Origin of the sequence: Dyella sp. 2YAF14 (genome assembly GCF_052114725.1) — a bacterium.
Classification (GTDB): domain Bacteria; phylum Pseudomonadota; class Gammaproteobacteria; order Xanthomonadales; family Rhodanobacteraceae; genus Dyella.
This window is the reverse complement of sequence record NZ_JBFRFH010000017.1, coordinates 1-56,559: the sequence shown is the minus strand read 5'-3', so window position 1 is coordinate 56,559 and position 56,559 is coordinate 1. Positions and strand designations below refer to the sequence as shown.

53 protein-coding genes and 2 tRNA genes (1 of these 55 only partly in view) are annotated in these 56,559 nt (G+C 64.6%); 21 read left to right on the top strand and 34 right to left on the bottom strand.

Going from position 1 to position 56,559, the window contains the following annotated elements; translation table 11 throughout:
• The 3 genes from AB4Y82_RS18330 to AB4Y82_RS18320 form a co-directional block, all read right to left on the bottom strand.
• On the bottom strand, positions 1-1,177 hold the 5' portion of the coding sequence (locus tag AB4Y82_RS18330; RefSeq protein ID WP_441605178.1) for an N-acetylmuramoyl-L-alanine amidase. The gene continues 476 nt to the left of window position 1, outside the view; 1,177 of the gene's 1,653 nt are visible here — the first part of the coding sequence; the start codon lies at positions 1,175-1,177; its stop codon lies beyond the left edge, outside the window.
• Between the two features lie 196 nt (positions 1,178-1,373).
• The gene (gene tsaE / locus AB4Y82_RS18325) at positions 1,374-1,832 is read right to left on the bottom strand and encodes a tRNA (adenosine(37)-N6)-threonylcarbamoyltransferase complex ATPase subunit type 1 TsaE (RefSeq protein ID WP_441605177.1); all 459 of its coding nucleotides are present in this window, start codon (positions 1,830-1,832) and stop codon (positions 1,374-1,376) included.
• Positions 1,829-3,313: an NAD(P)H-hydrate dehydratase gene (locus AB4Y82_RS18320; RefSeq protein ID WP_441605176.1), complete on the bottom strand. Its 1,485-nt coding sequence runs from the start codon at positions 3,311-3,313 to the stop codon at positions 1,829-1,831. Before AB4Y82_RS18320 ends, tsaE begins: the two co-directional genes overlap by 4 nt.
• Before the next feature lie 59 nt (positions 3,314-3,372).
• Between AB4Y82_RS18320 and queG the strand changes: the two genes are divergently transcribed.
• A complete protein-coding gene (queG, locus tag AB4Y82_RS18315; protein WP_441605175.1) occupies positions 3,373-4,443 on the top strand; it encodes a tRNA epoxyqueuosine(34) reductase QueG in 1,071 nt (356 codons plus the stop codon).
• 97 nt (positions 4,444-4,540) lie between these two features.
• Here queG and pgi read toward each other — a convergent pair whose 3' ends face one another.
• From pgi to pcnB, 6 genes are all read right to left on the bottom strand, one after another.
• On the bottom strand, positions 4,541-6,181 hold the full coding sequence (pgi, locus tag AB4Y82_RS18310) for a glucose-6-phosphate isomerase (RefSeq protein WP_441605174.1): 1,641 nt from the start codon (positions 6,179-6,181) through the stop codon (positions 4,541-4,543).
• A gap of 112 nt (positions 6,182-6,293) precedes the next feature.
• On the bottom strand, positions 6,294-6,680 hold the full coding sequence (gene panD / locus AB4Y82_RS18305; protein ID WP_046971832.1) for an aspartate 1-decarboxylase: 387 nt from the start codon (positions 6,678-6,680) through the stop codon (positions 6,294-6,296).
• Positions 6,681-6,782: 102 nt separating this feature from the next.
• Positions 6,783-7,628, bottom strand: coding sequence for a pantoate--beta-alanine ligase (gene panC, locus AB4Y82_RS18300; RefSeq protein WP_441605173.1), 846 nt, complete (start codon positions 7,626-7,628; stop codon positions 6,783-6,785).
• 19 nt (positions 7,629-7,647) lie between these two features.
• Positions 7,648-8,478 carry a 3-methyl-2-oxobutanoate hydroxymethyltransferase gene (panB, locus tag AB4Y82_RS18295; RefSeq protein ID WP_441605172.1) on the bottom strand — a complete coding sequence of 277 codons (831 nt, stop codon included), beginning with the start codon at positions 8,476-8,478 and terminating at the stop codon, positions 7,648-7,650.
• 56 nt (positions 8,479-8,534) lie between these two features.
• Positions 8,535-9,017, bottom strand: a complete 483-nt coding sequence (gene folK, locus AB4Y82_RS18290; protein ID WP_441605171.1) for a 2-amino-4-hydroxy-6-hydroxymethyldihydropteridine diphosphokinase — start codon at positions 9,015-9,017, stop codon at positions 8,535-8,537.
• A complete protein-coding gene (gene pcnB, locus AB4Y82_RS18285) occupies positions 9,014-10,372 on the bottom strand; it encodes a polynucleotide adenylyltransferase PcnB (protein WP_441605170.1) in 1,359 nt (452 codons plus the stop codon). Before pcnB ends, folK begins: the two co-directional genes overlap by 4 nt.
• Positions 10,373-10,555: 183 nt before the next feature.
• Here pcnB and AB4Y82_RS18280 point away from each other — a divergent pair.
• Positions 10,556-10,631, top strand: a tRNA-Glu gene (locus AB4Y82_RS18280).
• A 50-nt stretch (positions 10,632-10,681) separates the two neighbouring features.
• On the top strand, positions 10,682-11,005 hold the full coding sequence (fdxA, locus tag AB4Y82_RS18275; RefSeq protein WP_441605169.1) for a ferredoxin FdxA: 324 nt from the start codon (positions 10,682-10,684) through the stop codon (positions 11,003-11,005).
• 101 nt (positions 11,006-11,106) lie between these two features.
• On the opposite strand, the gene AB4Y82_RS18270 is transcribed toward fdxA, so the two are convergent.
• From AB4Y82_RS18270 to AB4Y82_RS18255, 4 genes are all read right to left on the bottom strand, one after another.
• Complete coding sequence (locus AB4Y82_RS18270; RefSeq protein ID WP_441605168.1) at positions 11,107-11,700, bottom strand: hypothetical protein; 594 nt, start codon at positions 11,698-11,700, stop codon at positions 11,107-11,109.
• Positions 11,701-11,738: 38 nt separating this feature from the next.
• A complete protein-coding gene (gene dapA / locus AB4Y82_RS18265) occupies positions 11,739-12,632 on the bottom strand; it encodes a 4-hydroxy-tetrahydrodipicolinate synthase (RefSeq protein WP_441605167.1) in 894 nt (297 codons plus the stop codon).
• Between the two features lie 159 nt (positions 12,633-12,791).
• Complete coding sequence (locus AB4Y82_RS18260) at positions 12,792-13,298, bottom strand: hypothetical protein (RefSeq protein WP_441605166.1); 507 nt, start codon at positions 13,296-13,298, stop codon at positions 12,792-12,794.
• A gap of 49 nt (positions 13,299-13,347) precedes the next feature.
• Complete coding sequence (locus tag AB4Y82_RS18255; protein WP_441605165.1) at positions 13,348-13,830, bottom strand: hypothetical protein; 483 nt, start codon at positions 13,828-13,830, stop codon at positions 13,348-13,350.
• A 208-nt stretch (positions 13,831-14,038) separates the two neighbouring features.
• Here AB4Y82_RS18255 and AB4Y82_RS18250 point away from each other — a divergent pair, with 208 nt between their 5' ends.
• The 7 genes from AB4Y82_RS18250 to AB4Y82_RS18220 all read left to right on the top strand — a co-directional run bounded on the left by AB4Y82_RS18250 (position 14,039) and on the right by AB4Y82_RS18220 (position 20,369).
• Complete coding sequence (locus AB4Y82_RS18250) at positions 14,039-14,605, top strand: glycine cleavage system protein R (RefSeq protein ID WP_046971840.1); 567 nt, start codon at positions 14,039-14,041, stop codon at positions 14,603-14,605.
• Positions 14,606-14,883: 278 nt separating this feature from the next.
• The gene (locus tag AB4Y82_RS18245) at positions 14,884-15,345 is read left to right on the top strand and encodes a peroxiredoxin (RefSeq protein ID WP_441605164.1); all 462 of its coding nucleotides are present in this window, start codon (positions 14,884-14,886) and stop codon (positions 15,343-15,345) included.
• 148 nt (positions 15,346-15,493) lie between these two features.
• On the top strand, positions 15,494-16,873 hold the full coding sequence (locus AB4Y82_RS18240; protein WP_121881422.1) for a PhoH family protein: 1,380 nt from the start codon (positions 15,494-15,496) through the stop codon (positions 16,871-16,873).
• Positions 16,874-17,087: 214 nt separating this feature from the next.
• Positions 17,088-17,873 carry a bifunctional hydroxymethylpyrimidine kinase/phosphomethylpyrimidine kinase gene (gene thiD / locus AB4Y82_RS18235; protein ID WP_441605163.1) on the top strand — a complete coding sequence of 262 codons (786 nt, stop codon included), beginning with the start codon at positions 17,088-17,090 and terminating at the stop codon, positions 17,871-17,873.
• A 94-nt stretch (positions 17,874-17,967) separates the two neighbouring features.
• Entirely contained in the window at positions 17,968-18,912 is a 945-nt protein-coding gene (locus AB4Y82_RS18230; protein ID WP_441605162.1) for an aspartyl/asparaginyl beta-hydroxylase domain-containing protein, read from the top strand.
• A gap of 58 nt (positions 18,913-18,970) precedes the next feature.
• Positions 18,971-19,870 (top strand): RNA polymerase sigma factor SigJ, encoded by a 900-nt coding sequence (gene sigJ / locus AB4Y82_RS18225; protein ID WP_441605161.1) that lies wholly within the window; start codon positions 18,971-18,973, stop codon positions 19,868-19,870.
• A 34-nt stretch (positions 19,871-19,904) separates the two neighbouring features.
• Positions 19,905-20,369 carry a carboxymuconolactone decarboxylase family protein gene (locus tag AB4Y82_RS18220; RefSeq protein WP_441605160.1) on the top strand — a complete coding sequence of 155 codons (465 nt, stop codon included), beginning with the start codon at positions 19,905-19,907 and terminating at the stop codon, positions 20,367-20,369.
• Between the two features lie 55 nt (positions 20,370-20,424).
• Here the strand turns inward: AB4Y82_RS18220 and AB4Y82_RS18215 are convergent, their stop codons facing one another.
• The 4 genes from AB4Y82_RS18215 to grxC form a co-directional block, all read right to left on the bottom strand.
• Positions 20,425-21,498 (bottom strand): acyltransferase family protein, encoded by a 1,074-nt coding sequence (locus AB4Y82_RS18215; protein ID WP_441605159.1) that lies wholly within the window; start codon positions 21,496-21,498, stop codon positions 20,425-20,427.
• Positions 21,499-21,631: 133 nt separating this feature from the next.
• Positions 21,632-22,645, bottom strand: a complete 1,014-nt coding sequence (locus AB4Y82_RS18210) for an isocitrate dehydrogenase (protein WP_441605158.1) — start codon at positions 22,643-22,645, stop codon at positions 21,632-21,634.
• 199 nt (positions 22,646-22,844) lie between these two features.
• Entirely contained in the window at positions 22,845-23,252 is a 408-nt protein-coding gene (locus tag AB4Y82_RS18205) for a carboxymuconolactone decarboxylase family protein (protein WP_441605157.1), read from the bottom strand.
• On the bottom strand, positions 23,249-23,512 hold the full coding sequence (grxC, locus tag AB4Y82_RS18200; protein ID WP_441605156.1) for a glutaredoxin 3: 264 nt from the start codon (positions 23,510-23,512) through the stop codon (positions 23,249-23,251). Before grxC ends, AB4Y82_RS18205 begins: the two co-directional genes overlap by 4 nt.
• 242 nt (positions 23,513-23,754) lie before the next feature.
• On the opposite strand from grxC, the gene AB4Y82_RS18195 reads away from it, so the two are divergent.
• The 7 genes from AB4Y82_RS18195 (at position 23,755) to AB4Y82_RS18165 (ending at position 32,901) form a co-directional block, all read left to right on the top strand.
• Positions 23,755-25,437 carry a M48 family metalloprotease gene (locus tag AB4Y82_RS18195; protein WP_441611544.1) on the top strand — a complete coding sequence of 561 codons (1,683 nt, stop codon included), beginning with the start codon at positions 23,755-23,757 and terminating at the stop codon, positions 25,435-25,437.
• Between the two features lie 123 nt (positions 25,438-25,560).
• A complete protein-coding gene (phoB, locus tag AB4Y82_RS18190) occupies positions 25,561-26,250 on the top strand; it encodes a phosphate regulon transcriptional regulator PhoB (protein WP_046971852.1) in 690 nt (229 codons plus the stop codon).
• 73 nt (positions 26,251-26,323) lie between these two features.
• Positions 26,324-27,592 carry a phosphate regulon sensor histidine kinase PhoR gene (gene phoR, locus AB4Y82_RS18185; protein ID WP_441605153.1) on the top strand — a complete coding sequence of 423 codons (1,269 nt, stop codon included), beginning with the start codon at positions 26,324-26,326 and terminating at the stop codon, positions 27,590-27,592.
• A 98-nt stretch (positions 27,593-27,690) separates the two neighbouring features.
• Complete coding sequence (ppk1, locus tag AB4Y82_RS18180; RefSeq protein ID WP_441605152.1) at positions 27,691-29,793, top strand: polyphosphate kinase 1; 2,103 nt, start codon at positions 27,691-27,693, stop codon at positions 29,791-29,793.
• 76 nt (positions 29,794-29,869) lie between these two features.
• Positions 29,870-31,387 carry a Ppx/GppA phosphatase family protein gene (locus AB4Y82_RS18175; RefSeq protein WP_441611542.1) on the top strand — a complete coding sequence of 506 codons (1,518 nt, stop codon included), beginning with the start codon at positions 29,870-29,872 and terminating at the stop codon, positions 31,385-31,387.
• An 89-nt stretch (positions 31,388-31,476) separates the two neighbouring features.
• Entirely contained in the window at positions 31,477-32,166 is a 690-nt protein-coding gene (locus AB4Y82_RS18170; protein ID WP_441605150.1) for a peptidylprolyl isomerase, read from the top strand.
• A 6-nt stretch (positions 32,167-32,172) separates the two neighbouring features.
• Positions 32,173-32,901: a UDP-2,3-diacylglucosamine diphosphatase gene (locus AB4Y82_RS18165; RefSeq protein WP_441605149.1), complete on the top strand. Its 729-nt coding sequence runs from the start codon at positions 32,173-32,175 to the stop codon at positions 32,899-32,901.
• 51 nt (positions 32,902-32,952) lie between these two features.
• On the opposite strand, the gene AB4Y82_RS18160 is transcribed toward AB4Y82_RS18165, so the two are convergent.
• The 10 genes from AB4Y82_RS18160 to AB4Y82_RS18115 all read right to left on the bottom strand — a co-directional run bounded on the left by AB4Y82_RS18160 (position 32,953) and on the right by AB4Y82_RS18115 (position 43,616).
• Entirely contained in the window at positions 32,953-33,540 is a 588-nt protein-coding gene (locus AB4Y82_RS18160) for a hypothetical protein (protein WP_441605148.1), read from the bottom strand.
• 181 nt (positions 33,541-33,721) lie between these two features.
• Complete coding sequence (locus AB4Y82_RS18155; RefSeq protein WP_441605147.1) at positions 33,722-34,831, bottom strand: hypothetical protein; 1,110 nt, start codon at positions 34,829-34,831, stop codon at positions 33,722-33,724.
• A gap of 535 nt (positions 34,832-35,366) precedes the next feature.
• A tRNA-Ser gene (locus AB4Y82_RS18150) sits at positions 35,367-35,459 on the bottom strand.
• 74 nt (positions 35,460-35,533) lie between these two features.
• Positions 35,534-35,740, bottom strand: coding sequence for a carbon storage regulator CsrA (gene csrA / locus AB4Y82_RS18145; protein ID WP_046971859.1), 207 nt, complete (start codon positions 35,738-35,740; stop codon positions 35,534-35,536).
• Positions 35,741-36,000: 260 nt separating this feature from the next.
• Positions 36,001-38,637 (bottom strand): alanine--tRNA ligase, encoded by a 2,637-nt coding sequence (alaS, locus tag AB4Y82_RS18140; RefSeq protein ID WP_441605146.1) that lies wholly within the window; start codon positions 38,635-38,637, stop codon positions 36,001-36,003.
• 81 nt (positions 38,638-38,718) lie between these two features.
• On the bottom strand, positions 38,719-39,204 hold the full coding sequence (locus AB4Y82_RS18135; RefSeq protein ID WP_441605145.1) for a regulatory protein RecX: 486 nt from the start codon (positions 39,202-39,204) through the stop codon (positions 38,719-38,721).
• A 116-nt stretch (positions 39,205-39,320) separates the two neighbouring features.
• Positions 39,321-40,352 carry a recombinase RecA gene (gene recA, locus AB4Y82_RS18130; RefSeq protein WP_441605144.1) on the bottom strand — a complete coding sequence of 344 codons (1,032 nt, stop codon included), beginning with the start codon at positions 40,350-40,352 and terminating at the stop codon, positions 39,321-39,323.
• A gap of 122 nt (positions 40,353-40,474) precedes the next feature.
• Positions 40,475-40,981 (bottom strand): CinA family protein, encoded by a 507-nt coding sequence (locus AB4Y82_RS18125; RefSeq protein ID WP_441605143.1) that lies wholly within the window; start codon positions 40,979-40,981, stop codon positions 40,475-40,477.
• 108 nt (positions 40,982-41,089) lie between these two features.
• Positions 41,090-42,232 (bottom strand): dipeptidase, encoded by a 1,143-nt coding sequence (locus AB4Y82_RS18120; protein ID WP_441605142.1) that lies wholly within the window; start codon positions 42,230-42,232, stop codon positions 41,090-41,092.
• Positions 42,219-43,616 (bottom strand): amidohydrolase family protein, encoded by a 1,398-nt coding sequence (locus AB4Y82_RS18115; protein ID WP_441605141.1) that lies wholly within the window; start codon positions 43,614-43,616, stop codon positions 42,219-42,221. Before AB4Y82_RS18115 ends, AB4Y82_RS18120 begins: the two co-directional genes overlap by 14 nt.
• Positions 43,617-43,821: 205 nt before the next feature.
• On the opposite strand from AB4Y82_RS18115, the gene mutS reads away from it, so the two are divergent.
• Complete coding sequence (gene mutS / locus AB4Y82_RS18110; RefSeq protein WP_441605140.1) at positions 43,822-46,401, top strand: DNA mismatch repair protein MutS; 2,580 nt, start codon at positions 43,822-43,824, stop codon at positions 46,399-46,401.
• 53 nt (positions 46,402-46,454) lie between these two features.
• Here mutS and AB4Y82_RS18105 read toward each other — a convergent pair whose 3' ends face one another.
• Positions 46,455-46,706 carry a hypothetical protein gene (locus tag AB4Y82_RS18105; protein ID WP_441605139.1) on the bottom strand — a complete coding sequence of 84 codons (252 nt, stop codon included), beginning with the start codon at positions 46,704-46,706 and terminating at the stop codon, positions 46,455-46,457.
• Positions 46,707-46,952: 246 nt separating this feature from the next.
• On the opposite strand from AB4Y82_RS18105, the gene AB4Y82_RS18100 reads away from it, so the two are divergent.
• Positions 46,953-48,395, top strand: coding sequence for a catalase (locus tag AB4Y82_RS18100; protein WP_441605138.1), 1,443 nt, complete (start codon positions 46,953-46,955; stop codon positions 48,393-48,395).
• A 69-nt stretch (positions 48,396-48,464) separates the two neighbouring features.
• Here AB4Y82_RS18100 and AB4Y82_RS18095 read toward each other — a convergent pair whose 3' ends face one another.
• The 6 genes from AB4Y82_RS18095 to htpX form a co-directional block, all read right to left on the bottom strand.
• Positions 48,465-49,037, bottom strand: coding sequence for a response regulator (locus tag AB4Y82_RS18095; RefSeq protein WP_441605137.1), 573 nt, complete (start codon positions 49,035-49,037; stop codon positions 48,465-48,467).
• 113 nt (positions 49,038-49,150) lie between these two features.
• Positions 49,151-49,549, bottom strand: coding sequence for an RNA-binding S4 domain-containing protein (locus tag AB4Y82_RS18090; protein WP_441605192.1), 399 nt, complete (start codon positions 49,547-49,549; stop codon positions 49,151-49,153).
• Positions 49,550-49,882: 333 nt separating this feature from the next.
• On the bottom strand, positions 49,883-50,239 hold the full coding sequence (locus AB4Y82_RS18085) for a nuclear transport factor 2 family protein (protein WP_441605136.1): 357 nt from the start codon (positions 50,237-50,239) through the stop codon (positions 49,883-49,885).
• A gap of 9 nt (positions 50,240-50,248) precedes the next feature.
• Positions 50,249-51,151 carry an AEC family transporter gene (locus tag AB4Y82_RS18080; RefSeq protein WP_441605135.1) on the bottom strand — a complete coding sequence of 301 codons (903 nt, stop codon included), beginning with the start codon at positions 51,149-51,151 and terminating at the stop codon, positions 50,249-50,251.
• A 126-nt stretch (positions 51,152-51,277) separates the two neighbouring features.
• Positions 51,278-53,149: a molecular chaperone HtpG gene (htpG, locus tag AB4Y82_RS18075; RefSeq protein ID WP_441605134.1), complete on the bottom strand. Its 1,872-nt coding sequence runs from the start codon at positions 53,147-53,149 to the stop codon at positions 51,278-51,280.
• Between the two features lie 101 nt (positions 53,150-53,250).
• Positions 53,251-54,150 carry a protease HtpX gene (gene htpX / locus AB4Y82_RS18070; protein WP_441605133.1) on the bottom strand — a complete coding sequence of 300 codons (900 nt, stop codon included), beginning with the start codon at positions 54,148-54,150 and terminating at the stop codon, positions 53,251-53,253.
• A 204-nt stretch (positions 54,151-54,354) separates the two neighbouring features.
• Here htpX and gluQRS point away from each other — a divergent pair, with 204 nt between their 5' ends.
• Together gluQRS and phbB are read left to right on the top strand one after the other, a co-directional pair.
• Positions 54,355-55,215, top strand: coding sequence for a tRNA glutamyl-Q(34) synthetase GluQRS (gene gluQRS / locus AB4Y82_RS18065; protein ID WP_441605132.1), 861 nt, complete (start codon positions 54,355-54,357; stop codon positions 55,213-55,215).
• Positions 55,216-55,370: 155 nt separating this feature from the next.
• Positions 55,371-56,111 (top strand): acetoacetyl-CoA reductase, encoded by a 741-nt coding sequence (phbB, locus tag AB4Y82_RS18060; RefSeq protein ID WP_441605131.1) that lies wholly within the window; start codon positions 55,371-55,373, stop codon positions 56,109-56,111.
• Positions 56,112-56,559 lie beyond the last annotated feature (448 nt).

Here is a 56,559-nt window from a genome sequence, read left to right as displayed (position 1 = left end):
CGCGCTCTACGTAGCCGCGATGGGTGGGGCCGAGATTTCCCAGCGCCTTCAGCACGTTGCCTGCCACCGATTCGCTGGCCTGCATGGAATAACCCTGCTGCAGGTCGAGCAGCACGGCCGCCAGGCCGTCGTTCTTGTCGTCCAGCGTCACGCCGCCGATCAGGTCGGCCCGGTTCTGGCCGTCGGCCAGCCAGCGCGCAGCCATGCTGGTTTTGCCGCGTGGCGAGAGCACCCACACGGACGAACCCTTGGCGTCGCCGTTGATGAAGGCGTCGGCGTGGATCGAGACGAACAGGTCCGCCGAGTTGTTGCGGGCGATCTGGTAGCGCTGCGCCAGCGGGATAAAGAAATCGGCGTTGCGGGTCAGGACGGCACGCATGCCGGGCTGCTGGTTGATCTGGTCCGCCAGCTGGCGCGCCACCGCGAGGGTGACGTTCTTCTCCAGCGTCCCGCCCGGACCGTGAGCGCCCGGGTCATCGCCGCCGTGACCGGCATCGATGGCGATCACCACCTTGCGCTCGCCATTGAGCAGGCTGGCTGCCGCACGCGTCGAGGCCATGCCGCTCTGGGTCGGCTTCAGCGAGGAGCGGGTCGAGCTGCGCGACTCGGGCATGGGTGCCGGCGGCGGCATGGCAGCCGGCGGCGGAGCAGCTTCGGGCGCTGCGGCAGCCGAGGCGGAGGCGGAGGCGCTGTCGCCGTCGTCATCCGATGGGGCGGCAGCCGGGATGGGAATATTCGGTACAGGCCGCTTTTCCGGCGACGAGGCCTTAGCCACCGAGCCGCTGCCCGGATAAAGATCGACCACCAAGCGGTAGCCGTACTCCGCCTGCGGCTTGAGCAGGAAGCTTTTGACGTTGCTCGAGGGATCGACCTTGGCGGTCAGGCGGACGTTATTGCCCTGCTTGGCGCCGCTCATGCCCTTGTACAGGCCCGTGGCCGCCGGGTAATTGAAGCCGCCAACGACCGAGCTGCCGTTGATGTCCACGGTCAGCTCGTCGCCGTCCTGGTCGACCTTGTAGGTAACCGGGCCGGAAACATCGAGCACCACGCGGGTGTATTCGGGGCCTGCCCAGACGCGGGCGGACTTCACATCGGCCGCGCGCGACGCGCAAAAAGGCACCACGGCCAGCAGGGCCACGGCACTGAGCAGAGCAGGATGCGTCCTATATCCCTTCATGGAGCGGAATTGAAGCCCACCCGCCCGGGGATTGCAATAGGTTTTCCCTTGAATATCCATAACCTGCGTAAGTTTTGTCAGGCGACATCCAGCTATCGGCCGCAAGCCACGCAAACTGAAGGCGAATTCCCTTATGCCTGCCGAGGGAAAAATCTCAGCAAGTACCGATACTTAGGTGATTCGGGCCGCGTTTACGTCAGGCCAGACGCGAGGTGACCGCCGCGCCGCGGGGGGTGCGCACTTCCATGCGGGCATGGCGCCCGCTCCCGGCATAACTGAGGTGCACGACCAGGTCAGGGGCCGGCAAGGCGCCCGCACCACGCTCGGGCCACTCCACCAGCACTAGGGCCGAGGGATCGGACAGCGCGTCCAGACCCAGCCATTCCAGCTCGCCGGGATCGGCGATGCGGTAGAGGTCCAGATGCCAGGCCGGCCGTCCGTTGGCGCGATAGGACTCAACCAGGCTATAGGTCGGGCTCTTGATGCGCTCGCCGACGCCCAGGGCGCCGAGCAGTGCACGGGCAAAGCTGGTCTTGCCGGCGCCCAGGTCGCCATGCAGATAGACCACCAGGCCATCATCGAGCGCGCCGGCCAGGCGGGTGGCCAGCGCGGCGGTGGTGGCTTCGTCGGGCAGATTCCAGCTCGGTTCCGTCATGCGTCGATTCCGTTGAGCAGCCGGCGCAGCGGCTCCAGCAAGTCGCTGGCGATCAAGCCACGCTCACCGCCGTGACGGGCCGCCAGATCGCCCGCGCGGGCATGCAGGGAGACACCCAGGGTGGCGGCCTGCCAGGCGTCGCAGCCTTGCGCCAGCAGCGCGGCGACGATGCCGGTCAGCAGATCCCCCATGCCGCCGCTGGCCATGCCCGGATTGCCCCAGGGACAGACGGCAACACGCCCCTGCGGATCGGCCACCAGGCTACCTGCGCCCTTCAGCACCGCGACGACCCGATAGCGCCTGGCCAGTTCGCACACGGCCGCAAAACGGTCGGCCGCGATGGCCTTGGTATCGCATCCCAGCAGGCGCGCTGCCTCGCCGGGATGCGGCGTGATCACCGCCGGGCGGGAGAACTCGCGCGGCTCGAGCGCGAGCAGATTCAGGCCGTCCGCATCGAGCACCAGCGGCAGATCGGCGTCGAGCGCGGTCAACCACAGTGCATGCCCCCACGCTCCCTGCCCCAGTCCGGGTCCCACGGCGAGCACGCTGGCACGCGGCAGCAAGGCCTCCAGCGCCTGCGGCCCGTTTACCTCATGGGCCATCAGCTCTGGCCGGGCGCTGTTGAGTGCGATCAGATGTTCGGCACGGGTCGCGACGCTGACCAGTCCGGCGCCACCGCGCAGGGCCGCTTCACCGCACAAGCGGATCGCACCGGCCGTGCCGTGATCGCCGCCGATGGCCAGCACGTGCCCGTTATTGCCCTTGTGCGATTGTCGCGGACGCGGCGGCAGCGTCCACGGATGCATCAGTTCTGCAGCCGCACGGGCGTGCTGCCAAAGCGTTTCCGGCAAGCCCAACGACTCCAACTGCACGGTTCCCACATAGCCCGGCGCCAGCCCCGTATAGAGCCCGCGTTTGGGCGCGATGAAGGTCACGGTGACGCTGGCCTGCACCGCCTCGCCCGGCACATCACCGGTATCGGCATTGACGCCCGAGGGCACGTCCAACGCCAACACCGGCGCGCCGGTCGCATGTATGTGCCGGACCAGCGCAGCGACCTCGGTTGCCAGCGCGCGTTGCAGGCCGGTGCCGTACAAGGCATCGACATGCACATCGACCGACGGAAGCGCGACGGCGTCGCTCCACACGTGCACCGTACCGCCGCCGTGCTCGAACTCGCGACGCGCGCGACCAGCGTCGTCGCCACGGCTCTCGCCCAGCGCAAAAACGTCGGCATGCAGTCCGGCCTCACGCGCCAGCGCCGCCAGCAGGAAGCCGTCGCCACCGTTGTTGCCGGGGCCGCAGTACACCGCGATGCGCCGCGCCTGCGGCCAATGCTGGCGCAGGCAAACCAGCGCCGCAGCGGCGGCGCGCTGCATCAGTTCGTAACCGGGAATGCCGAGCTCTTCGATGGCGCGGCGATCGAGCGCTCGCACCTGTTCGACGGTATAGAGCTCGTGACGATGGGGGTGGGCAGTCATGCGGGAATTATAGGCATGCCAGCGCAGGCCTTAGCGCACGGACCGCCTACAATAGCCACATGTCCCCTGTTGCCGCCCCACCTGCCGACTACGCTGCGCTTGCGCTCGATATCAAGCGCTGGGCGCAGGAGCTTGGCTTTGCCGATTGCGGCATCGCCGGCACCGAGCTGGGCGAGGACGAGGTGCACCTGAAGCGTTGGCTGGACGACGGCCATCACGGCGAGATGGATTACATGGCCCGCCACGGCGACAAACGCAGCCGCCCGGCGGAACTGGAACCGGGCACGCTTCGCGTCGTTTCCGTGCGCATGGATTACATTCCGCCGGGCACGCGCAACGCGTGGAATGTCCTGGGCGATGCCGAAGCCGGTTATGTCGCGCGCTATGCGTTGGGCCGCGACTATCACAAGCTCATGCGCAACCGCTTGCAGAAGTTGGCCGAGCGCATTCATGGCGCCATCGGCGACTTCGGCTATCGCGCCTTCGTCGATTCGGCTCCCGTGCTCGAAAAAGCGCTCGCCCGAAATGCGGGACTGGGCTGGATCGGCAAGCACACCGTGCTGATCAACCGCAGCGCCGGTTCGTACTTCTTCCTCGGCGAGCTCTACACCAATCTGCCACTGCCGGTGGACGCACCTGCCAGCGCGCACTGCGGGAGCTGCCGTCGCTGCATCGATATCTGCCCTACCCAGGCGATCGTCGCGCCATACAAGCTCGATGCGCGACGCTGCATTTCGTATCTCACCATCGAATTGCGCGGAAGTATTCCCGAGGAACTACGCGAGCCGATCGGCAACCGCATTTTCGGCTGCGACGATTGCCAGCTGATCTGTCCCTGGAACAAATTTGCGCAGGATGCGACTGAACCGGATTTCGCGCCGCGTCATCGGCTTGATGGCGCGAAGCTGGTGGAGCTGTTCGGCTGGAGCGAGCAGGAATTCCTGCAGCGCACGGAAGGCATGGCCATCCGTCGCACCGGCTACGAAGGCTGGCTGCGCAATATCGCGGTGGCGCTGGGCAATGCGCCTCATTCGGATGAGGTGCGGGATGCGCTGCTAGCGCGCAGCGATCATCCGTCGGAGATCGTGCGCGAGCATGTAGCGTGGGCGCTGGCGAAGCATCCTGCCTGACACGCACAACAATGCTTATCCTGTGGGAGCGCACCCTGTGCGCGACTGACGCCTCGCGAGGCCTGTCGCGCACAGGGTGCGCTCCCACAGTGGCGGCTCAGACCTTGCGGCGCTCGTGGATCGCCTCGATCAGCGCCTGCGTGGACGAATCCAGTCCTGCGACCTTCTTCGCCCCGCCCTCTTCCAACGCCGGCAGAATCTGCCGCGCAATCGACTTGCCCAGCTCCACGCCCCACTGATCGAACGCGTTGACACCCCACAGGTGGCCAAGCATGAACACCTTGTGCTCGTACAACGCGATCAGTGCACCGAGGCTTTCCGGCGTGAGCGCGTCCAGTAGCATCACCGTGCTGGGTCTATCGCCCGGGAAAGTGCGCTGCGCGGCCAGCACGCGACGCTCTTCGTCAGTACCCGACTTCGCTTCGGCGAGCGCTTCGTCGAACGTCTTGCCCAGCGCAAGCGCAGCCGCCTGGGCGAGCAAGTTCGACAACAGCGCCTCGTGGTTTGCGGTGAGATCGTGCGCCGGCTTCACCACGCCGATGAACTCCAGCGGCACCACATCGGTGCCCTGGTGCAGCGACTGGAAATACGCATGCTGCGCATTGGTGCCCACGCTGCCCCACACCACCGCCGAGGTCGGTTGCGCGACCGGCTGTCCCTGCTTGGTGACCTGCTTGCCCAGGCTCTCCATTTCCAGCTGCTGCAGGTAGGAGGTGAGATCGGTGAGCAGGTCGGCGTAAGGGATCACTGCGCGACTGCCGCGGCCCTGGACGTCGCGGTTCCAGTACTCCACCAGACTCAGCAGCACCGGCAAGTTCTCCGACCAGGCCGCGCTGCGGAAATGATCGTCCACCAGCGCCGCGCCTTTGAGCAGCTCGTGGAAGTTGTACGAGCCGATAGCCAGCGCGAGCGACAGGCCCACGGCCGACCACACGGAAAAGCGGCCACCGACGAAGTCCCACATCGGATAAACCTGTGCCGCCGGAATGCCCCACTTTGCCGCCTCGGCGACATTGGCGCTCACGGCAAGAAAGTGGCGCGACACGGCAGCCTGGTCGCCGTCGTAGGCGCGGCTGATCCACTCGCGCATCACGTTGCCGTTGAGCAAGGTTTCCTGCGTGGTGAAGGTCTTGGAGACCACGATCACCAGCGTGCGCTTGGGATCGAGCTGATGCATCAGCTCGTAGGCGGACTGGCCGTCCACATTGGTGAGGAAATGACTGCGCAGCCCCGGCACGTGATACGGCGTGAGCGCGCGGGCAGCGAGGCGCGGCCCGAGGTCCGAGCCGCCGATGCCGATGTTCACGATGTCGGTGATGCCGGGCGCCACGCCGAAGGCGCTGGCGTCGCCGAGTTCCACGGCCTTGACCAGCGCATCGATGCGCTTGAGCGTGGCGTCGATTTCCTTGAGCGCATCGCGCGGTGCGGGCGAAGGCAATTGCGAACCGCCGGCGCGCAGCGCGGTGTGCAGCACCGCACGGTCTTCGGAGGTATTGATGGGCTGGCCGGAGAACATCGCATCGCGCGCTGCCTGCCAGCCGCTGGCTTCGACGTGCGCGCCGAGAGCGTCCAACGCAACCTGGTCGAGCTTCTGGCGACTCAGGTCCAGCAGGATTGGCCCGAGGCGATGGCGCAGGCGCTTGCCGCGGGCGGCGTCCTTCAGCAATTCCCGCAGGTGCGTGCCTGCGAGCCGGTCAACGTGTTCTGCAAGAAAAGACGGACGGCGCTCGGACGACATGGGAACTCATGCTCGGCGAAGGGGGACGTCGATCTTACGCAGCTTCGCGCACCCTTTGCCAGCAGATTGTTGCACCGCACCCAGGCCCCGCCCTGAGGCGAGGCGCAAAGCTTCAGGCCGCGGCCATCTGCTTGGGAATCGAGCGATTGGTGTGCGAGATGGCGTTGTTGGCGTCCACGTACACCAGGGTCGGCTGGAACTGCTCGAGCTCGGCCTCGGACAGCTGGCAGAACGCGGCAATGATGACCAGGTCGCCCGGCTGTGCGCGGTGGGCGGCGCTGCCGTTCACCGAGATGATGCCCGAGCCTTCCTCGGCACGCAGCGCGTAAGTGACGAAGCGCTTGCCGTTGTTGATGTTCCACGCATGGATCTGCTCGTACTCGCGAATGCCGGAGGCATCGAGCAACAGGCCGTCGATGGCGATGGAGCCTTCGTAATGGAGCTCGGCATGGGTCACCGTCGCACGGTGGATCTTGGCCTTGAGCATGTTCAGGTTCATGACTTCAGTTTCCGGCAGGAATTGCCCGCGTAGCCCACTATTATCCCGCCGAGACGCGCCGCGTCGCAACATGGGGTCCCGGCAGGCCCTTGATGGGGTCGGTCAGTCGAAAGGCAAGTTGTCGATCAGCCGGGTCGAGCCCAGCCGGGCCGCGATCAGGGCGACCAGGCCTTCGGTCTCGCCGTCGACCGGTTCAGCCAGGTCTTCGGAGCGCCGAATGACGGCGTAATCAGGGTCGAAACCGGCCCGGGCAAGCTTGGAAGCCGCCGCCTGCTCCACCACCGACCAGGCGTGCCCCTTGGCGATGAGATCGCGCATCTGCTGCAGGGTGGCGTAGATCTGCGGCGCCAGGGTGCGGTGTTCGGCCGAGAGGTACTGGTTTCGCGAGCTCAAGGCGAGGCCGTCCTCGGCACGCAGCGTGGGCGCCGCAATGATCTTCACCGGCAGCGAGAGATCGCGAACCATCCGCTCGATCACCTTGAGCTGCTGGAAATCCTTCTGGCCAAACACGGCCAGATCCGGCTCCACCAGGTTGAACAGCTTGCACACCACCGTAGCCACGCCGTCGAAATGCCCCGGGCGGTGGGCACCCTCGAGCGTTTCGGTGAGTTGCGGCACATGGATGCTCACGCTGTTCTGCGCGCCGAACGGGTACAGCGTGGGCACTTCCGGGGCAAACAGCAGGTCGCAGTCCTGTTCGGCCAACCCCACCTGATCCTGCACCAGGGTGCGCGGATAACGCTCGAAGTCTTCGTTCGGGCCGAACTGGGTGGGATTGACGAACACGCTGGCCACTACCCGATCGGCGCGGGCTCGGGCCAGTTTGATCAACGAATGGTGACCGGCGTGCAGGTTACCCAGGGTGGGCACGAAACCCACCGTAAGGCCCTGGCCGCGCCAGCCGCGGATGGTGGCGCGGAGCGCCGCGGCATCTTGCACAGTCTGCATGTCTTTGAGCTCTGCTGCCTCAGTCGAAGCAATGTTCCGGCGCCGGGAAGGCGCCACTGCGCACATCCTCGGCATAGGCCGCGATCGCCGCAGCCACAGAGTCGCGTCCTGCGAGGAAATCCTTGCTGAACTTGGGTCGCTTGCCGGGCGTCACCGCCAGCATGTCGTGGATCACCAGCACCTGCCCGTCGCAATGCGGGCCGGCGCCGATGCCAATGGTAGGAATGGACACAGCCTGCGTGATGCGCTCGCCCAGTGCGGTGGGAATGCCTTCCAGCACAAGCAGGTCGGCGCCCGCGGCTTCCACCGCCTTGGCGTCCTCGACCAGGCGGTCGGCGGCGTCCTGCGCGCGGCCCTGGATACGGAAACCGCCGAACTTGTGCACCGATTGCGGCGTCAGGCCCAGGTGCGCGCATACCGGAATGGCGCGTTCGACCAGCGCGGTGATCACTTCGAGAATATGCGGCGAGGCGCCCTCGATCTTCACCATCGCGGCGCCACCCTCGCCCACCAGCTGCGCGCCAGCTTCCAACGCGTGGGCGACATCGCGATCGGCCATGAACGGGAAGTCGGCGATGAGCAAAGTGGCGTTGAGTCCGCGCGACACGATGCTGGTGTGATAGACCATGTGGTCCAGCGTCACCGGCAGCGTGCTTTTGTGCCCCTGGATCACCATGCCGAGCGAGTCGCCCACCAGCGCCACGTCGACGCCAGCCATTTCCAATTGCGCCGCGAAACTCGCGTCGTAACAGGTGAGCATGACGATGCGTTGGCCTGCTTCCTTCATCCCGCGCAACGCCGGCACGGTGACCGGCTTGCGCGTGGGGGCGTTCGCTTTTTGCGAGTACACGACAATTCCCTAGAACGGAGGCAGGCGCGGATTATCCCGCGTGTGGCGTGAAGGGCTCAAGGCAGACGCTCGCAACCGGTGGTTTCGATGCCTGCCAGCAGATCCGCCACCTTACCCTGGCCCGGCAACTCCAGCGTCGGCGCCAGGTCGTTCAGTGGCAACAGTACAAAAGCACGCTCAGCCATGCGCGGATGAGGCAGCGTCAGGCGATCGTCCGATAGCACGACGCCGTCCATGTGCAGCACATCGAGATCAAGCGTGCGCGGGCCCCAGCGCTCGCCATCGCGCACCCGGCCGGCATCGCGCTCGATCTTCAGCAAGGCATCGAGCAGCTGGTGCGGCGTCAGTCCGGTATCGATCTGAGCGACCGCATTGATGAAAGCAGGTTGATCGAGCACGCCCCAGGGAGGCGTGAGATACAGCGCTGAGCGGGCGAGCAAGCGGGTTTGCGGGAGTGCATCCAGCGCGCCGAACGCGCCCAGCACGTGTCCTTGCGCGTCGCCTAGGTTGCTGCCCAACGCAATGAACGCAACCGTCACGCGGGATCCGACTTGTTGCCCGACTTCGAGCTCGGCTTGCGACGACGGCGCTTGCGCGGCTTGGCGGCCGGCGCAGCGCTTTCCACTGCCGAACCCGACGCGCTGCCCGACAAGGCCGCCGCCAGCGTTTCGTGCGGCAACTGCTGCGCGTGCTGCCACCATGCGCCGAGCTCGCGCACCGCGGGGGATTCCTCCGCACGCAGCAGCAGGAAGTCGAAGGCGGCACGGAAACGCGGATGCGTCATCAGGCGGAATACGCGCTTGCGCTGCACTTGTTCAAAGCGCGGCTGCATGCCCCAGATTTCTTCCATGGTCAGCGTGAAACGACGCGGGATCGCCACGCGCTGGCATTGCTCGACGATGACGTGGGTGGCGGCGCGTTCCCACGCGGCCACTGGCTCCATGCCCTTGGTGATCCAGGTATGCGCCAGGTCGCGCACTTCGCCCCACAGCAGCACGGCGAACAGGAAGGCCGGCGTCACCGACTTGCCTTCGGCGACGCGTGCATCGGTATTGGCCAGGCCCTGCTCGATCAGCGCACGCAGCGCCTTGTCGCCGCGCTTGAGCGCGCGTGCCGTGGCCGGAAACATGAACTTCAGCAGGCCGGTCTGTTCGAGCATGTGGAAGCTCTTGAGGCCATGCCCTGACAGGAACAGCTTGAGCGACTCGTCAAACAATCGCGCCGGCGCAGCGTCGGCCAGCAGCGGCCCGAGCTCGTCGAACGGCGCCGCGGCGGCCGCGTCGATGCGGAAATTGAGCTTGGCCGCGAGGCGCACGGCACGCAGCATGCGCACGGGATCTTCGCGGTAGCGCGTTTCCGGATCGCCGATCAGGTGCAGCACGCGGTCCTGCACGTCCTGCATGCCGCCGACATAGTCGCGCACCGAGAAATCGCTGATGTCGTAGTACAGCGCGTTGACGCGGAAGTCGCGACGGATCGCGTCCTCTTCGATCGAGCCCCACACGTTGTCGCGCACGATGCGGCCGTCGACGATGTGGCGATCGCCCTCGCCTTCTTCTTCGCCGGTGCCACGGAAGGTGGCCACTTCGATGATTTCCGGACCGTACACCACGTGGGCCAGCCGGAAACGGCGGCCGATCAGGCGCGAATTGCGGAAGAGTTTCTTGACCTCGTCGGGCGTGGCGTTGGTGGCCACGTCGAAGTCCTTGGGATGACCGCCCAGCAGCAGGTCGCGAACGGCGCCTCCCACCAGATAGGCCTGGTAGCCGGCCTCGTTGAGGCGATAGAGCACGCGCAGCGCTGCCTTGCTGATGTTCTTGCGCGAAATCACGTGCTGCTCGCGCGGGATGATGCGCAATGCAGGCGTGGCGTTGGTCCTTGCGTCGTGATTCAAGCGGTCTGGATCCTTGCAGGCGCTTAGCGCCATTCAAAGCGATCAATGCGGCATCGTTCCGCCGCCTCCACATTCCACCATGCCCCATCGGGCCGGTGGCCGTCCGCCCGGTCGGTCCTTGAGCCCCTGAGGGCATTGCCGGGCGAAGCAATTCCGCTATACTAGCGCGCTCCGGTGCATTTCGCTCCCTTCGTCTAGTGGCCTAGGACACCGCCCTCTCAAGGCGGGAACACGAGTTCGAACCTCGTAGGGAGCGCCACTTCCGGCCTGGCACGGGCCCCGGCTCATTCAAGACAGGCACGAGAGCGTATGACTTTTGTCGTCACCGACAACTGCATCAAGTGCAAATACACCGACTGTGTCGAAGTTTGCCCCGTCGACGCCTTCCACGAAGGCCCCAACTTCCTCGTGATCGATCCGGACGAGTGCATCGACTGCACCTTGTGCGAGCCGGAGTGCCCGATCAACGCGATCTATCCGGAAGACGACGTGCCCGCCGGACAGGAAAGCTTCACTGCCCTGAACGCGGCGCTGGCCAAGAGCTGGCCGGTCATCACCGAGCGCAAGGACGGCCTCGCCGACGCCAAGGACTGGGAAAACAAGCCAAACAAGCTCGACCTGCTCGAACGCTGAACGCCATCCCGGACGCTGTACCCCTCCGCAGGACACCCCGGTTCGCGCATAAAAAAACGCCGCCCTTGAGGCGGCGTTTTTATTGGCCGTAAGGCAACGGATCAACCGCCGCCCATGCGACCCTTGAGGGTATCGATCACCTTGGCCACCGCGGCGGCATCGCCCTGGGCGCGCACTTCGCTGGCCTTCTCGCCGCTGGTGCCCACGGTCAGCAGCACCTGGCGCGGCTTGGCGCCCGGGGCATCCGCAGACTCCTTGGACTTGCCGTTGAACATGCTGCTGAAGAAGCCCTTCTTCTGGGTCGGCTGATCCGATGCGACCACGCTAAGCGTATAGGTGTGCGCGTCATCGTCGTGCCCCACCACCTGGCCAATATCACCATTCTCCAGGGCCTGGCCCACGCGGCGATAGGTGTTGTCGATGCTGTCGTTCAGCACAAAGCCGTCGGCGATCTGGGCGCTGCTGTTGCCCACGCGCGCGGTCGCACCATTGGAGGTCGGGTTGTTGGCGCCCGCTTCCGGAATGACCAGCGCGGCGCTGGTGGAAGGCGTATCCAGGCCCGGCGGAATTTCCAGCGGCGACTCCTGTTTGGCCGTTTCCCAGGCCTTCTGCGAACGGAACATGCCGCAGCCAGAGAGCAGCAAGGCAGACAGGGCCAGTACCGGCAGGGCCACGACAAGCGGGGATTTCTTCATGTAAGCAGATTCCGTAGGAGTATCAGTTGCCCGAAATGTCAGGCCGCATTCGCCAAGGATGCCAGACCCGCCAGCGCTTCGCGAAGTCGCGCGCGGTCCGGACCATCCTCCAATTCAACCAAAGGCAGGCGTGGCGCCGCCAATCCCAAGCCCAGCGGCGGCAATCCGGCCTTCACAGCAATCGGGTTCGGCGCGCAGTTGAGCGCCGAAACCAGCGGCGCCAGCACGGCGTCGCAACGCTGTGCTTCAGCCCGATCGCCTGCCGTGGCGGCATCGCACAACATGCGAAACGCGCGAGGCACCAGATTGGCTACCACCGAGATCGTCCCCGCCGCGCCAGCGAGCATCGCCTTGCAGGCCGTGCCGTCGTCACCGGACAGATAGACGAAATCCGGCCGCGCAAGTTCCGCGATGGCGCGAATCCTTTCATCGGTGCCCAGCGCTTCCTTGAGGCCCACGATGGCCGGGTGGTCGCGCAGTTCAGCCACCGTTGCCGGCAGCAGGTCGCAACCCGTGCGCGCCGGCACGTTGTACAGCACCACCGGCAGGCCGCCATGGTCAGCCACTTCGAGGAAATGGCGACGCAGGCCTTCCTGGGTCGGTCGCACGTAGTACGGAGCCACCACCAGGGCCGCATCAGCACCCAGCGCTTTCGCACGCCGCGTGAGCGCCACGGTCTTGGCCGTGCCCGCCTCGCCGGTCCCGGCAAGGACCAACATGCGGCCGGCCACCCGTTCCACGGCAAACGCGAGCAGGCGCTCGTATTCGTCGTGCTCGAGCATATGGGCCTCGCCGGTTGAACCGGCCACGACCACGCCTTCGGTTCCGCCGTCGATCTGGTAGTCAAGCAGCTTTGCGAAAGCCGCAAGATCAAGCGCCCCGTCCGCCGCGAACGGCGTGACCAGCGCACAGATGCTTCCGCGAATGTTCAAGACCGGCTCCGCCTGAAACTCAAACCCGGCATGTTACCGGAAAAGCTTGTTCAGCCAATACAGAGCCCTGGGCCGGCCCTGCCAGCGCTATCCCGCGTCCGAATTCACCCTGGACAGCCCGCCCAAGTCCATGGAGCGGGCGCAGTCCTGGATTCCCCCTCAATGGGCGTTCGGACCGATCAGCAGGGGTTTCGGGATGGTGGTATGCAACATCTCATCCTTCATCTGCATCGTGGCCGCGCGATCGCGCTCCATATCGCTGTACTTGCGACAGGTGGTCTTCGGAAGATGGGACCCGGTGGGTTGTTCGTGTACGCAGATCTCTTTGTCGCCATCGCGGCGGGTAAGGATCGCATTGATCTCGGACTGGTCGTTGTAGAGCTGGATCTTGGACTTGTCGTCCATGGCGTCGACCTTGGTGAACCGATCCAGGAGCGACTGCATATCACCAAGGTCCTTGGTGACGGTGCCGCGCTCCTCAGCGTTGACGAACTCAAAGCGGCCGCCTGCCTGCATCTGTTCGCGCACATGGTCGGCCACAGGGGCGAATGTATCCCTCGTATCGGCCTTGACGTCAGGCGGTGGCGGGCTCTTCGCCAGCAGCGAAGTCGCAGGAACAAGAAACACCAATACCGCAACAGCAAGCTGCGCACGCACCAACTTCATGATCTAACCCCCTGGTTGTCTTAGCCGAAACAAACGCCATCCCGATGCGTCAATGCGTACCCAGCGCCGAGGACGGAGCCGCCTCTCGCATCGTATGCAGCATGGCATCCTTCATGTTGAGCATGTCCCGCCGCTCGCGCTCTATCTGGGCGTAGTTGCGGCAGGTGGTCTTGGGAAGATGAGATCCCGTCGGCTGCTCGTGCGTGCAGATTTCGCGTTCGCCGTCGCGCCTGGTGAGCAGCGCGTTCACTTCCGACTGATCGTTGTAGAGCTGGATCTTGGACTTGTCGTCCATCGCATCGACCTTGCCGAAGCGGTCGAACAAGCCATGCATGTCATTCATATCGTGCTCGACCGTCTCGCGCTCTTCCGCGGTCAGGAACTCGAAACGTCCGCCCGCGCCCATCTCCTGATGGACATGGTCCATGACCCCTTCGAACTTCTCTTTGGTATCTGCCTTGACGTCCGGCGGCGTTGGATTCTTGGCATACGCCAGCGCCTGCGAAAACGGGATTGCCATGGCGGCAACCATCAACCACGCATGCACGTGCTTCATAATCCGCTCCCCATTGATGAGCCCCTAGGACGGCGGCGCGACCGCCAAAATGTTACGCCCGGCCTGGCAGGCAGTCAAAAAGCGACTTTCAGCCGGCCAGAGGACTTACTTGCGGGTCTCTGGCAGCGGCAAGTAAGCTCAACCGACGTGCTTTCTTGACCCGCATCGTGCGGGAGCGCCACAGGTGGACTCCTTGAATCGTTCTTCCGCGCGCACCGGCAGCGACAACCAGCTGCTGATCCAGACCCTGACTCCCTCCACAAGCGCGCCCTTGCTGACGCTGGCCAAGCGTATTGCCGAAGCCGGCTGCAACCTCGCCGATGCGCGGGTGTCGGCGATCGGCGCCGATACCTCGCTGACCCTGCTCGCCACCGGCGCATGGGACGCCGTGGCCAAACTCGAAACCGCGCTGGCCAAGACGGCCCGGGACGAAGATCTGCGCCTTTCGTTTTATCGCACCGGTCCGCGCGAGCACCACTCGCACCTGCTGCCGTATCTGATCGAGGTGATCTCGGCCGATCGCCCGGGCATCCTGGTGAAGATCATCGACTTCTTCGACCGCCGCGACATCGTCATCGAGCAGCTGAGCTCGCTGCGTTACCAGGCGATGCAGACGGGTGCGGACATGTTCCAGGCACAGATCACCATCGGCATTCCGGCGGCCACGCATATTGCGGCGCTGCGCGATGACTTCCTGGAGTTCTGCGATGGCCTGAATCTCGACGCCATCATGGATCCGGTGAAATTCTGAGCGGCGGATGTCGCGCGGAAAACCGGTTTTCCGGCGTGCTCGCCGGGTCCTTGAGCATGCTCCCTGAGGCGCCCTGCTGCAAGGACTGTCATTCCCTACACGGCAAGCGCTAGTCTCTGACCTCAAGAGCAGTACCGGAGAGATGGCATGCAGCAGGCGGGTCGATTTGCACCGATCGCAGGGCGAGCCCTGACCGCCTTCGCACCCACCTCCGCTGTCTCGTTTCCCTTGATTGACGACACCCAGTCGAAGCCGGCCGCGGCCTCGCAGGAGAACCTATGCCCGAAGTTGGCAAGAAAGTCCCCAAACTCAAAGGCCTCACCGGCGATGGCAGCGAACTGAAGCTGGACAGCCTGAAAGGCCACTGGGTGGTGGTGTACTTCTACCCGAAGGACAGTACCCCCGGTTGCACCAACGAGGCCAAGGATTTCCGCGACCTCTATCCGAACTTCAAAAAGCGTCACGCGCAGATCATCGGTGTTTCGCGTGATTCGGTGAAATCCCACGCCAACTTCGCCACCAAGCAGGAACTGCCGTTTCCTCTGGTTTCCGACCCTGATGAGACCTGGTGCAACGCTTTCGACGTGATCCACGAGAAGGTGCTGTACGGAAAACGTCATATGGGTGTTGTACGAAGCAGCTTCCTGATCGATCCCGAAGGCAGGCTGGCCCAGGAATGGCGCAACGTGAAAGTCCCAGGGCACGCCCAGGCCGTGCTCGACGCCATCCCCGCCCAGTGACCCGCGATCTCCTTTTTCGCCATGCCGCTGCCCGTCCCGCCGGGACGACTCCCTATCGTGCATGGCATCCCGGCCCATCGGCCGACTTCCCGCGGCACGCCGCATGCCGCGGTTCTTCCACCTCGCACTCTCAAGAGGTTTCTTCCGTATGACCGGAAGCAAGCGCATCTACGCTCTCGACACCAATGTGTTGCTGCACGATCCGACTTCGCTGTTCCGCTTTGAAGAACACGATGTCTTCATCCCCATGACGGTGTTGGAGGAACTGGACGAAAAGAAAAAGGGCGCCTCCGAGGTTTCGCGCAATGGTCGTCAAGTCAGCCGCTTCCTCAATGAACTGATCGTGCGTGGCAACGGCCACGGCATCAGCAACGGCCTGGAGTTGTCCAACCCCGAAGGGGTCAATCTCAAACGCGGCGGCGCGGTAGGCAGGCTGTATTTCCAGCAGCGCACCACCAACGGCCACGGCAAGGCAGACAACCTGATCCTGTCGGCGGTGATCGAACTGCGCGACCAGAATCCCGACCGCTCGGTCGTGCTGGTCAGCAAGGACATCAACCTGCGCATCAAGGCCAAGATCTACGGCATCGATGCGGAAGACTATGAAAACGACCGCGCGCTGGATGACTTTGCGCTGCTCTACACCGGCTCCACCGAGCTGGGCGAGGATTTCTGGGACAAGCACCCCGAAGTGCAGTCGTGGAACGAACGCGGTCGCACCTTCTACAAGCTCGACCGTCGCGACGACGAAGACTGGTATCCCAATCAGTGCCTGTTTTTGCCTGGCGACAACAGCGTGGAACTGCGCGTGCTGCACGTGGACGACGCCAAGGCCACGCTGGTGTTGCTGGATGATCACAGCCACGCCAATCACGCCGTGTGGGGCATTGCAGCGCGTAACCGCGAGCAGAATTTCGCGCTCAACGTGCTGATGGATCCGGATGTCGATTTCGTCACCCTGCTTGGCACTGCCGGCACCGGCAAGACCTTGCTCGCCCTTGCCGCCGGCCTGGCGCAGGTGATGGACCAGCAGCGCTATCGCGAAATCATCATGACGCGCGCCACCGTCTCGGTGGGCGAAGACATCGGCTTCCTGCCCGGCACGGAGGAAGAAAAGATGACGCCGTGGATGGGAGCGCTCACCGACAACCTCGAGGTGCTCGCCAATCCGGAGGAAGGCGGCAGCTGGGGACGCCAGGCCACCAACGACCTGCTCGCCTCACGCATCAAGATCCGCTCGCTGAACTTCATGCGCGGCCGCACCTTCCTTTCGCGCTATCTGATCATCGACGAAGCGCAGAACCTCACGCCCAAGCAGATGAAGACGCTGATCACGCGTGCAGGTCCCGGCACCAAGATCGTCTGCCTGGGCAACGTCGAGCAGATCGACACGCCCTACCTCACGGAAACCACTTCGGGCCTCACTTACGCGGTGGATCGATTCAAGCACTGGGAGCACTCGGCGCATATCACCTTGCGTCGCGGTGAGCGTTCGCGCCTGGCGGATTTTGCGTCGGAAGCGTTGTAAGAGAAACCGAGTTGCTCCGACGACCGTCGGAGCAACTCCTCTGTGGGAGCGCACCCTGTGCGCGACGGCACGCTGGGCGTCACCGCTCCGTAGGCTTGTCGCGCACAGGGTGCGCTCCCACAATTAGCGCCTATGATGCGCTGTTCTTCGACACGCCCGTCATTTGGCGCGCAGCAGAATTCGAAGACACCCATATCCAAATCCAAGACACACCATGCCCCACATCGCCCCGCCCATCGCCCTCACCATCGCCGGCTCCGATTCGGGTGGTGGCGCCGGTATCCAGGCCGATCTCAAAACCTTCCACGCCCGCGAGGTGCATGGTCTCTCGGTGATCGCGGCGATCACTTCGCAGAACACGCAGGGTGTGACCGCGGTGCACACGGTTCCGCTGAAGCACATTCGCAGCCAGTTGGACGCCGTGTTCGACGACTTCGCGATTGGCGCCGTGAAGACCGGCATGTTGGGAAGCGCTTCGGTGACCAGGCTCGTGGCGAAGGAGATGCGCGCACGTAAGCCCGCATGGCTAGTAGTCGATCCCGTGATGATTTCCACCAGCGGCGCGCGACTGCTCGATGAGGACGCGGTTGAGGCCATGGTCGAAGAACTGATTCCGCTGGCCGACGTGCTCACGCCCAACCTGCCCGAGGCCGAAGCCTTGCTGGGTAAAAAATTGCGCAAGGCGCAGGATTTCGACCGTGCCGGCAAGGCCCTGCTGGCCCTCGGCGCACGGGCCGTGCTGCTCAAAGGCGGCCATTCGGACGAACGTCAGGTGATCGACCGTTTCTACGACGAAAGCGGCGTGATGGAGTTGCGGCACCGACGCCTCCCCATCGAAGGTCATGGCACCGGCTGCACGCTGGCCTCGGCCATTGCGGCGGAGCTGGCCAAGGGCCATGCGCCGCGCTCGGCCGTGCGTCGCGCCGTGGCCTACGTGCAGCGCGCGCTCGAACGCAGCTATCGCCCGGGCGGCGGCGAGGTTCATGTGCTCGGCCATTGATGCGGCCAATCCGCACGGTCGCTGAATCGGCGTCCGGGCGGGCACGGCCCCAGGGAGTAGAATGGCGGCTTCCGCTCGCCGCCATGACTCGTCCATGATCCTTGCCCCGCGCCTCGTACTGTTGATCCTGTTCGCACTGTTTGCATTGTGCGTGCTGCTGGTGCATCTGCGCGGTCGCGCCAGGCTGCGCTTCGATCGCCAACTGGTGGATCACTCGGCGGTGTTCGCGCCGTACAACCTGCTGATGTACGCGTTCTCGGCAGTGCCCGCCACCCCCATCCTCGATCGCCGCGGCTTTCCCCAGCTCGATCTGCTGCAGGCCAACTGGCAGGCCATACGCGAAGAAGCACTGCACCTGTTCGACGAGGGCTTTATCCGCGCCGCGGAAAAGAACAACGACGCCAGCTTCAACAGCTTCTTCAAGCAGGGCTGGAAGCGCTTTTATCTGAAGTGGTACGGCGAGCCGCTGGCCTCGGCCGAAACGCTGTGCCCCCGGACAGTAGCCCTGCTCAATGCCATTCCCAGCGTGAAAGCGGCGATGTTTGCCCTGCTCCCGCCCGGCAGCAAGCTCAACCCGCATCGCGACCCGTTCGCCGGTTCGCTGCGCTACCACCTGGGCCTGATCACACCCAACTCCGAAGACTGCCGCATCTTTGTCGATGGCGAGATGCACAGCTGGGGCGATGGCAAGGACGTGGTGTTCGACGAAACCTACGTGCACTGGGCGGAGAACCGCACCGACCAGACGCGCGTGATCCTGTTCGCCGACGTGGAACGTCCGTTGCGCACGCGCTTCATGAATGCCATCAATCATCGCGTGGGTGCCTTCATGGGCAAGATCACCGCGTCCCCCAACACCGAATCGCCGGAGGAAAAAACCGGCTTCGTCAACCGCATGTTCGCGCTCAACCAGCGCAGCCGCGATCGCAATCGCGCGTTCAAGAAGAAACATCCCAAGCTGTTCCGCACGGCGAAATACATCGGCATGCTGGTGCTGATCTGGATCATCTTCCTGGCGCCCTGGCCGTTCTTTCGCTGAGCGGTCACGAATCGCGATACTCGCGCGTCCTTGAGGTGTCTTCCTGTCGGAGAACGTCATGGACGCTGCCACCACCACCTTCCAGCACCACCGCCCTCGCCTGCTGGGCCTGGCCTACCGCATGCTCGGCACCCAGGCCGATGCCGAGGACGTGTTGCACGACGCCTGGCTGCGCTGGCACCAGCAGGACGCCACCGCCCTGGACGACGCCGAGGCGTGGCTGGTCACGGTGACCACCCGGCTGTCGCTCGACCGCCTGCGCCGCGCCAAGACCGAACGCCAGCACTACACCGGCCCCTGGCTCCCCGAGCCGCTGGTGGAAGAGACGCAGCAGCCGGAAGCGGTGCTGGAGCGCACGGAAAGTCTCAGCCTGTCCTTCCTCGCCCTGCTAGAACGCCTGAGTCCGGAAGAACGCGCCGCCTTCCTGCTGGTCCAGGTGTTCGATTACAGCCACGGCGAAACGGCCCAGATGCTGCAGATCGGCGAAGACGCCTGCCGCCAGCGCGTCCATCGCGCACGCCAGCGCCTGCGCGAAGGACGCCCGCGCTTCACCCATGCGCCGGACGTGCAGCGCCGCCTGCTGGCCAAGTTTCGCGATGCGCTGGAAAGCGCCAGCGTCCAATCCCTGCAGGCGCTGTTTGCCGAAGACGCCGTCCACCTGGCCGATGGCGGCGGCAAGGCTCGCGCCACGCTGCGCCCGCTGCATGGCGCTGACCGCATCGTGCGGCTGTACGCCATCATCGCCCAGCGCTATCGCGACTATTCGATCGTGCACCGGCTGCAGTGGCTCAACGGGGCGCCCGCGCTGCTGACCTGGGTGAATACCAAGCTCTCGACGGTCGCGTGGATCGAAACGGACGGCGAGCGCATCACCAGCATCCACTCGCTGCGCAACCCGGACAAACTCGCGCGCCTGGAAGCTGTCACGAATCCGCAGGCTGGTACGTCTTTGTCATGAGCGGCCACGGTGGCCGCATGCCAAGGAACCCGTCATGTCCAAGCGTCTTTCGTTTATGAAGTACCCCCAGGCCCTCAAGCCGCTGCTCGACTTCAGTGCGGCGATGCATGAAAGCGGCCTGGAAGCCCCGCTGGTGGAGCTGGTGTTGATGCGCGTGTCGCAGATCAACGGCTGCGCCTATTGCATGGATATGCACAGCAAGGATGCGCGCGCCGCCGGCGAGACCGAGCAGCGTCTGTACGTGCTGGCGGGCTGGCGCGAAGCGTCGTTCTACAGCGAGCGCGAATGCGCAGCGTTCGAGTGGGCCGAAGCAGTCACGCGCCTCGGCGAGCATGGTGTGTCCGACGCCGTCTACGAGCGCGCCCGTGCCTCGTTCAGCGAAGCGGAACTGCTGAGCCTCACCCTGCTGGTAGGCCTGATCAACACCTGGAACCGCATCAACGTAGCGTTCCAGACGCCGGCCGGCAGCTATAAGCCGGCGGCGAAACAGGTGGCCTGATATCGAGCAAAGAGGGCGGGAGGCATTCCCGCCCTCTCAGGATGCGCCCGAAAATCTAGGCCTGGCCCATCGACCAGCGAAGGCGCCATCGGCTTGGCCACCCCTTGAATGCCAATGCCGGTTTCTCGACGAAATGCCATGAGAGCACGGCCATCGCACATGCCAGCGGCCAGGCCAGCAACGCGTTCAAAGCGACGATCGACCCTGTTGCATGGCTGGCAACCAGCTGCTGCATGGGGAATCCCCAGAGATAAATCCCGTACGAATAGTCGCCAAAACGGTTGAAGCCGCGCCAGGGTGTGAGATAGGCAAAGGCAAAGACGAAGGCGACCAAGGCCAGTCCCATCGCAAACGGATAGAACATCGTCTGACGCAGCAGGACAGCCATGATCGCCAATCCGATCACCCACCACCAACTGATGCGCAACCATTGCCGGTTCACGTAGCAAAAGACGCCCGCAGCGAAATAGGCGGCCAAACGCACGAACGACTCCAACGGAACCAGCGGCAGGCGACCCGGTGCGAGGATGCCGCAGACAAACAAGGCAAACAGCAGCAGGTTGCACCAGCGAGGTCGCGCCAGTAAGCCGAGCACACCGGCGATCAGCACCCACAAGTACATGCGCACTTCGGCAGGCAGCGTCCAGATCGAGCCGTTCACGACGCCAGCCAGGGGATTGCCAGTGAATACACCCGGCAGATACCAGGCCAAGCCCTTGCCCAACTCCAGATTCTTGGTCACATAGCGGAGCGCACCGTGATCGGCAAAATACGCCGACGGAGCTAGGGAAGTCATCAGCGGCCCGAGCACGAATGCTGATGCCAACAGGCAGAAAACATAGGCCGGATAGATGCGCAGCACGCGCGCCCAGAGGAATTGGAACGGGCTGCGGCGGCGCAAATAGCTTCCCGCAATCATGTATCCGCTGGTGACGAAGAATACGTCGACCGCCAGGTCGCCGGAGTATGTCCCCCAGCCAAGCCAGGTAAACAAATCAGGCCACACGTTTCCGCCGCCGATGGCAGGCCCGTGACCGTAGATCACCAGGCTCGCGGCAAGGAAACGCAGCAGCAGGAAGTTGTCCTGCCCCAGCTCCAGCGCTTCCGCCAACGTCCTTGTACGCAGCACGATTTCCCCTTGCGCAAGACGGCTCGAGCCGTCACAGCGTCTTGCATCAGACGCACCCCGGTGCGGGATGCGCCTGATGGTACGAGAGCCAGAGCCCTGGGGCGAGCCGCAAGAGCTCCGGCGGTGCCGGTTATTACGCCTTGACGCGCTTGACGATGGCGTCGCCGAAGCTCGACGTGGTGCCCTTGCCGCCGATGTCCGGCGTGACGCTGTCGCGGTCGTTGGTCATGGTGTCGCGGATGGCGTTGCGTACCTTGTCGCCCTTCTCCACCATGCCCAGGTGATCGAGCATGTCGGCCGCGGCGAGCAGCAGCGCGCACGGATTGGCGATGCCCTTGCCGGCGATGTCGGGCGCCGAACCATGCACGGCTTCGAAAATCGCAGCTTCCGTGCCGATGTTGTCGCCCGGGGCCAGGCCCAGGCCGCCGACCAGACCGGCGCACAGATCCGAGAGGATGTCGCCGAACAGGTTGGTGGTGACGATCACGTCGAACTGTTCGGGCTTCATCACCAGCTGCATGCAGGCGTTGTCCACGATCATCTCGTTGAACTCGATCTGCGGGTATTCCTTGGCGATTTCGCGCGCCACGTTGAGGAACAGGCCCGAGGCGGTCTTGATGATGTTGGCCTTGTGCACGGCCGTGACCTTCTTGCGGCCCTTCTTCACGGCCAGGTCGAAGGCGTAGCGCACGATGCGGCTGGAGCCCTTGCGCGTATTGCGGATCATCGAGATGGCGGTTTCGCCGTCTTCGGAAATCGACTGGCCTTCGGACAGGTACGCGCCTTCGGTGTTCTCGCGCACCGTGATGATGTCGATGTTGTCGAAGCGCGCCTTGGTGCCCGGGAAGCTGATCGCCGGACGCACGTTGGCGTACAGGTCGAAATGACGGCGCAGGGTGACGTTGATCGAGGTGAAGCCACCGCCCACCGGGGTGGTCAGCGGGCCCTTCAGGGCCACCTTGTGCTTGGCGATGGCGTCGAGCGTCGGCTGCGGCAGCAGGTCGCCGCTCTTTTCCAGCGCGACCATGCCGGCATCGACGAACTCGTAGGACAGGCCGCAGTCCAGGGCGTCGAGCACGCGCAACGTGGCGTTCATGATCTCGGGGCCGATACCGTCGCCCGGAATCACGGCAATGGTCTTGCTCATGGGGACACTCCTTGGGATATGAATCGAGCAACCCTGTGGCGGGGTACGACAGGGTTATAAAACCCGTCGATTATCCCCGATGCGTCGCCAAGCGGCCAGAGCACAAGCCCTGGCCGCCGTTGCAAATCCTCGCACGCAGCATTGAATAAACTCGCATGCGTCAACGGGGCGGCAAGGAGGGAGCCGCCCCGAAGCAATATCAGGCGTGGCTGGCGCAGTCCGCAGCCGGCGTGGCGCCCTGGTCCGATTCCAGCTGATCCAGGAAGTCCACCGCCCGGCGCAGGTGCGGAATCACGATGGAGCCGCCCACCACCAGGCCGACGCTGAAGGTTTCGAAGAATTCCTCGCGCGTGACGCCCGCTTCTTTGCACTGGGCCACGTGGTAGCTGATGCAGTCGTCGCAGCGCAGCACCATGGAGGCGACCAGGCCGAGCAGCTCCTTGGTCTTCACGTCCAGCGCGCCGGGCTTGTAGGTCTGCGTATCGAGCGCAAAGAAGCGGCGGACGACCTGGTTGTCCTCCGACAAAATGCGCTCGTTCATGCGCTGGCGAAACGCGGTGAATTCGGCAACGCGGTCCTTGCCGGCCTCGTCCTTCAGGTGGCTCATGCATTGATCTCCAGCAGTTGGGCAAGCTTGCCGCTGCGGTCAGCTGCGACCAGATCGTCGAAACCGCCCACATGGTGGTCGTTGATGAAAATCTGCGGCACGGTGCGACGACCGCCGCTGCGGGCCAGCATGGCGTCGCGCTGCGCCGGGTCGGTATCGATGCGCACTTCGCTCCACTCCAGCCCCTTGGACTTGAGCAGGTTTTTGGCAGACACGCAGTACGGGCATACCGCCGTGGAATAGACCTCAATCTTGGGCACAACACACCTCGAAAATCCGGGAACCCTACGGCAGCCCTACATGGGGTCCGCCAGGGGCGTAAACAACAGTGAACTGACACCGTAAGCTGGTGTCACTAATGCTATTGTCGCTGACCTATGCGCATGGCACCACGCCCCGCCCCGGAGACAATCCGTTTCCCCGTAAAACGGGGGCGGAATGCCGCAGGGCGGGCTAACGAAAACGGAACAATGACGACGCACAGCCCGCGGGCGGGACGCCCATGAGCCGCTTCACGCCCACCCGCCTGCTGGCCGCCCTGCTCTGCGCCGGCCTGACGCTGAGCGCCGCCGCGCAGGACAAGGACGTGCGCCTGCCCGACCTGGGCAGTTCGGCGAACGCCCTGATCTCGCCGCAGGAAGCCCAGGACTACGGCGCTGCCATGCTGCGCCAGATGCGTGCGCTGAACATGGTGGTCGACGACCCCATGCTGGACGACTACATCAACGACCTGGGCTACCGCCTGGTCTCCGGCAGCGAGAAACCGAAGGAACATTTCCAGTTCTTCATCGCCAATGACAACGTGATCAACGCGTTTGCCGCGCCTGGCGGCTATATCGCGGTGAACTCGGGCCTGATCATCATCACCAACAGCGAGAGCGAGCTGGCCGGCGTGATCGCCCACGAAATCGGCCATATCACGCAAAACCACCTGCAACGCGCCTTCGAAGCCTCCAAGAAGGACACGCCGTTGATGGCGCTGATCCTGCTGGGCGCCATTGCGGCCGGCGCCGGCGCCGGTGCGGGCGATGCGGCGGGTGCGATCATGATGGGCGGCCAGGGGCTGCTGATGCAGCGCCAGATCAATTTCACCCGCAAGGACGAAATCGAAGCGGATCGCGCCGGCATCCATACGCTGGCCAACGTTGGCTACGACCCCAACGCCATGGCCTCGTTTTTCGGCCGCATGGAAGACACCTTGCGCGTCGGTTCCGGCGGCGACCTCGGCGACGTACCGGCGCTGCTGCAGGACCATCCGGTCAGCATGGACCGCATCAGCGACGCCAAGGCGCGCGCCGGCACCTTGATCGCCCAGCAAAAGCAGCGGCCGAACGGCCCCACGCTGGACAAGGCGCAGTGGGAAAAAAGCACGGCGCCCATCTCCTTTGTCAAAGACCCTACCGCGATCGCCTCCCGCGACAACAAGGGCGGCCTCGACGTGTACCTGCTGATGCGCGAGCGCGTCCGCGTGCTTTCCGGCGACGCCGGCCAGCTGTCCACCTACTACGCCACCAACCTGCAGAACGAGCGCAGCTTCGATACGCCATCCAATCGCTACGGCTATGCCTTGGCCCTCATCCGCAGCAATCGCGGCGCCAAGGCCGTGGACGAACTGCAACCGGTGCTCAGCGCGCATCCCGACAGCCAGGTGGTACGCCTGGCCATGGCCGACGCCAAGCTGCAGGCGGGCCGCCGCGCGGAGGCCCTGACCCTGTATGCCGAGCTCAACCAGCAATCGCCGCGCAATCGAGCCATCGCCATGGCTTATGCCAAGGCACTGACCGAGGGCGGTTCGCAGGATGAAGCCAAGCAGGCGGCCAGCATGGTGCTGCCGATGCTGGACAACAACGACGAGCCCGAGCTCTACCGCACCTATGCTCGTGCGGCGGATAAAGCCGGCGACAGCGTGCGCTCCGGTGAGGCCTATGCCGATGCCTCCTACCTGTCCGGCCGCCCCTTCGACGCCATGGAACAGCTCAAGAACCTGCTCAAACGCCCCGATCTGGACTATTACGCCCGCGCCCGCATCCAAGCCCGCATCAACGATTTGACGCCCCTGGTGATGGAGCTGCGCAAGCGGCGCGTGCAGACCGACGACAACCCCGACGGCCGCAGCCAGCAGCTGCAAAACAACGAGAATTGCCGGGGCCGGCTCTGCTTTGGCGCCACCAATTCGGTGCGCTGATTTCAGCCAAACCTGAGACGCCAGACACGCCATGTTGTTGCGACCGCGTGAAATGTCATCCGGGCGTAACATTGGACCGCTGCAATAAATGCGTCACAGCCCCTCCCCCAGCGGACCTCAAGCGTGCATAAGCGCATTCTGATTGTCGAAGACGAAGCTTCGATCCGCGACATGGTCGCCTTTGCCCTGCGCAAGGCCGGCATGGACGCCATCCACGCCGCTGACGCGCGTGCGGCACAACTGGCCATTGCCGAACAGGTACCCGACCTCATCCTGCTCGACTGGATGCTACCGGGTACCAGCGGCCTCGAACTGGCCCGCCGCCTGCGCAAAGAGGAGCTGAGCCGCGAGGTTCCGATCATCATGCTCACGGCGCGCGGCGAAGAAATGGACCGCGTGAACGGGCTGGAGGCCGGCGTCGACGATTATGTCGTCAAGCCTTTCTCCACCCGCGAACTGGTGGCGCGCATCAAAGCGGTACTGCGCCGCAGCCAGGGCGACGACGGCTCGGGCATGGTGGAGCTGGGTGGCCTGCGCATCGACGGTCCGGCGCACCGCGTGTTTGCCGGCGATGAGCCGGTGACCATCGGGCCCACCGAATACCGCTTGCTGTATTTCTTCATGACGCATCCCGAACGCGTGTACTCGCGCGCACAGCTGCTCGACCATGTGTGGGGCGGCAGCGTGTACGTGGAAGAACGCACCGTGGACGTCCATATCCGCCGCCTGCGCAAGACGCTCGAACCATGGAAGCTCGATGACATGGTGCAGACCGTGCGCGGAGCGGGTTATCGATTCTCCGCCAGCGTCTGACTTTCCTATTGCGGGATCGCAGGCTTTTGCCGATGCTGGCGCACCGCCAGCCCGGCACGACTGAATCCTCCCTATGCCAACAACCTTCGACCGACCCTGGAAGCTGCCGGCCGCGCTGAGCGCCGGACTGCTGCTGGGCGCTGTCGCCGGCTGGCTTGCGGGAGGCCACGTAGCCACGGGTTTGGCGCTGGTCGCCGTCGTGGAAATCGTCTTTTTAGTGACCCGAATCCGTCATCAAGCGCAGCTCATGATGACGCAAGATCCTAGGCTGACCTCTCTCCAGCATGACCGTTTCATGACGCGCTCCCGCCGAATCGCTTCCAGTTTGCGCGACCTGCGCAGTGCCGCCGGCAGTCTGCCGGATGCGGTCGTCTTGCTCGACAACGAGCAACACGTCCGCTGGTTCAACCATGCTGCCGAAGACCTGCTCGGCCTGCGCCGTCCGCAGGATCGCGGTGCGCATCTGGACGAACGCCTGAGCACCACCGAACTCGCCACCTGGTTGAAGGAAGGCGCACGCGAGCCGCTCAACGACGTGGCCGCGCCAGGCCATCCCAACCGCCACATCAACGTGACGCTGCTGCCGTTCGGTCGTCGCCAGCGCCTGCTGCTGGCACGCGACATCAGCCATCTCACGCGCCTGGAACAGATCCGCCGCGATTTCGTCGCCAACGTGTCGCACGAATTGCGCACGCCGTTGACGGTGATCCACGGCTATCTCGAACTGATCGATCCGGAAGACGTGCCGGAACTCGCGCCCGTGCTCAACGAAATGCGTGCGCAATCCAAGCGCATGGGTCAGATCGTCGAAGACCTGCTCACGCTCTCGCGCCTGGAAACCCAGGAGCACGTGCAGGACGAGCGCGTGCAGATGACCCCGCTGCTCGCCACCATCCGCAAGGAGGCCGAGGCGCTGAGCCAGGGCCGCCACCAGATCACCATGGAATCCACCGCCGAAGCCGACTTGCTCGGCTCGGTGAAGGATCTGCACAGCGCCTTCTCCAACCTGGTGAGCAATGCCGTGCGCTACACGCCCACCGGCGGCCGCATCACCATCCGCTGGCGCCGCACGTCCGAGGGTGCGGTCTACTCCGTCACCGATACCGGCTACGGCATTCCGGCTTCGCACCTGGCGCGTCTCACCGAACGCTTCTACCGCGTCTCCTCCAGCCGCTCACGCGAAAGCGGCGGCACCGGCCTGGGCCTGTCCATCGTCAAACACGTGCTGAACCTGCATCAGGCGCGCCTGGACATCCAGAGCGAACCGGGACAGGGCTCGACTTTTGCCTGCTGGTTCAGCGCCGAACGCCTGCTTGCGCCGGGCGTGGGCGACCCTGAATAAGCGGTATCCGCGGGCGCCCCGGCGTCTCAGCTGAACGGCCGTCACACTACGCGGCACTGCGCCATGTAACAAAGTGCGGGATCGGCCAGAATGCACGAATGCGTCGCAAGCCTGCCACCCCTCCTCCCGTCATCGACCGCGCTGCTCCCGAGCTGTTTCTCAGCCGCGAGCTGGCTGCGCTCGAATTCAATTTCCGTGTACTGGCGCAGGCGCGCGACGAGCGTATTCCGCTACTGGAACGTCTGCGCTTCCTGAGCATCGTGGCGAACAACCTCGACGAGTTCTTCGAGGTGCGCGTGGCCATGCTCAAGCACCACCACATGTTCGGCTCGGCCGCGCCCGGCCCGGACGGCATCTCCTCCGGCGAGTTGCTCACCTGCATCCGCAAGCGCGTGCTGGATCTGGTCGACCTGCAGTACGAAACCTGGCAGGCCGAACTGCGCCCCGCGCTCGATGCCGAGAACATCCACTTTCTAACGCGCGATCGCTGGACGCCGCGCCAACGCTTGTGGCTGCAGGGCTACTTCGAGAATGAAGTGATGCCGGTGCTGTCGCCGCTGGGCCTGGATCCGGCCCATCCGTTCCCGCGCATCCTCAACAAGACGCTCAATATCGCCGTGGTGCTGAAGGGCCGCGATGCATTCGGTCGCGAAGGCCATATGGCACTCGTGCGCGCGCCGCGCTCCTTGCCACGCATCATCCGCCTGCCCAGCGAAGTGTGCGACGGCGGCGAGCACTACATTTTCCTGGCCGAACTGCTGCAGGGTTTCGTCGATCTGATGTTCCCCGGCTTCAAGGTGGCCGGGTCTTACCAGTTCCGCGTCACCCGCAACAGCGAGCTCATGGTGGAAGAGGCCGAGGTGGAAAACCTCGCCCGGGCGCTGAGCGAAGAATTGATCGGCCGCGGCTATGCGCGACCGGTGCGACTGGAGATCGGCAACGACTGCCCCAAGGCGATCGTGGCCATGCTGATCGCCAACTTCGAGCTGGAAGAAACCGACGTCTATCGCTGCGACGGTCCGGTCAACATCATCCGCGCCGGCACCATCTATGACGGCCTGGATCGCCCGGATCTGAAGTTCCCGCGTTTCATCCCGCAGCTGCCGGCCGCCTTCAACGGCAGCCGCTGCAAGTTCGAGGTGCTGCGCCAGCGCGATGTGCTGCTGCATCACCCGTACGAATCGTTCGCCACCGTGGTCGATCTGTTGCGCCAGGCGTCGCAGGACCCCGCTGTGCTGGCCATCAAGCAGACGCTCTATCGCGCAGGCGCCGACACGCCGCTGGTGGACCTGCTGGTGGAAGCGGCGCGCAACGGCAAAGACGTGACCGTGGTGATCGAGCTGCGCGCGCGTTTTGACGAAGAGGCGAACATCCGCCTCGCCACGCGCCTGCAGGAAGCCGGCGTGCAAGTGGTCTACGGCGTGGTGGGCTACAAGACGCACGCCAAGATGCTGTTGATCGTGCGCCGCGAAGAAGAGGTGCTGCGCCGCTACGTGCACCTTTCCACCGGCAACTATCACCAGGGCAATAGCCGCAGCTACACCGACATCGGCCTGATGACCTCGCATGCGGGCATCGGCGAGGATTTGCACAAGGTGTTCCAGCAGCTCTCGGGCCTGGGCCCGATGATCGAGCTCAAGCACCTGCTGCATTCGCCTTTCACGCTCTACCGCTGCGTCCTGGCCAAGATCGAGCGCGAGACGGCACACGCCGAAGCGGGGCGGCCGGCGCGCATCGTGGCCAAGCTCAATGCGCTCAACGAAGCCCATGTCATTTCGGCGCTTTATCGCGCCTCGCAGGCAGGGGTGGAGATCGACCTGATCGTGCGCGGCGCGTGCACCTTGCGGCCTGGCATCCCCGGTGTGTCCGAACGCATTCGCGTGCGCTCGATCGTGGGTCGCTTCCTCGAGCACAGCCGCGTCTACTGGTTCGGCAACGATGGTGCGCCCGAGATTTATTGCGCCAGCGCCGACTGGATGGAACGCAACCTCAAGCGTCGCATCGAAGTGGCCTTCCCCATACTCGACCCGGTGCACGCCGCGCGCGTCTACGACGAAACCCTGGCCAACTACCTCGCTGACAACACCGAGGCATGGCTGCTCGATGGCGACGGCCGCTACACCCGCGCGCAGCCCGGCGACCAGCCGCCGCACAGCGCGCAGCAGTCGCTGCTGGAGAAGCTGACGCCCGGCACGGTGTAGCCCAACGTAATTTGCGCTACTCGCCCCGGTTCCCGCGTGAGAGAATTCACACTCTGCAGCCCGGAACGAGCCCCGCATGAGTCAAGGCGATCAGATCCAGATCAAGGACGGCGAACTGATCGCTGCCGTCGACATGGGCTCCAACAGCTACCACATGGTGGTGGCGCGCGTGGAACACGGCGAGCCCCGTGTGATCGATCGCCTGCGTGAAACCGTGCGCATGGCCGCCGGCCTGCGCGCCGACGGCACCCTGGATGCCGAGCATCGCGCCCGGGCGCTCAATTGCCTTGCCCGCTTCGGCCAGCGCATTGCCGGCGTGCCGTCCAGCCGCGTGCGTGCGGTGGCCACCAATACCGTGCGCCGGCTCGCCTCGCCGCAAACTTTCCTCACCGCCGCCGAGGCCTCGCTGGGCCATCCGGTGGAAATCGTCTCCGGACGCGAAGAAGGCCGCCTGATCTTTCTCGGCGCATCGCACGACCTGCCCGCTTCGCGCGAAAGCCGACTGGTGATCGACGTGGGCGGCGGCAGTACGGAATTCATCATCGGTCGTGGCTTCGCGCCCATGCACACCGAAAGCGTGCAGGCGGGCTGCATTGCCTCGACCCTGCGCTTCTTTCCTGGCGGCAAGCTCAACCGCAAGCGCTGGCAGCGCGCCAACAATGAAATCGGCGTGTTGCTGCAGCAGTTCGCCGAGGATTACCGCGAGTCCGGCTGGGTCGAGGCATTCGGCTCGTCGGGCACCGCCAAGGCGATTGGCTCGGTGGTGCAGACCATGCGCTTTTCCGATGACGGCATCACGCCGGCGTCGCTGGCCCAGCTGCGCGACGCCTTGCTCGCCCAGGGTCAGATTGAAACACTCAAGTTGCCGGGCCTGGCGGACGATCGCGCTCCCGTCATCGCCGGCGGCGTGGTGATTTTCGAAGCGGCCTTTGAAGCCCTCGGCATCGAGCGCCTGCGCGTCTGCGAAAGTTCGATGCGCGAAGGCCTGCTGTGGGATCTGCTCGGCCGCGCCGGCGGCAGCGATCCGCGCACGGCGAGCATCGACGCGCTGGCCAACCGCTACGGCGTCGATCGCGCGCAGGCGCGTCGCGTGGAATCGACGGCCTTGAGGTTCTTCGACCAGATCGCACGCATCTGGAAGCTCGACGCCGAAGCGCGCGAGTGGCTGTCGTGGTCGGCACGCGTGCACGAAATCGGCCTCGCCATCGCGCACAGCCAGCATCACCATCACGGCGCGTATATTTTGCGCAACGCCGATCTCGCCGGTTTCTCGCGACAGGAGCAGCAACTCCTTGCGGCCATCGTTGAGTCGCACCGCCGCAAGCCGGACAAGGCCACCTTCTCGGCGCTGCCGCAGCGCTACCGGCAGCTGGCGCGCTATATCACCGCCCTGCTCCGCCTGGGCGTGCTGTTCCGGCGCGCACGCCGGGCCGAATCGCTGCCCCAGATGCAGCTGGCGGCCACCACGCAGCGCCTGCGCCTCACCGTGCCGGCCGCCTGGATCGACCAGCATCCGCTGAGCGAGGCCGACCTGGACCAGGAACAGGCTCCGTTGAACGAGCTCGGTCTGCTGCTCGAAGTCCATCCATCCTGAGCTCTGCTGGTACGGGCCGCCGGTCGGCCCGGCCATGGAGCCTCTTCGCCGCGTATGATGTCCTGATGCCACACGCCGCCCGACCTGCCATGACCCGACTCCTGCTCGCCGCGCTCCTGCTGCTGCCCTCGTCCCTGCTGCTCGCCCAGGCCAACAAGCCTGCCGTGGCCGCACCTGCCGTCACGCATCCGGAAGTGGTGCTGCATACCTCGCAGGGCGATATCACGCTGGAGCTCTACCCCGACAAGTCGCCCAAGAGCGTGGCGAACTTCCTGCAGTACGTCCGCGACGGCTTCTACAGCGGCACCGTGTTCCACCGCGCCATTCCCGGTTATCTGGTGCAGGGCGGCCTGTATACGCGCGACCTGCAGGCCAAGCGGACCCACTCGGCGATCCCAAGCGAAGCGGACAACGGCCTGTCCAATGTGCGCGGCACGGTTTCAGTGGCGCGCAGCGCCGATCCGAATTCGGGCACGGCGCAGTTCTTCTTCAACCTGGTCGACAACCGCCGTCTCGATTTCGTCGGCAACCAGAGCGGCCTGACCTGGGGCTATGCCGTGTTCGGCAAGGTCATCAAGGGCATGGACGTGGTCGACAAGATGGCTGCGCTGCCGACGCGCGGGCTCGGCCCGTTTGCCGGCGACGTGCCCAATCCGCTGGTGGTGATCGACAGCGCCAACGTGGTTGGCGAAGAAGCGGCCGCCGCTCCGGCCACCCCGCCCAAGCCCGCCGCGCCCGCCACCGAGCCGGCCAAGAAGCCAGGCAGCAAGAAGGGCTGACGCAACATGGCAACACTGTTCATCGCGGATCTGCATCTGGACGATAGCCGTCCGCAGATCACTCGCCTGTTCGAAGATTTTCTCGCCAGCGACGAGGCGCGCTCCGCCGACGCCGTCTATATCCTCGGCGATCTGGTCGAAGCGTGGATCGGCGACGACGACGATGCCGAACTCCCCAGCCGCATCGCCCGCGCCACCAAGGCGCTGCGCGACCATGGCGTGCCCGTATATTTCATCGTGGGCAACCGCGACTTCCTGCTCGGCCAGACCTTTGCCGAACGCGCTGGCATGACGCTGCTCGAAGACGGTACCGTTCACGAACTCTATGGTCGTCCCACCTTGCTGATGCATGGCGATGTGTTGTGCACCGACGACCTCGCCTACCAGGCGGTACGCAAGCAGGTGCGCACGCCGGAGTGGCAGGCGCAGATCCTGGCGATGCCGCTGGAAGCGCGCCGCGCGTTTGCCGCCAAGGCACGTGCCGACAGCAAGGCGCATACGGGCGCCACCATGGAAACCATCATGGACGTCAATGCCGATGCGACGGCGGACACCATGCGCAAGGCCGGCGTCTCGCGGCTGATCCACGGGCATACCCATCGCCCCGCCATCCATCGATTCGATCTGGACGGCCAAACGGCGGAACGCATCGTGCTGGGCGACTGGTACGAGCACGGCTCGGTGCTGCGTGTCTCGCCTGAAGCCGTGGAGTTGCGGGGACTCGCACTCTCCTGACGTCGAACGATCACCCGCCGCGCGCGGCGAGTGATCGTCCCTCTCCCGCCATCAGGGCGCTTGCATCGCGCTCCGGAAACCCTGGCTGTTGAGCATGCTGTTGCTGAGCTTCAGTACGGCGTTGGACAAGGTCTCGTAGTAATTGTCCGCCTTGTACGAACGACCAAAGTTGTTCGCGCCGCCGCCAGCCACGCCCTGCCACAGCACCTTGCCAGACTGGTTCGTCATCGTGATGTAGACGGTGACATTGCCCACGTACTGCTCGGTCTCGTTGACGAAGAAGTCGCGGATCTCGCCCGACACGATCACGTCACCACCGCTATCGACCACGTTGATGCCGGCCTTGCTGAAAGTATCTTTCACGTGGTCGGTAACGAATGCCGCCACGTTGTCCTTCGTGGTGACCTGGCGCGCCGGTTCCTTCTCATGGTTCTCGGCGATCAGTGGCGGATTCTTGCGCACGTCGGTGAAGCCGTTGAACTGCACCTTCACCTTGCCGATGCCGTTCAAGTCCACCGCACCAAATTCCGCGAAGCTCTGCGTGGGCGACCACACCAGCGGAATATTGCTCGGATCCTTCGACGCCATGGCGCTGCCTGACGCCACCAGCAGCGCTGCAAATACGATACGTTTGAACATCGACTCCCCTCTCCTTGTTTCGATGGTTTTGTGGAACGGCTACTCCCGTATCCGTTCGCGGTCCTGGAGAACCGCACACCATTCTAGGGGCAGGAGGCCATCATTCCTCGCTGTTTGCGACGTAGGACGCCGGCTAAAAGAAGCAGCTGGCGTTTTTCAGATTGTTCCCGCGGCCGGCCGGTCAGCGATGTTCCGGCCCACCATGGGGCGCCCCTGCCGGCGCATGCCCCTGGGGATGCGGTGCGGCGACCGGACGAGCTGCCTGCGGGTGATAGGCCGGCATCGGCGACGCATGCGCTGCGTAGGCCGGCTGGGGGCGACTGCTTGCGTGATAGCCCGCCGGAGGATTGGAAGGCCCACGCGTATACGCCGCGTGGCTCGTCGTCGCTGATGGATGGTAGGCAGGCGCGCCGCCAGCTGCTGTCGTCCCCCTGCTGCCATGCGGCGCGAAGCCCGCCGAGTGCAGCGCCATGGGATTGTTCGATGCGGCCGCCGGCGCAGCAACGCGCGCTGCATGGGCAGCAGCCGGCGCCGCCTGGACTGCCGGCGCATGAGCCGCTCCGCTCGCCGCATTGAAGGCGCCCGCGCGCGGCGTGGCGGCTACTGCAGGCGCACCGTGGTTGAAGGAGGCACGCATGCCCTGGTTCTGGCTCGCCAGCGTCCGCTGCTGCTCCTGCGCGGCAACCGGAGCGACGTGTTGCTCATGCGCGTAGCCCAACTCCCGAGATGAAGGTCGCGCGGCGATGCCGCCCTGACCGCCGTTGAAACTGGCCCGATTGAAGTTGTTGTTCACCACCGTGCGGCTGTAAACGTTGGTGATGTGCACGTTGTCGATGTGGTTCACCGACCGGTTGTAGTAGAACGCGCGGCCTCGCCAATAGCCGCCAGCGTAGCCGACGCCCGTGTAGCCATAGCCATAGTTGATGCCGCCGTAGAAGCCCACGTGCGGGCCCCAGTAGCCGCGGTGGAACACGTACACGCCACCGCCCCAGCCCCAGTAACCCGGGGTCCATAGCGCGCCGACGTAGGGCGGATAGACCCAGGTGCCAGGCACCCAGTAATAGCCGTCGCCATCCCAAGCCCAATAGCCCGGCACCCAGATGTAACCGGGTGCGGGAATGTCTGGTTGCACGTAGATCGGCAGGGGTGGTGGTGCGATGCCGACGGAGACGCCGACCGAGACTTCGGCGTTTGCATTCAGTGGGAGGGCGGCTGCCGTGGCGAGTGCCAGGGCGGCGAGGAATAGGCAGCGTTGCGACGCTGCGCGTCGGCGGGGTTTGAGCCATTCCATAACGCCACTCCCAGTGCGGGGACCTGCTGACCATAACGCGGGAGATGGTGAGAGGTTATACGCGGTGGTGAGGGGTGGGTTCGTTAGGGTTCAGAAGGTGAGACGGGAGATGAATGCGATCTTGAGTGGGAGTCTCAAGCGGTGTGGCTGCGCGAGAAGCTCTACCTTCGTTGCGAGGCGCGGTCGCTGGAAGGTGGGATGGTTTGGCCCATCCATGGCGCTGCGCGCTACGGGGGCCAACCTTCGGCTGTCCAAATTTGTTCCAGACAAATTTGTCGAACCCTGGAGGGTTCGTCCACAACTCTCTTTCCGCCAGATACGCAAAAAGCGTCTGCCTTCGTTGAAGGGCGCGGTCGCGTGGAGGGTGGGATTGTTCGGCCCATCCATGGGCCTCACCCTTCCGCGCTGCGCGCTCCAGGGCCAGCCTGCGGCTGTCCAACTAGTTCCAGGCAAATTTGTCGAACCCGGGAGGGTTCGTCCACCACCTCTCTCCGCCAGATACGCAAAAAGCCCCGCGAGGGGCTTTTTGCGTATCTGGCGGAGAGAGAGGGATTCGAACCCTCGATAAGGCTTTTGACCCTATACTCCCTTAGCAGGGGAGCCCCTTCGGCCTCTCGGGCATCTCTCCGTTTTTTGTCCGCATCTCTGCGGAGCCGGCAAGGATACTAACCGGCGCGCTCGAGGTAAAGCGTTTCTTGCCTGTCAGTGTTCGCCAGTGCCGCCGGAGGCTGTGCCGTCCGGCTCGTGCTCGTTCTTGATCCGCTGATAGATCTCTTCGCGATGCACGGCAACGTTCTTCGGCGCATTAATACCAATGCGCACCTGGTTGCCCTTGACGCCGAGAACGGTAACGGTCACCTCGTCACCGATCATCAAGGTTTCACCGACCCTGCGGGTCAGAATCAACATGTTTGCCACTCCATGAATACTTTGGTCACAGGCCAACAGACGGTTATGCCTCACCCCTGAGCTTCACCATCTGGACATTTCGACGATGCTACCGCCGAAGGCCCTACCGCCTTCCCGGTTACACAGACGAGGCATCCCCTGTGATGCCATGTCAAGCGACACCGGCGCAACCATCGGTGTCAGCAGTATTTGGATACTAGCCGAGCGTCCGATGGCAGCGCAATGCGTAAACGGCAACGGACTCCCGGTGGTTGACCCGCTCAGGACGCCAGGCGCTGACCGATCCAGTCGGCCAAGCCCTCCAAAATGCCGGGCAATTCGGCAGTGTCGTTGCCACCGCCCTGGGCCATGTCGGGACGACCGCCGCCCTTGCCGTCGATCTGGCTGGCGACATGCGCCACCACGTCGCCGGCCTTGACCCGACCCAGCGCCGTACCGCCGACGCCTGCGACCAGAGAAACGCGGCCGTCAGCGGCACCGGCCAGCAGCACCACGCAATCGTTCAGCTGCTGCTTGAGCTGATCCATGCTGTCGCGCAGTGCCTTGGCGTCCAGGCCTTCCAGGCGCGCGGCGATGACCTTGATGCCGGCCACGTCCTTCGCCGTGGAGGCCAGATCCGCCGTCGCCGAACCGGCAGCCTTGGCGCGCAGCGACTCCAATTCGCGCTCGAGTTTTTTCTGCTTGTCGAACAGCTGGCGCAGCTTCTCCACAGCATCGTCACCATTGGAGGACAACAGCTGCGCAAACTCGCCCAGGCGACGCTCCTCATCAGCCACATAGGCCAACGCGCCCGCACCTGTAACAGCTTCGATACGGCGCACGCCGGAGGCTACGCCCGCTTCGCTGACGATCTTGAACAGGCCGATGTCGCCAGTGCGACCGACATGCGTGCCGCCGCAGAGCTCGGTGGAGAACTCGCCCATCTTGAGCACGCGCACTTCGTCGCCGTACTTCTCGCCGAACAGCGCCATCGCGCCGAACTCGATCGCCTCGTTGTAGCCCATGTGATGCACTTCGGCGGCCGCGTTGCGGCGCACTTCGGCGTTCACCTGCGTCTCGATCTGGCGCAGTTCGTCCGCGCTCATCGGCTTGAAATGCGAGAAGTCAAAACGCAGGCGCTCGGGGGCGACCAGCGAACCCTTCTGCGTCACATGCTCGCCCAATACCTTGCGCAGCGCTGCGTGCAGCAAGTGCGTGGCCGAGTGGTTGAGCACGATGGCCTGACGGCGCGAGCCGTCGACATTGGCATCGACCACGTCGCCGACGCGCAGTGCCTGCTTGCCGTTCCAACGGCCGGCATGACCGAAGAACACGCCGCCCATCTTGAGCGTGTCGGCCACCGCGAACGAGCCCGTCGTGTTCACCAGCACGCCGGTATCGCCCACCTGGCCGCCGGACTCGGCGTAGAACGGCGTGCGGTCGAGCATGACGAGGGCTTCTTCGCCCTCGCCCAGCTGGTCGTACTGCTTGCCGCCGCGCACGATGCCGACCACCTTGCTGCCCTGGCTCATCAGCGCGTCGTAGCCCAGGAAAGCGGTCGGCGGCAGCTGGCTGGCCAGCTCGGCCGGCATCTGGCCCTTGGCTTCAAATTTGCCGCCTTCGCGGCTGCGTTCCTGCTGTTCCTTCATGGACTGCTCGAAGCCATCCATGTCCACCGTGAGGCCACGCTCGCGCGCGATGTCGGCGGTGAGGTCGACCGGGAAACCGTAGGTATCGTACAGACGGAAAGCATCGGCACCGGGAATGCTGCCGTTGGACTTCACTGCGACCGCATCGAACAGACGCATGCCGTTTTCCAGCGTTTCGCCGAAGCGGCGCTCTTCGGTGCGCAGCGCTTCTTCCACGAAGGCCTGCTTTTGCGCCAGTTCCGGATAGGCCTCGCCCATTTCCTCGACCAGCGGCTGCACCATCTTCCAGAAGAAATCGCCGCGCACGCCGAGCATCCAGCCGTGGCGCAATGCGCGACGGATGATGCGGCGTAGCACGTAACCACGACCTTCATTGGACGGCAGCACGCCATCGACAATCAGGAACGAGCACGCGCGGATGTGATCGGCGATCACGCGCAGCGACTTGTTGGCCAGATCCTTGGTGCGGGTGAGTTCGGCAGCGACCTTGATCAGGTGCTGGAACAGGTCGATCTCGTAGTTGGAATGCACGTGCTGCAGCACGGCCGCCAGGCGTTCCAGGCCCATGCCGGTATCGACGCACGGCGCCGGCAGCGGCGACAGCGTGCCGTCGGGCGCGCGGTCGAACTGCATGAACACCAGGTTCCAGATCTCGATGTAGCGATCGCCGTCTTCATCGGGCGAGCCCGGCGGGCCACCGGCGATGTCTTCGCCGTGGTCGTAGAAGATTTCCGTGCACGGACCGCAGGGACCGGTGTCGGCCATCTGCCAGAAATTGTCCGAAGCGTAAGGCGCGCCTTTGTTGTCGCCGATGCGCACGATGCGCTCGGCCGGCACGCCCACTTCCTTGTTCCAGATGTCGAAGGCTTCGTCATCAGTGTGATAGACGGTGACCCACAGCTTGTCCTTGGACAGCTTGAGGACGTCGGTCAGCAGCTCCCACGCATAGGCAATGGCATCGCGCTTGAAATAGTCGCCGAACGACCAGTTGCCCAGCATTTCGAAGAAGGTGTGGTGACGCGCGGTATAGCCCACCGAGTCGAGGTCGTTGTGCTTGCCGCCCGCACGCAGGCAGCGCTGCACATCGGCGGCGCGCACGTACGGCAGCTTTTCGCTGCCCAGGAACACGTTCTTGAACTGCACCATGCCCGAGTTGGTGAACAGCAGCGTCGGATCGCTGGCCGGCACCAGCGAGCTGGACGGCACGATGGTGTGCCCTTTCGAACGGAAATAGTCGAGGAAGGTCGAGCGGATTTCGGCGGTTTTCATGCGACTGGGGAGGACCTGGCGGATGGGTCACGCCGGGAAGCACCGCCGAAGCGACACTCTCCCGTCCCAGCAGTGGGGAGGTCAGGCGTCGTCGGCTGCGTCGTCCACGTCGGCGTGGGTAACACTCCGTACTGTGGCGGCGGGAAAGCCCCGGCGCAAGAGGAATTGCGCCCGACGTGCCTTTTCTGCGTGATCCGGCGGCGATTTGCCGCCAAAACGCCGCCGCAGCACGTTCAGGGCGTTGGCGTCCCAATCCACGCCTGCTTCGTCCAGAACGGCCCGGATGCGGGCGTCGGACAAACCGTGACTCTTGAGTTCGGCACGCACGCGCATGGGTCCGTAACCCTGGGACGCTCTGCTGCGCACCAGCGACCCGGCGAATCGTTCGTCGTCCTGGTAGTGCTGCTCGCCCAGCCGGTCGATGGCCTCGCCGGCTTCGTCGCCCTCGTAGCCCTTCTGCCGCAGCTTGAGCTTCAGCTCACGCCGGGAATGCTCACGGCGCGCAAGCAACCCCAACGCCCGGTCATAGGCTGAGGTTTTGGGTTTGTCACCGGGTTCTCGCGGCATGCGTGACCTATGGTCTTGCCATCAGAAGGGCGACGTGCGCCACCCTCCCGGCTGATCTGGAACGGGTACCCGCTAAAGCGCGCATGGGCGCGGCCCAGCGGGTGCCCGATGTCCGATCAGGCTTCCTCGGTTTCCACCGCCGGCAGCGGCGAAGTGCCGTTCGACACCAGCAGACGCTTGCGCAGTTCGGCATCGACTTCATTGGCAATGGCCGGATTGTCGCGCAGGAACTGGCGCACGTTCTCCTTGCCCTGGCCGATGCGGTCGCCCTTGTAGCTGTACCAGGCGCCGGACTTGTCGATCAGGTTCTGCGCCACGCCCAGCTCGATGATTTCGCCTTCGCGCGAGGTGCCCTCGCCATAAAGGATTTCGAATTCAGCCTGTCGGAACGGCGGCGCCACCTTGTTCTTGACCACCTTGACGCGGGTTTCCGAGCCGATCACCTCTTCGCCCTTCTTCACCGCGCCGATGCGGCGGATATCCAGGCGCACCGAGGCGTAGAACTTCAGCGCGTTGCCGCCGGTGGTGGTTTCCGGGCTGCCGAACATCACGCCGATCTTCATGCGGATCTGGTTGATGAAGATCACCAGGCAGTTGGACTTCTTGATGTTGGCGGTGAGCTTGCGCAGCGCCTGGCTCATCAGGCGGGCGTGCAGGCCGACGTGCGAGTCGCCCATTTCGCCTTCGATTTCAGCCTTGGGCGTGAGCGCGGCGACCGAGTCGACCACCACCACGTCCACCGCGCCGGAGCGCACCAGCATGTCGGCGATTTCCAGCGCCTGTTCGCCGGTGTCGGGCTGGGAGACCAGCAGGTCCTCCACGTTGACGCCCAGCTTGGCGGCGTAGGTGGGATCGAGCGCGTGCTCGGCGTCCACGAACGCCGCGGTGCCGCCGTTCTTCTGGCAGTTGGCGATGACCTGCAGGGTCAGCGTGGTCTTGCCCGAGGACTCCGGACCGTAGATCTCGACGACGCGGCCGCGCGGCAGGCCACCGATGCCCAGCGCGATATCCAGGCCCAGCGAGCCGGTGGACACGGTGTCGATGGCGTCGTCGACGCGATCGCCCAGGCGCATGACGGCGCCCTTGCCAAATTGCTTCTCGATCTGGCCGAGGGCGGAAGTGAGCGCCTTGCGCTTGTTGTCATCCATCGTCTTGAATCCCGGAGTGGCAGTGAATGAAGACATGATGCCCGCGGTTTGTCTCACGGGCTGCGATCTGTGACTGACGAGTATCCCACACCGGTCAAGCGACCCAGTGGCCGGCTTTCGACTCAGTCCGTCAGCGCCTTGATGACGCCATTGAGCGCCGCGGCCACGGTCTGACGGCGCACCGCTTCGCGGTCGCCGGCGAACTGGAAGAGGCTGGCGTGGGCGTAGCCGCCGCGCCGTTTCCAGCTGATCCAGACGGTGCCGACGGGTTTCTCCGGAGTTCCGCCGGTAGGTCCGGCAATGCCGGTGACGGCTACGGCCATGCCGGCGCCAAATCGGGCCAGCGCGCCCGAGACCATTTCCAGCGCGGTTTCCTCGCTGACCGCGCCAGTGCGCTCCAGCGTGCGCGGATTGACGCCGAGCAAGGCCTCCTTCGCCCCATAGCTATAGGTGACCACACCCGCGTCGAACCAGGCAGAGCTGCCCGACAGGTCGGTGAGCGCCTTGGCGACCCAGCCGCCGGTGCAGGACTCGGCGGTGACCAGCATCAGGCGCCGCTGGAGGGCCGCAGCGGCCACCTGTTCGGCCAGGGCATAGAGATCGGCATCAGTGGGAACAGACAAGCTCATGGGGATTCCGGGGGGGACAGGCGGAAGTGGACTCTTCTACCGCGATGGGGGCACCGCGCCAAGAGTCCAAGGATCGATGGGCTGGCCCGTCCGGGAGGATGGAGGCGCTCAGCTGCCCCAGACCAACTCGGCGTAGCGCAGGAAATTCAGGCCCAGGATCTTCTCGATGCGCCCCGTCGAATAGCCCTTCTGGGCAAGCAGCTGCGCCAGTTTGTGGAATTGTTGCGGCCCGCGCAGATCGACCACGAAGGGATAGGTATCCGGCCGCTCGCCCGCCGCGCTGATGCCGGCCGCCTGACGCTGCGCAATCTCTTTGGCCAGCGTCGCCTGATAGGCATGCAGATCATCGATCTGGGTCACCGAGCCGTCGGTGCCAATGCCCACATGATCTTCGCCGCAGATGTTCACCGCGTGGTCGATATGGGCGACCACGTCCTCGGCATGCGCGTGTCCCGAGGCGTTGACGAAGGGCATGAAATAGATGCCGATGAAGCCGCCCCGCTCCGCCACCAGTTTCAGTTCGGCGTCGGTCTTGTTGCGCGGCAGGTCGGTCACCGCGCGGCAACCGGTGTGATTGATCGAGATCGGCGCGGTGGATACGCGGGCGGCCTCGAGGCAGGTCTGCTCGCCGCTGTGCGACAGATCGACCATCACATGACAGGCATTGAGCCGCGCCACTACCTCGCGACCGAAGGGCGTCAGTCCACGGTTTTCCTTCGCCATCGAGCCATCACCCAGCTGGTTGGCCGGGTTATAGGTGAGCTGGAACACGCGCACGCCAAGGTCCGAAAAGATGTCGACGCGTGTGGCGTCCTTGCCCATCATGGCGCCGTTCTGGAAGCCGTAAATCAGGCCGATCTTGTGCTCGGCCTTGGCGCGGCGAATGTCGGCGGCAGTGAGTATCTTCAGCACGTCGCGCTCGTGCTTGCGCACCAGAGCATCGGTGGCGGCGATATCGCGCACGCTGGCCTCGAATGGATCGTCGGGGCCCGAGACATAACCCAAGGTGATGTTGACCGCCGTCAGCCCTGATGCATGCGCTTCGGCCAGCACGCGCGGGGTGAGCTCGGGCACCAGTGCGTCGGACGCGCGATTGGGATCTCCCAGGCCACCCAGCGCGTTGATGATGATGCCGCCATCGGCCGCGGTTGCACGCGGTGCCTCTGCGCCGCGCGCATCCCACGGCAGCATGGAAGCGGCGGCAGCCCAGCTCAGGCCGGTCAGGAAGGTTCGCCGATCAATCGTCGTCATTGCCCATTTCTTCCTTGGTCACTGGTCGATAGTCGGCACGCGGATACACATGGCCGCGTTTTACCGTCATTCGGATGCTGCGCAGGTTGCCGATGTTCTTCAGCGGATCGGCTAACAACACGGCGAAGTTCGCCAGCTTGCCTGCCTCGATCGAACCCATGTCGTTTGCCTGCCCGGCCGCTTCGGCGCCGATCAGCGTCGCGGAACGAATGGCCTGCAGCGGCGGCATGCCCACGTCGTGGGTGAGGAAAAAGATCTCCTCGTAAACGGACGGCCAAACGTCTTTGAAACCCGGGTCGCTGTCTGTGCCGGTCGAGATCGGCACGCCCGCCTGCCACGCCTGGCGGACCAATCGGATGGTGGTCGGTCCGGTGCAGCGAAGTGGCTTGCGCTCGGGATGCGTCTTGCGTTCGGCGTCGTAGCGCACGAACAGGCTGCCGGTGGCGTCGAGGATGGTGCCGTGCTTGAGCATGTCCTGGTAAAGACCGGCCATCACCGGATCGTCGCCGTCCTTGGCCAGCAGGTTTTCGTGGAACGGCGTGTGATCCTCATAGGCCTTGAGCATCACCGGTTCGAGCTGATAGGCCTGGTAGCAGGCGTGGCTGACCACGTCGACACCAGCGTCGATCACATCCACCGGCCTCGTGGGAAACACGGCGCTGTGCGCCCACACCATCAAGTGCTGGCGATGCGCCTCAGCCGTGATCGCCTTCACCAGGTCGGGCGGAAGGTCGGCATAGACCTTGAGGGCGGTCGCCGATGTGCCACGCGCCAGCGTCACCGCTTCGCGCAGATCGGTCTTCTCGTCGATGGCCTGCATCCATGGGCTCGTGCCCGGCTTGACGCCGTAGCTGGCGGCGGCCACGCGTGGATCGGCAAAGAACTCCGGACCGGCCATCACGGCGGCGTAGTAGATGTCGGGCGAGGGAATCTCGCCGGCACGCGCCTGACGGGCCAGCTCGCCGACCGAGCGCAGATCGTCTGCCATGTCGCGCACAGCGGTCACGCCGGCGTAGAGATTGCGACGCAGGATGGCCTGTGCACGCTTGGCATCGGGCGGCGTGGCCATATGCACGTGGCTGTCGATCAGGCCGGGGATCATGTAGCGGCCGTGCAGGTCGACGGTTTTCACCGCGGCGCCCTTCGCCTCCGCCAGCGACCCGTGCGGCCCCACCGCCAGGATGCGTTCGCCGCGCACCAGGATGTCCTGATCGGCACGTGGCGCCGCTCCCGTGCCATCGATGACGGTGGCGCCGGCGTAGAGCGTCAGCGCATCGGCAGGCGACGGCTTGGCCTGCTTGTCGGCGGCAAACGCGGTGGACGCAGACAGCGCGACCAGCAGCGCTGTCACCAGTGAAGTCGCGGATCGTGGGCGTCTATGCATGGCGGTCGATCCTACACAGCCGATTCCGCCCATCACAAGGACGCCCGCGGCAAGCACCGGCGGCCGGCCAAGCTCAGGAGTCGCGCTGCGTCTCGCGGGATACTTGCCGGGCCAATTCGGTTATCTTGGCGAGCATTTTTCGTTGGCGCGCAGCGCCTTCCCGCCACGGCCGGTTTCAGCATAAGGCCCGACAGAACAGCACGTTATGGTCGCCCAGGATTTCGAAAGCCACACTCCCTTCATGCGCCAGTACCTTGGCGCCAAGGCTCAGCACCCGGATGTGCTGCTGTTCTTTCGCATGGGCGACTTCTACGAGTTGTTCTATGACGACGCGCGCAAGGCCGCGCGCCTGCTGGACATCACGCTGACCCAGCGCGGCCAGTCCGGCGGCCAACCGATCCCGATGGCAGGCGTGCCCTATCACGCTGCCGAGAACTATCTGGCGCGGCTGGTGCGGCTGGGCGAGTCGGTGGCGATCTGCGAGCAGATCGGCGACCCGGCCACCTCCAAGGGTCCGGTGGAACGCAAGGTGGTGCGCATCGTCACGCCGGGTACGGTGACCGATGCCGCGCTGCTGGAAGAACGCCGCGACAACCTGCTGATGTCCATCGCCGCCGGCGCGCACGGCGCCTATGGCCTGGCCTGGGTGGATCTGGCCAGCGGCCGTTTCCTGCTCAGCGAAGTACCCAGCGCCGAAGCGCTCGCTTCCGAACTGGCGCGCCTGCAGCCGGCGGAAACCCTGGTGGGAGAGGACGTGGCGTGGCCGAAACTGGTCAGCACCCTGCCCGGCCTGCGCAAGCGTCCACCGTGGCACTTCGACGGCGATGCCGCCAGGCGCGAACTCAACCGCTTCTTCGGCACACGCGATCTCGGCGGCTTCGGCGTCGATCGGCTCCCGCTCGCGATTGCCGCCGCAGGCTGCCTGCTCGGCTATGTGGAAGAAACGCAGAAGAGCGCGCTGCCGCATCTCTCCGGCATGTCGGTGGAAAGTGCCAGCGACACCATTGCGCTGGACGCCGCCACGCGCCGCAATCTGGAACTGGATACGCATCCCAGCGGGCGCACCGAGCACACCTTGCTCGGTGTACTCGACGAAACTGTCACCCCGATGGGCGCACGCCTGATGCGCCGCTGGCTCAATCGCCCGCTGCGTTCGCGCGAGCTGTTGCGCGCACGCCATCAGGCCATCGGCAGCCTGATCGATCAACGCCAGCACGAGCCCCTGCGCGAGCAGCTGCGCGGCATCGGCGACCTGGAACGCATCCTGGCGCGTGTGGCGCTGCGTTCGGCGCGTCCGCGCGATCTGTCCACACTGCGCGATGGCCTGGCCGCTGCACCTTTGCTGCGTGCGTTGATCGCGCCGCTCGACAGCCCGCTGCTGCATGCGCTGGTCGAGCGCATCGGCGATCACGCCGACGCGGCGGCGCTGCTCGGCCGGGCCGTGGTGGAACAGCCGCCCGTCCTGCAGCGCGACGGCGGCGTCATCGCCGACGGCTACGACGCCGAGCTCGATGAACTGCGTCGCCTCGCCACGCATGCCGACCAATATCTGGTCGAGTTGGAAGAACGCGAGAAAGCCGCCAGCGGCATCACCACGCTGAAGGTGGGCTACAACCGTGTGCACGGCTACTACATCGAGATCAGCAAGGGCCAGTCCGACAAGGCGCCCACGCATTACACGCGTCGCCAGACCACCAAGAACGCCGAGCGCTATATCACCGAAGAGCTGAAGAACTTCGAAGACAAAGTGCTCTCGGCCAAGGAGCGCTCGCTGATGCGCGAGCGCGCGCTGTACGAAGCGTTGCTCGACACCCTGATCGCGCAACTGGAACCGCTCAAGAGCGCCGCGACCGCGATGGCCGAACTGGACGTGGTGGCCACGCTCGCCGAGCGCGCCATGACACTGGACTGGAGCGCGCCCGAACTCACCGACGAGCCCGGCATCGCGATCGAGCGCGGCCGCCATCCGGTGGTGGAGAAAGTACGCGAAGAACCGTTCGAACCGAACGACCTGATGCTGGACGACAATCGTCGCATGCTGGTGATCACCGGTCCGAACATGGGCGGTAAGTCGACCTATATGCGCCAGAACGCGCTGATCGTGCTGCTGGCGCATATCGGCAGCTACGTGCCGGCGTCGCGTGCGGTAATCGGCACTATCGATCGCGTGTTCACGCGTATCGGCGCGGGCGACGACTTGTCACGCGGCCAGTCCACTTTCATGGTGGAAATGAGCGAAACCGCCAACATCCTGCACAACGCCACCGAGCACAGCCTGGTGCTGATGGATGAAGTCGGCCGCGGCACCAGCACGTATGACGGCCTGGCGCTCGCACGCGCGGCGGCGGTGCATCTGGCCGCCAGCAGCCGCTCGTACACGCTGTTCGCCACGCACTATTTCGAGTTGACCGAGCTGGCCAACGAATACGCCACGATCGCCAACGTGCATCTGGACGCGGTGGAATACGGCGAGCAGCTGGTGTTCATGCACGCGGTGAAGGAAGGCCCTGCCAATCGCAGCTTCGGCTTGCAGGTGGCCGCGCTCGCCGGCCTGCCCAAGTCGGTGATCGCCGATGCGCGGCGCACGCTGGCCGAGCTGGAACGTGGCATGTATCAACACGCCTCGGCGACGGAAACCAAGACGCCAGCGCAGGAGTCGCCGCAGATGGGCTTGTTCGCCGCGGCGCCGTCCGTGGTGGAACGTGCACTGGAAGGCATCGATCCCGATGCGATGACGCCGCGCGACGCGCTGGAAGCGCTTTATCGGCTCAAGTCGCTGGCCTGAGAGGCAGCGGACATCGGCTCGCCGGAGAGCGAGTCGATATCACACAGCCGGATCTAGTGCGGATATTCCGACTTGCGGGCGTTGCCGATCGCTTCGAGCACCGGCGTCGGCAAATGATCGAGGTCGAGCACGACCTTGCCTGAATGCACGGCGCGCACGGCGCTCACCGGTATCTCGAAGTCGCCGCCGTTCTCGATATAGACCAGCAGTGCATGGCCGCCTGCCAGCAGCCGGCGTACCGAGCCGATGCCATCTTCGCCGTCGGCCACGAAAACCATGTCGCCTTCCTGGATGTGCTCTGCCACGACGACTCTCCGCTGGGATCAAGAGGCAGGCATCGTCAGACAGGCATGGTGGTGTGTGCGTGAAAGCCGTGATGCAACGTCATCGGTGGCCCTGCTTCCACTGTCCAAGCCAGCGGGTACACGGCACGAGCCTCTCTCCATAGGCCGCAGCTATGGGCGACATCAAAACTATCGAATTCCACAAATGGGAGCAGCTACCTAGAGTCGGGTGCACGCAGCCATTCACCCACGTGCAAGGAGCCACGCATGACCGACCGCCGCAAGACCCTCACCACCTCATCCGGTGCAGCCGTCCCCGATAACCAGAACGCCTTGACCGCCGGTCCCCGCGGCCCGCTGCTGGTGCAGGACCACCAGCTGTTCGAGAAGCACGCGCACTTCAATCGCGAGCGCATTCCCGAACGCGTGGTGCACGCCGTCGGCTCCGCAGCGCACGGCACGCTGACCATCACGCACGACATCACCAAGTACACCCGCGCCAAGTTGTTCAAGCCCGGCACGAAGACGCCGTTGTTCCTGCGCTTCTCCACCGTGGCAGGCGAGCGCGGCGCCGCGGATGCCGAGCGCGACGTGCGTGGTTTCGCCATCAAGTTCTACACCGAAGAAGGCAACTGGGATCTGGTTGGCAACAACACGCCGATATTCTTCGTGCGCGATCCATACAAGTTTCCCGATTTCATCCACACCCAGAAACGCCATCCGCGGACCAATTTGCGCAGCCCCACCGCCATGTGGGATTTCTGGTCGCTGTCGCCCGAGTCGCTGCACCAGGTCACCATCCTGATGAGCGATCGCGGCCTGCCGGCGACGCTGCGCCATATGCATGGCTTCGGCAGCCACAGCTTCAGTTTCTGGAACGACCTGGGCGAGCGCTTTTGGGTGAAGTTCCACTTCAAGACCCAGCAAGGCATCGAGAACTGGACCAACGACAAGGCAGCCGGCGTGATCGGACGCGATCGCGAGTCGCACCAGCGCGACCTTTACGAAGCGATCGAGCGCAAGGACTTCCCGAAGTGGACGATGTACGTGCAGGTGATGCCCGAAGCCGAGGCGCAGAACACGCCGTACAACCCGTTCGACCTCACCAAGGTATGGCCTCACAAGGACTATCCGCTGATCGAAGTGGGCGTGCTCGAGCTCAATCGCAATCCGGACAACTACTTCGCCGAAGTGGAGCAATCGAGCTTCTCGCCGGCCAATGTGATTCCCGGCATCGGCTTCAGCCCGGACAAGATGCTGCAATTTCGCATCTTCTCTTACGCGGATACGGCACGTCATCGCCTGGGCACCAATCACGAAGCGCTGGAAATCAATCGCCCGCGCTGCCCCGTGCACAACTACTACCGCGACGGCCAGATGCGCTTCGGCGGCAACGGTAGCGGCAGCGTGAATTACGAGCCGAACTCGTTCCATGGCCCGGTCGAAGACAAGTCGGTGCAGGAGCCGCCGCTGGCCATCTCCGGCGATGCGGATCGCTACGACCATCGCGATGGCAATGACGACTATACGCAGCCGGGCGATCTGTTCCGCTTGATGAGTCCGGATCAAAAGAAACAACTATTCGGCAATATCGCCGCGTCGATGCGCGGTGTGCCGGAGGTAATCATCCGTCGTCAGATCGCCCACTTCAGCAAGGCCGATCCGGCCTATGGCGAAGGCGTCGCCAAGGCGGTGGGCATCACGCTCTAAGCTGCTGGAAAAAACGAAGGCGGCGTCTCTTGCGAGCGCCGCCTTCTGTTTTGCTTGCGAAGAGAACGCTCAGGCCGCCATTTCGGGAACGGTCACCAGGACCGGTTCGTCCGTGGCATTGGCCAGCAGGGCTGGAATGGTTTCCACCGGCACCGACACCGGCAAGGACACCACCTTGGCCGCTTCGCGCGCGGACAGCCGCCCGAAGCCCACCAGGCGATCGATGCTGCGCGCGACTTCTGCCTGACCGAACGGCTTGCTGATGAAATCGTCCGCGCCAAAGCGCTGCACGTAGAACTGCTCGGTCGCCTGCTGGTTGCCGCTGATCATCACGATCGGCACGTGCTGCGTGGCCGGGTCGTGGCGCAGCGCGCGCAACACGGCAAAGCCATTCATGCCCGGCAGCACGATATCCAGAAAGATCATCGCCGGCGGCTCGGCGCGCGCCATTTCCAGCGCACTTTCGCCATCAGCCGCTCGCACAACATCGTAGCCGTCCACTTCCAGCATGCGGCCGAGCACGGCACGGATCGTCGCCGAATCGTCCACCACCAGTATCCGTGCACCATGCGTGGTCTTGCGCCACGTCTGCTCGACCTGCCCCGGCGTTGCGCTCGAAAGCAGTCGCTTTAGAAATCCCATCCCCGCCATTGTCGCCCTCCCACCTCAATTCCTAAGGGAAAACCACGCGCCCGCGCAGCTTTCCTTGGAGGACATGCTTACCCAGAACGGCGCTGCGTTCTGAGATGGGTGACTCACATGGAATCCTTAAGCCGTCGCAATTCTCGACGTGCCTGCTTATCCGGACGCCCTGGAGGAGCCATGGTGCCCAGTAACTTACGCTGAGCCTTCGCCGCCTCACGCGCGGCGATGCTGGCCTCGCTTTCGCGATACAACGCCTGCGCAACCAGAGCGGGGCCTCGTTTCTCGGAGAGCGCCAGAACTTCCACTTCCAGCCGCTCCTCGCCCCGGTTGATGCGGAACACGTCGCCCACATGCACCGCCTTGGCGGGTTTGCAGCTGCCGTCGTTGAGGTCGATCCGACCGCCCTCGATGGCCTGCTTGGCGAGGCTACGGGTCTTGTAGAAGCGCGCCGCCCAGAGCCACACATCGGCGCGTAGAGGGGCTGCAGAAGAAGATTCGGGCCGTGACATGCCCTCAATTATCGCGCATCCGATCCCCTTGTAGGAGCGCACCTTGTGCGCGACAGCCTTGCGCGAGGACATCCAGGACTGAGCTAAACCGAAGCGTTGCGGTCGCGCACAAGTGCGCTCCTACAACCATCCACGCAGCCCTTTTTGTAGTTCGCGACAGCCTTTCGCGCGGACATCAAGGACTGAGGTAAACCGAAGCGCCGCGGTCGCGCACCGGGCGCCCCCAATCACCCGCGCCCTCTGTGGGAGCGCACCCTGTGCGCGACAGCCTTTCGCGAAGACCTTCAGGACTGAGCTACACCGAAACGCTGCGGTCGCGCACAGGGTGCGCTCCTACAAGGGGGTGCCTTGGTGGAAGAGCATCTGCCACTGGCCATCGCGCAGGCGCCAGATCGAGCTGCGCAGCGAATCCGACGCCGGGCGCTGCGGCGTGGCGAAGCGATGCCCACGGTAGGTCACCAAGGCCACATCCGCAGCCAGCATCGTCAGCCGAAAATCGCTGACCTCACGCGGCGAAAACGATTCACCGCGCAGCGCTTCCACGACCGCATCGCGTGACCAGACGGTGCCCGAGACACCGAACTCGAAGAAGTCTTCGGCGATCAGCTGCCGCAGCGCCGCCTCATCGGCACGCACGTCCTGTCGATGCAGCTGTGTCTCCAGATCCAGCAGATGCGCGGCGAGATCCATGCGCGTTCCTCAGCTGCCCAGCAGCAGATTGCCCAGCGGTATGGTGATCAGCGACAACACGATGCCGGCACCCAGCAAGGTGTTGGCGAGCGACGGTTCCAGCTTGTACTCGTCGGCAAGAATCGCCGCGGAAATCATCGGCGCCATGCCCGCCTGCAACACGCCCACGGTCAGCGTAAGGCCACCGACGCCCGCCGTCATGCCCAGCAACAAGGCTGCGATGGGCGCGAGCAGCAGCTTCCAACCCAGACCCAGCAGCAACGGCGGCAGCTGGCGCTCGCCCAAGTGGAACTTGATCTGCAAACCCACCGAGAACAGCGCCAGCGGCGTCAGCGTGGCGCCTACGGGCAGCAGAACCTCATCGACGATCGGCGGCCAGCCACCCAGCGCGCCGACGATCGCGGCGAGCACCAGGGCCAGGAAAGACGGGAAGGTGAGGATGCGACGCGCAATCACGGCCGGCTGCGGCGATCGCCCGGCATACAGCGATGCCACCGCCACGCCGGCCGAGGCCAGCAAGGGAAAACAACCCAGCTGATCGGCCACCACGGCGAGTGCCAGGCCCTCCTTGCCATGCAAGGCCTGCATCATCGGATACCCCATGAACGAGGTATTGCCAAGGCCGCAAACCAGCGTGAGGGCGCCGATGCGTTCGCGCGACCAGCCCAGGATTTTCCCGAGCACCGCGAACAGCAGCCACGCGCCAAAGAAGGTCACCCACATGGACGCCACGGGAAACCATAGCTGCGTGTCCACCTTCACCTTGGGCACCAGCGCCAGAACCAGCGCCGGCAGCGCGATATTGATCACCCACCAGTTGATGCCATGGACGAGGCCGGCCGGCGTTCGGGCGAAACGCGCGACCAGTACGCCAAGCAAAAGGCAGGTGAACAACAGTAGCAACGCGCCCATGGGCTTCCTGGAAAACGAAACGGCCGCAGTATAGCGGCCGTTTGTTGGGGGGCTTGGTGACGTCGAATAACGTCACGCCACCCCATCGTCATTCCGGCGCAGGCCGGAATGACGAGCCCTGGATCATCACCCCACGATCAGGCGATTCAAACGCTGCACAAACGCCGCCGGATCCGGCAACTGCGCGCCCGCCGAAATCTCGGCCTGGTCAAGCAGCAGGTTGGCGAGATCGGCGGACTTGGCCGGATCGCTCTCGCTCTCCACACGCTGGAGCAAGGGATGGTGTGGATTCACTTCCAGCGTCGGCTTGGCCAGCGGCACGTCGTGGCCGGCCTCGCGCAGCAGGCGTGCCAGGTGCGGCGCCATCTCGTAATCGGACAAGGCCAGACACGAGGGCGAATCGGTGAGGCGCGCCGACACGCGCACGTCGCCGACGCGGTCGCCCAGCAACTCCTTCAGCTTGAGCACCAGCGGCTCGGCTGCCTTGCTCGCCTCTTCCTGCTGCTTCTTGTCCGCCTCGTCCAGCGGCAGTTCGCCCTTGGCCACGTTGCGCAGCTTCTTGCCGCTGTATTCGGTGAGGCTGTTGAGCATCCATTCGTCGATGCGGTCGGACATCAGCAGCACTTCGATGCCCTTGGCCTTGAATGCTTCCAGCTGCGGGCTGCCGATGGCGGCGGTGTAGCTATCGGCGGTGATGTACCAGATGGTGTCCTGGGTGAGCGGCATGCGGCCGATATAGTCGTCGAGCGATACGGTCTGCGCGGCGCCATCACCCTTGGTGGAGGCAAAGCGCAGCAATTTGGCGATGCGTTCGCGATTGGCGGGATCTTCGGCAATGCCTTCCTTCAGCGTATTGCCGAAGGCCTTGTAGAAGGTGGCGAACTTCTCCGGCTCATCGCGCGAGAGCTTTTCCAGCAAGTCGAGCACGCGCTTCACGCAGGCCGCACGGATACGCTCCAGCTGGCGATTGTGCTGGAGGATTTCGCGGCTCACGTTGAGCGGCAGGTCGTCTGCATCCACCACGCCTCGCACGAAGCGCAGGTAGTTGGGCAGCAGTTCTTCGGCCGCATCCATGATGAAGACGCGCTTGATGTAGAGCTTGAGGCCCTTGCGCTCGTCGCGGCCGCCCATCATCAGATCAAACGGAGGTTGCTCGGGGATGTACAACAGCGTGGTGAAGCTCTGGCTGCCCTCGACGCGGTTGTGCGTCCAGGCCAGCGCATCGTTGAAATCGTGGCCGAGCGACTTGTAGAAGCTCTGGTAATCCTCGTCGGAAATCTCGTTGCGCGGCTTGGCCCACAGCGCCGAGGCGTCGTTGACGGTCTCCCATTCGTCGCCCGGCTTGCCGTCCTCGTCCTTGGGGCAGCGGATCGGGAAAGCGACGTGGTCGGAATATTTGCGGATCAGCGAACGCAGCTCCCAGCCCTTGAGGAACTCGTCCTCGTCGGCCTTCAGGTGCAGGATCACCGCGGTGCCGCGCTCGGGCAGATCGACCTGGGCCAGGCTGTATTCGCCCTTGCCGTCGCTCTCCCACTTCACGCCTTCGCTCGCCGGCAGGTCGGCGCGACGGCTCAGCACGGTGACGCGATCGGCCACCACGAACGAGGAGTAAAAGCCCACGCCGAACTGGCCGATCAGACGGGCATCGGTTTTCTGCTCGGCGCTCATCGCTTCCAGGAAACGGCGCGTGCCCGAGCTGGCGATGGTGCCGATGTTGGCCACCACTTCATCGCGGCTCATGCCGACGCCGTTGTCGCGCACGGTCACGGTGCGTGCCTGCGGGTCCCAGCTCACATGGATCTGCAGCTCGCCGTCACCGCTGAGCAGGTCAGGATTGGCGATCGATTCGAAGCGAAGCTTGTCGCAGGCATCGGAGGCGTTGGAGATCAATTCGCGCAGGAAGATCTCCTTGTGCGAATAGAGCGAATGCGTGACCAGGTGCAGGACCTGGGCCACTTCGGCTTCGAATTTGCGGGTTTCGGGCGCGGTAGTGGTCATGCGGAGAGACTCATGCAAAGGTCAGTCGAAGGAGTAACAAGCGAAGGGGCCGACGAATCGGCCCCTTATGATGCCCGCTCTGCGTGGGAAAGCGGGTGAATTCAGGCGTTGGCCGAAGGATTCTGCAAGGCGGCAATGCGCTCTTCCAGCGGCGGGTGGCTCATGAACAGCCGCTTGAAGCCCATCGCCAGGGGACCGGAGATGCCGAACGCGGCAATCGTCTGCGGCAGCGTGCTCTCGCCGTGCTGCACCTGCAGGCGCTGCAGGGCGGAAATCATCGCGCCGCGGCCTGCAAACTTGGCGCCGGCGGCGTCGGCGCGGAATTCGCGCCAGCGCGAGAAGGCCGCCACGATCATCGAGGCGAACAGGCCGAACACCAGCTGCAGCACCAGCACCGACACGAAGTAGCCGATGCCGCCGCCACCCTCGCGGTCGCGACCGCCGGACATCCAGCTGTCCACCAGGCGGCCGACTACCCGAGCCGCGACGATCACCAGGGTGTTCACCACGCCCTGGATGAGGGTAAGCGTGACCATGTCGCCGTTGGCCACATGGCCGATCTCGTGACCGAGTACGGCGGAGACCTGCTCGCGGTCCATCTGCTGCAGCAGGCCGGTGCTCACCGCCACCAGCGAACTGTTCTTGGTCATGCCGGTGGCGAACGCGTTCATTTCCGGTGCGTCGTAGATCGCCACCTCGGGCATGCCGATGCCGGCCGCCTGGGCGTGGCGGCGCACGGTGTCCAGCAGCCAGCGCTCGGCTTCGTTCTGCGGCTGCTCGATCACGCGGGCGCCGGTGGACATCTTCGCCATCCACTTGGACATGGCCAGCGAGATGAAAGCGCCGCCCATGCCGAAGACCGCGGCGTAGAGCAGCAAACCGCCCATGCCACCGTAACCACGGGCGGCAGCCCACTGATCGATGCCGAACAGGCGGCAGACGATGCTCAGCAGGAAAAGGACGGCGATATTGGTAAGCAGGAACAATGCGATGCGACGCATGGCTGTCTCTCGGGCAGTCATGAAAGGGGATGCGACTTTCGCCGCTGTGAAAGGATCGTGGCGAATTCTTGCGGTTTCAAGGGCTGTGAGCCGGGAATCTTCTTACCCGACGTCCAGCTTTCAACTGCGCGTCAGCTAAGGACCCACTCGCCGACCGCGCGCCAAGCGTTCCTGCGGGCCATCGACGGCCCGTAAAATGGCCCGATGAACTACCGCGGACGATTCGCCCCTTCTCCGACCGGCCACATGCATTTCGGTTCCCTCGTGGCTGCCGTGGGCAGCTGGTTGTGCGCCCGCCACGCCGGTGGCGCGTGGTTGCTGCGGGTGGAAGACATCGATCCGCCGCGGGAGATGCCCGGTTCGGCCGAAAGCATCCTGGCGGCCCTGCCCGCCTTCGGGCTGGTGGCCGACGCGCCCGCCCTGTTCCAGTCCCACCGCCAGGCGGCCTATGACGCAGCGTTCGAGCGGCTCAAGGCGGCCGATCTCGTCTTCCCTTGCTGGTGCAGCCGCAACGATCTCGCGGGCGGCCTGCATCTGGACGGCCACTGCCTGGCGCCGCCCATGGAAGGCCGAACCCCGGCCTGGCGTCTGCGCGTGCCGGATATCGAGCTCGATTTTGTCGATGCCTTGCAGGGCCCGCAGTCCCAGAATCTCCGCCTGGCCGCAGGCGACTTCGTGATACGCAGAGTGGAGGGCTACTACGCCTACCAGCTCGCCTGCGTGGTCGATGACGCTCACCAGGGCATCACCCAGGTGGTACGCGGCAACGATTTGCTGGACTCGACGCCGCGGCAGATCTTCCTGCAGCGCTGCCTGAAGCTTCCGACGCCCGGATACCTGCATCTGCCGCTGGCCCTGGATGACGACGGCCGCAAGCTGTCCAAGTCCGAGCGCGCCCATCCGGTGGACCCTACCGACCCGCTGCCCGCACTGCGCCGCGCGCTGGCTTTTCTGGATCTGCCGGTGGCGCCGGCGGCACGTGAGCCCTCGGCCCTGCTAGCGCACGCCCTCGCCGAATTCACGCCGGATCGACTACCGCATTGCAGCGAACGCGCGGCAGCCTAAACGGCCATCAACGCATTCATCGTCCAACTGCCACACAGAAGCGCAAGTCGGCGTACTCTGCGTAGACGATTTGCCACGTATGGCGTGGTAGACATGGCAGCGTCCCGGTTGCACGATCGGGGTTGAATGGTCACTCGCATCCTTGGAGAACAGGCATGACGCAACGCACGGCATTGGTCACTGGCGGCACGGGCGGTATCGGTACGGCCATCATTCGCTACCTCGGGCGCCAGGGACACCGGGTCGCCACCAACTATCGTGACCAGTCCAAAGCCGAAGCCATGAAGGAAATGATGGCGAAGGAAGGCATCGAAGTGCTGCTGGTGCCGGGCGACGTGAAAGATCCCGATTCCTGCGAAGCGATGGTGCGCATCATCGAGAGCGCGATGGGCCCGGTGGAAATCCTGGTCAACAACGCCGGCATCACGCGCGACACCACCTTCCACAAGATGACCTATCCGCAGTGGATGGAAGTGGTCAACACCAACCTCAACGCCTGCTTCAACGTCACCCGCCCGGTGATCGAAAGCATGCGCCACAACAAGTGGGGCCGCATCGTCCAGATCAGCTCCATCAACGGCCAGAAGGGCCAGTACGGCCAGGCCAACTACGCCGCCGCCAAGGCAGGCATGCACGGCTTCACCATTTCGCTGGCGCAGGAAAATGCCAAATTCGGCATCACCGTGAACACCGTCTCGCCGGGTTATGTCGGTACCGATATGGTGATGGCCGTGCCTGAAGAGGTGCGCGAAAAGATCGTCGCGCAGATTCCTGTCGGTCGACTCGGCAAGCCTGAGGAAATTGCGCATGCGGTGGCGTTTCTGACCGGCGAAGAAGCGGCGTGGATTACGGGCGCGAATTTGTCGATCAATGGTGGGCATTACATGGGGTGGTGATTTGCCACCCGCCATCTTCCCCTCGGGCGGATTGAAGATAAACGCCCGTGCTGAGAAGGTTGGTTTGAAGAACCAGATCAAAGCTCGCTCAGTCGATGCCTCCCCGCGAGCACCCGCCCCTCACCCCAGCCCTCTCCCCGCAGGGGAGAGGGAGAAGTGGCGTGCACCGCGAAACCCGATAGCCGATAGCCGATAGCCGATGCGCAGCGTGGCCCCGCTTTAAGTCCTCAGGGATTCGGGCGCGTTGCGCAACGCTTTGAAGTATCCCCTCTGTACCCTCGGAGGTTGTCCCACGACGGCGCGCCTCGAGCGTTCGGGCTTATCCCAGCACGATGCTGCGGGCGTTATCAGGCCATTTTCTTTGGGTTACTTTCGACGCGAAGCTAGTCCCGAGGGATCTTTTGGGCCAGCAAAAGAAAAGTGACTCGAGCGGCGGCAGCCGTTCGAA

Bases quoted from the DNA above. Each gene is read 5' to 3' on its own strand.
- tsaE (WP_441605177.1), bottom strand. From the start codon at position 1,832: ATGACGGAACCGAGCTGGAATCTGCCCGACGAAGCCACCACCGCCGCG.
- AB4Y82_RS18320 (WP_441605176.1), bottom strand. From the start codon at position 3,313: ATGACTGCCCACCCCCATCGTCACGAGCTCTATACCGTCGAACAGGTG.
- queG (WP_441605175.1), top strand. From the start codon at position 3,373: ATGTCCCCTGTTGCCGCCCCACCTGCCGACTACGCTGCGCTTGCGCTC.
- pgi (WP_441605174.1), bottom strand. From the start codon at position 6,181: ATGTCGTCCGAGCGCCGTCCGTCTTTTCTTGCAGAACACGTTGACCGG.
- panD (WP_046971832.1), bottom strand. From the start codon at position 6,680: ATGAACCTGAACATGCTCAAGGCCAAGATCCACCGTGCGACGGTGACC.
- panC (WP_441605173.1), bottom strand. From the start codon at position 7,628: ATGCAGACTGTGCAAGATGCCGCGGCGCTCCGCGCCACCATCCGCGGC.
- fdxA (WP_441605169.1), top strand. From the start codon at position 10,682: ATGACTTTTGTCGTCACCGACAACTGCATCAAGTGCAAATACACCGAC.
- AB4Y82_RS18270 (WP_441605168.1), bottom strand. From the start codon at position 11,700: ATGAAGAAATCCCCGCTTGTCGTGGCCCTGCCGGTACTGGCCCTGTCT.
- AB4Y82_RS18260 (WP_441605166.1), bottom strand. From the start codon at position 13,298: ATGAAGTTGGTGCGTGCGCAGCTTGCTGTTGCGGTATTGGTGTTTCTT.
- AB4Y82_RS18255 (WP_441605165.1), bottom strand. From the start codon at position 13,830: ATGGTTGCCGCCATGGCAATCCCGTTTTCGCAGGCGCTGGCGTATGCC.
- AB4Y82_RS18245 (WP_441605164.1), top strand. From the start codon at position 14,884: ATGCCCGAAGTTGGCAAGAAAGTCCCCAAACTCAAAGGCCTCACCGGC.
- AB4Y82_RS18240 (WP_121881422.1), top strand. From the start codon at position 15,494: ATGACCGGAAGCAAGCGCATCTACGCTCTCGACACCAATGTGTTGCTG.
- thiD (WP_441605163.1), top strand. From the start codon at position 17,088: ATGCCCCACATCGCCCCGCCCATCGCCCTCACCATCGCCGGCTCCGAT.
- AB4Y82_RS18230 (WP_441605162.1), top strand. From the start codon at position 17,968: ATGATCCTTGCCCCGCGCCTCGTACTGTTGATCCTGTTCGCACTGTTT.
- sigJ (WP_441605161.1), top strand. From the start codon at position 18,971: ATGGACGCTGCCACCACCACCTTCCAGCACCACCGCCCTCGCCTGCTG.
- AB4Y82_RS18220 (WP_441605160.1), top strand. From the start codon at position 19,905: ATGTCCAAGCGTCTTTCGTTTATGAAGTACCCCCAGGCCCTCAAGCCG.
- AB4Y82_RS18210 (WP_441605158.1), bottom strand. From the start codon at position 22,645: ATGAGCAAGACCATTGCCGTGATTCCGGGCGACGGTATCGGCCCCGAG.
- AB4Y82_RS18205 (WP_441605157.1), bottom strand. From the start codon at position 23,252: ATGAGCCACCTGAAGGACGAGGCCGGCAAGGACCGCGTTGCCGAATTC.
- AB4Y82_RS18195 (WP_441611544.1), top strand. From the start codon at position 23,755: ATGAGCCGCTTCACGCCCACCCGCCTGCTGGCCGCCCTGCTCTGCGCC.
- phoR (WP_441605153.1), top strand. From the start codon at position 26,324: ATGCCAACAACCTTCGACCGACCCTGGAAGCTGCCGGCCGCGCTGAGC.
- ppk1 (WP_441605152.1), top strand. From the start codon at position 27,691: ATGCGTCGCAAGCCTGCCACCCCTCCTCCCGTCATCGACCGCGCTGCT.
- AB4Y82_RS18175 (WP_441611542.1), top strand. From the start codon at position 29,870: ATGAGTCAAGGCGATCAGATCCAGATCAAGGACGGCGAACTGATCGCT.
- AB4Y82_RS18170 (WP_441605150.1), top strand. From the start codon at position 31,477: ATGACCCGACTCCTGCTCGCCGCGCTCCTGCTGCTGCCCTCGTCCCTG.
- AB4Y82_RS18165 (WP_441605149.1), top strand. From the start codon at position 32,173: ATGGCAACACTGTTCATCGCGGATCTGCATCTGGACGATAGCCGTCCG.
- AB4Y82_RS18160 (WP_441605148.1), bottom strand. From the start codon at position 33,540: ATGTTCAAACGTATCGTATTTGCAGCGCTGCTGGTGGCGTCAGGCAGC.
- AB4Y82_RS18155 (WP_441605147.1), bottom strand. From the start codon at position 34,831: ATGGAATGGCTCAAACCCCGCCGACGCGCAGCGTCGCAACGCTGCCTA.
- csrA (WP_046971859.1), bottom strand. From the start codon at position 35,740: ATGTTGATTCTGACCCGCAGGGTCGGTGAAACCTTGATGATCGGTGAC.
- alaS (WP_441605146.1), bottom strand. From the start codon at position 38,637: ATGAAAACCGCCGAAATCCGCTCGACCTTCCTCGACTATTTCCGTTCG.
- AB4Y82_RS18135 (WP_441605145.1), bottom strand. From the start codon at position 39,204: ATGCCGCGAGAACCCGGTGACAAACCCAAAACCTCAGCCTATGACCGG.
- recA (WP_441605144.1), bottom strand. From the start codon at position 40,352: ATGGATGACAACAAGCGCAAGGCGCTCACTTCCGCCCTCGGCCAGATC.
- AB4Y82_RS18125 (WP_441605143.1), bottom strand. From the start codon at position 40,981: ATGAGCTTGTCTGTTCCCACTGATGCCGATCTCTATGCCCTGGCCGAA.
- AB4Y82_RS18120 (WP_441605142.1), bottom strand. From the start codon at position 42,232: ATGACGACGATTGATCGGCGAACCTTCCTGACCGGCCTGAGCTGGGCT.
- AB4Y82_RS18115 (WP_441605141.1), bottom strand. From the start codon at position 43,616: ATGCATAGACGCCCACGATCCGCGACTTCACTGGTGACAGCGCTGCTG.
- mutS (WP_441605140.1), top strand. From the start codon at position 43,822: ATGGTCGCCCAGGATTTCGAAAGCCACACTCCCTTCATGCGCCAGTAC.
- AB4Y82_RS18100 (WP_441605138.1), top strand. From the start codon at position 46,953: ATGACCGACCGCCGCAAGACCCTCACCACCTCATCCGGTGCAGCCGTC.
- AB4Y82_RS18095 (WP_441605137.1), bottom strand. From the start codon at position 49,037: ATGGGATTTCTAAAGCGACTGCTTTCGAGCGCAACGCCGGGGCAGGTC.
- AB4Y82_RS18090 (WP_441605192.1), bottom strand. From the start codon at position 49,549: ATGTCACGGCCCGAATCTTCTTCTGCAGCCCCTCTACGCGCCGATGTG.
- AB4Y82_RS18085 (WP_441605136.1), bottom strand. From the start codon at position 50,239: ATGGATCTCGCCGCGCATCTGCTGGATCTGGAGACACAGCTGCATCGA.
- AB4Y82_RS18080 (WP_441605135.1), bottom strand. From the start codon at position 51,151: ATGGGCGCGTTGCTACTGTTGTTCACCTGCCTTTTGCTTGGCGTACTG.
- htpG (WP_441605134.1), bottom strand. From the start codon at position 53,149: ATGACCACTACCGCGCCCGAAACCCGCAAATTCGAAGCCGAAGTGGCC.
- htpX (WP_441605133.1), bottom strand. From the start codon at position 54,150: ATGCGTCGCATCGCATTGTTCCTGCTTACCAATATCGCCGTCCTTTTC.
- gluQRS (WP_441605132.1), top strand. From the start codon at position 54,355: ATGAACTACCGCGGACGATTCGCCCCTTCTCCGACCGGCCACATGCAT.
- phbB (WP_441605131.1), top strand. From the start codon at position 55,371: ATGACGCAACGCACGGCATTGGTCACTGGCGGCACGGGCGGTATCGGT.